This window comes from Flavobacterium branchiicola (assembly GCF_018383905.1).
Lineage (GTDB): Bacteria > Bacteroidota > Bacteroidia > Flavobacteriales > Flavobacteriaceae > Flavobacterium > Flavobacterium branchiicola.
The window spans coordinates 300,744-358,414 of sequence record NZ_JAGYWA010000007.1; the positions used below are offsets into that span (position 1 = coordinate 300,744).

The 57,671-nt window shown below is 33.0% G+C and carries 60 protein-coding genes (2 of these 60 cut by a window edge); 24 read left to right on the forward strand and 36 right to left on the reverse strand.

What is annotated here, in order from left to right; all coding sequences use genetic code 11:
* Positions 1–517, reverse strand: partial view of an endonuclease domain-containing protein gene (locus tag KHA98_RS18595; RefSeq protein ID WP_213259392.1) — the 5' portion only. The gene continues 302 nt to the left of window position 1, outside the view; 517 of the gene's 819 nt are visible here — the first part of the coding sequence; the start codon lies at positions 515–517; its stop codon lies off the left edge, out of view.
* A gap of 40 nt (positions 518–557) precedes the next feature.
* Positions 558–794: a helix-turn-helix domain-containing protein gene (locus KHA98_RS18600; RefSeq protein WP_213259393.1), complete on the reverse strand. Its 237-nt coding sequence runs from the start codon at positions 792–794 to the stop codon at positions 558–560.
* Positions 795–905: 111 nt separating this feature from the next.
* Between KHA98_RS18600 and KHA98_RS18605 the strand changes: the two genes are divergently transcribed.
* From KHA98_RS18605 to KHA98_RS18615, 3 genes are all read left to right on the forward strand, one after another.
* The gene (locus KHA98_RS18605; RefSeq protein ID WP_213259394.1) at positions 906–1,241 is read left to right on the forward strand and encodes a hypothetical protein; all 336 of its coding nucleotides are present in this window, start codon (positions 906–908) and stop codon (positions 1,239–1,241) included.
* A 351-nt stretch (positions 1,242–1,592) separates the two neighbouring features.
* Positions 1,593–1,970 carry a GreA/GreB family elongation factor gene (locus tag KHA98_RS18610; RefSeq protein ID WP_213259395.1) on the forward strand — a complete coding sequence of 126 codons (378 nt, stop codon included), beginning with the start codon at positions 1,593–1,595 and terminating at the stop codon, positions 1,968–1,970.
* A gap of 186 nt (positions 1,971–2,156) precedes the next feature.
* Positions 2,157–2,942: a DUF5995 family protein gene (locus KHA98_RS18615; RefSeq protein ID WP_246522420.1), complete on the forward strand. Its 786-nt coding sequence runs from the start codon at positions 2,157–2,159 to the stop codon at positions 2,940–2,942.
* A gap of 776 nt (positions 2,943–3,718) precedes the next feature.
* Here the strand turns inward: KHA98_RS18615 and KHA98_RS18620 are convergent.
* The 3 genes from KHA98_RS18620 to KHA98_RS18630 all read right to left on the reverse strand — a co-directional run bounded on the left by KHA98_RS18620 (position 3,719) and on the right by KHA98_RS18630 (position 6,144).
* Positions 3,719–4,033 carry a GIY-YIG nuclease family protein gene (locus KHA98_RS18620; RefSeq protein ID WP_213259397.1) on the reverse strand — a complete coding sequence of 105 codons (315 nt, stop codon included), beginning with the start codon at positions 4,031–4,033 and terminating at the stop codon, positions 3,719–3,721.
* Between the two features lie 446 nt (positions 4,034–4,479).
* The gene (locus tag KHA98_RS18625) at positions 4,480–5,232 is read right to left on the reverse strand and encodes an acetolactate decarboxylase (protein WP_213259398.1); all 753 of its coding nucleotides are present in this window, start codon (positions 5,230–5,232) and stop codon (positions 4,480–4,482) included.
* 612 nt (positions 5,233–5,844) lie between these two features.
* Positions 5,845–6,144, reverse strand: coding sequence for a hypothetical protein (locus KHA98_RS18630; protein ID WP_213259399.1), 300 nt, complete (start codon positions 6,142–6,144; stop codon positions 5,845–5,847).
* Positions 6,145–6,269: 125 nt separating this feature from the next.
* Here KHA98_RS18630 and KHA98_RS18635 point away from each other — a divergent pair, with 125 nt between their 5' ends.
* Complete coding sequence (locus KHA98_RS18635; RefSeq protein ID WP_213259400.1) at positions 6,270–6,512, forward strand: helix-turn-helix domain-containing protein; 243 nt, start codon at positions 6,270–6,272, stop codon at positions 6,510–6,512.
* 119 nt (positions 6,513–6,631) lie between these two features.
* Here KHA98_RS18635 and KHA98_RS18640 read toward each other — a convergent pair whose 3' ends face one another.
* The 4 genes from KHA98_RS18640 to KHA98_RS18655 all read right to left on the reverse strand — a co-directional run bounded on the left by KHA98_RS18640 (position 6,632) and on the right by KHA98_RS18655 (position 10,247).
* Positions 6,632–7,042, reverse strand: a complete 411-nt coding sequence (locus tag KHA98_RS18640) for a hypothetical protein (protein ID WP_213259401.1) — start codon at positions 7,040–7,042, stop codon at positions 6,632–6,634.
* 316 nt (positions 7,043–7,358) lie between these two features.
* Positions 7,359–8,579 (reverse strand): toll/interleukin-1 receptor domain-containing protein, encoded by a 1,221-nt coding sequence (locus KHA98_RS18645; RefSeq protein ID WP_213259402.1) that lies wholly within the window; start codon positions 8,577–8,579, stop codon positions 7,359–7,361.
* Positions 8,580–8,642: 63 nt separating this feature from the next.
* Complete coding sequence (locus KHA98_RS18650) at positions 8,643–9,512, reverse strand: toll/interleukin-1 receptor domain-containing protein (RefSeq protein ID WP_213259403.1); 870 nt, start codon at positions 9,510–9,512, stop codon at positions 8,643–8,645.
* A 195-nt stretch (positions 9,513–9,707) separates the two neighbouring features.
* Positions 9,708–10,247, reverse strand: a complete 540-nt coding sequence (locus tag KHA98_RS18655; RefSeq protein WP_213259404.1) for a hypothetical protein — start codon at positions 10,245–10,247, stop codon at positions 9,708–9,710.
* A gap of 307 nt (positions 10,248–10,554) precedes the next feature.
* Here KHA98_RS18655 and prfA point away from each other — a divergent pair, with 307 nt between their 5' ends.
* A complete protein-coding gene (prfA, locus tag KHA98_RS18660) occupies positions 10,555–11,631 on the forward strand; it encodes a peptide chain release factor 1 (RefSeq protein ID WP_213259405.1) in 1,077 nt (358 codons plus the stop codon).
* A gap of 822 nt (positions 11,632–12,453) precedes the next feature.
* Here the strand turns inward: prfA and KHA98_RS18665 are convergent.
* The 11 genes from KHA98_RS18665 to KHA98_RS18715 form a co-directional block, all read right to left on the reverse strand.
* The gene (locus KHA98_RS18665; protein ID WP_213259406.1) at positions 12,454–12,831 is read right to left on the reverse strand and encodes a hypothetical protein; all 378 of its coding nucleotides are present in this window, start codon (positions 12,829–12,831) and stop codon (positions 12,454–12,456) included.
* Between the two features lie 31 nt (positions 12,832–12,862).
* Entirely contained in the window at positions 12,863–13,222 is a 360-nt protein-coding gene (locus KHA98_RS18670; RefSeq protein ID WP_213259407.1) for a hypothetical protein, read from the reverse strand.
* Between the two features lie 38 nt (positions 13,223–13,260).
* A complete protein-coding gene (locus KHA98_RS18675; protein WP_213259408.1) occupies positions 13,261–13,545 on the reverse strand; it encodes a YtxH domain-containing protein in 285 nt (94 codons plus the stop codon).
* A 51-nt stretch (positions 13,546–13,596) separates the two neighbouring features.
* Entirely contained in the window at positions 13,597–13,749 is a 153-nt protein-coding gene (locus KHA98_RS18680) for a lmo0937 family membrane protein (protein ID WP_213259409.1), read from the reverse strand.
* Positions 13,750–13,782: 33 nt separating this feature from the next.
* Positions 13,783–14,427 (reverse strand): porin family protein, encoded by a 645-nt coding sequence (locus tag KHA98_RS18685; RefSeq protein WP_213259410.1) that lies wholly within the window; start codon positions 14,425–14,427, stop codon positions 13,783–13,785.
* A 39-nt stretch (positions 14,428–14,466) separates the two neighbouring features.
* Complete coding sequence (locus tag KHA98_RS18690; RefSeq protein ID WP_246522422.1) at positions 14,467–14,997, reverse strand: DUF4142 domain-containing protein; 531 nt, start codon at positions 14,995–14,997, stop codon at positions 14,467–14,469.
* Positions 14,998–15,248: 251 nt separating this feature from the next.
* Positions 15,249–17,033, reverse strand: a complete 1,785-nt coding sequence (locus tag KHA98_RS18695) for a sensor histidine kinase (RefSeq protein WP_213259412.1) — start codon at positions 17,031–17,033, stop codon at positions 15,249–15,251.
* A 14-nt stretch (positions 17,034–17,047) separates the two neighbouring features.
* Positions 17,048–17,497, reverse strand: coding sequence for a response regulator (locus KHA98_RS18700; protein ID WP_213259413.1), 450 nt, complete (start codon positions 17,495–17,497; stop codon positions 17,048–17,050).
* A 21-nt stretch (positions 17,498–17,518) separates the two neighbouring features.
* Positions 17,519–18,070, reverse strand: coding sequence for a helix-turn-helix domain-containing protein (locus KHA98_RS18705; protein ID WP_213259414.1), 552 nt, complete (start codon positions 18,068–18,070; stop codon positions 17,519–17,521).
* A 157-nt stretch (positions 18,071–18,227) separates the two neighbouring features.
* Positions 18,228–18,413: a CsbD family protein gene (locus KHA98_RS18710; RefSeq protein WP_213259415.1), complete on the reverse strand. Its 186-nt coding sequence runs from the start codon at positions 18,411–18,413 to the stop codon at positions 18,228–18,230.
* 107 nt (positions 18,414–18,520) lie between these two features.
* Positions 18,521–18,994, reverse strand: coding sequence for a Dps family protein (locus KHA98_RS18715; RefSeq protein WP_213259416.1), 474 nt, complete (start codon positions 18,992–18,994; stop codon positions 18,521–18,523).
* Positions 18,995–19,201: 207 nt separating this feature from the next.
* Between KHA98_RS18715 and pyrF the strand changes: the two genes are divergently transcribed.
* The 3 genes from pyrF to KHA98_RS18730 all read left to right on the forward strand — a co-directional run bounded on the left by pyrF (position 19,202) and on the right by KHA98_RS18730 (position 23,116).
* Positions 19,202–20,029, forward strand: a complete 828-nt coding sequence (gene pyrF, locus KHA98_RS18720) for an orotidine-5'-phosphate decarboxylase (RefSeq protein WP_213259417.1) — start codon at positions 19,202–19,204, stop codon at positions 20,027–20,029.
* Between the two features lie 198 nt (positions 20,030–20,227).
* The gene (locus tag KHA98_RS18725; RefSeq protein ID WP_213259418.1) at positions 20,228–21,028 is read left to right on the forward strand and encodes an ABC transporter substrate-binding protein; all 801 of its coding nucleotides are present in this window, start codon (positions 20,228–20,230) and stop codon (positions 21,026–21,028) included.
* Positions 21,029–21,622: 594 nt separating this feature from the next.
* Positions 21,623–23,116 (forward strand): catalase, encoded by a 1,494-nt coding sequence (locus KHA98_RS18730; RefSeq protein ID WP_213259419.1) that lies wholly within the window; start codon positions 21,623–21,625, stop codon positions 23,114–23,116.
* A gap of 305 nt (positions 23,117–23,421) precedes the next feature.
* Here the strand turns inward: KHA98_RS18730 and purU are convergent, their stop codons facing one another.
* The 7 genes from purU to KHA98_RS18765 all read right to left on the reverse strand — a co-directional run bounded on the left by purU (position 23,422) and on the right by KHA98_RS18765 (position 30,101).
* A complete protein-coding gene (purU, locus tag KHA98_RS18735; RefSeq protein ID WP_213259420.1) occupies positions 23,422–24,276 on the reverse strand; it encodes a formyltetrahydrofolate deformylase in 855 nt (284 codons plus the stop codon).
* Between the two features lie 174 nt (positions 24,277–24,450).
* The gene (locus KHA98_RS18740) at positions 24,451–25,170 is read right to left on the reverse strand and encodes a DUF4197 domain-containing protein (protein WP_213259421.1); all 720 of its coding nucleotides are present in this window, start codon (positions 25,168–25,170) and stop codon (positions 24,451–24,453) included.
* A gap of 270 nt (positions 25,171–25,440) precedes the next feature.
* Entirely contained in the window at positions 25,441–26,700 is a 1,260-nt protein-coding gene (locus KHA98_RS18745) for a hypothetical protein (RefSeq protein WP_213259422.1), read from the reverse strand.
* A 198-nt stretch (positions 26,701–26,898) separates the two neighbouring features.
* Positions 26,899–27,462 (reverse strand): hypothetical protein, encoded by a 564-nt coding sequence (locus KHA98_RS18750; protein ID WP_213259423.1) that lies wholly within the window; start codon positions 27,460–27,462, stop codon positions 26,899–26,901.
* Between the two features lie 31 nt (positions 27,463–27,493).
* Positions 27,494–27,916, reverse strand: a complete 423-nt coding sequence (locus KHA98_RS18755; protein WP_213259424.1) for a cytochrome c oxidase assembly factor Coa1 family protein — start codon at positions 27,914–27,916, stop codon at positions 27,494–27,496.
* A 66-nt stretch (positions 27,917–27,982) separates the two neighbouring features.
* Positions 27,983–28,351, reverse strand: a complete 369-nt coding sequence (locus tag KHA98_RS18760; protein WP_213259425.1) for a hypothetical protein — start codon at positions 28,349–28,351, stop codon at positions 27,983–27,985.
* A gap of 184 nt (positions 28,352–28,535) precedes the next feature.
* The gene (locus KHA98_RS18765; protein WP_213259426.1) at positions 28,536–30,101 is read right to left on the reverse strand and encodes a L,D-transpeptidase family protein; all 1,566 of its coding nucleotides are present in this window, start codon (positions 30,099–30,101) and stop codon (positions 28,536–28,538) included.
* Positions 30,102–30,399: 298 nt separating this feature from the next.
* Here KHA98_RS18765 and KHA98_RS18770 point away from each other — a divergent pair, with 298 nt between their 5' ends.
* Positions 30,400–33,840 carry a methylmalonyl-CoA mutase family protein gene (locus KHA98_RS18770; protein WP_213259427.1) on the forward strand — a complete coding sequence of 1,147 codons (3,441 nt, stop codon included), beginning with the start codon at positions 30,400–30,402 and terminating at the stop codon, positions 33,838–33,840.
* Between the two features lie 167 nt (positions 33,841–34,007).
* Positions 34,008–35,891, forward strand: a complete 1,884-nt coding sequence (locus tag KHA98_RS18775; RefSeq protein ID WP_213259428.1) for an AAA family ATPase — start codon at positions 34,008–34,010, stop codon at positions 35,889–35,891.
* A 193-nt stretch (positions 35,892–36,084) separates the two neighbouring features.
* Here the strand turns inward: KHA98_RS18775 and KHA98_RS18780 are convergent, their stop codons facing one another.
* Positions 36,085–36,399, reverse strand: coding sequence for a hypothetical protein (locus KHA98_RS18780; protein WP_213259429.1), 315 nt, complete (start codon positions 36,397–36,399; stop codon positions 36,085–36,087).
* Positions 36,400–36,602: 203 nt separating this feature from the next.
* Here KHA98_RS18780 and KHA98_RS18785 point away from each other — a divergent pair, with 203 nt between their 5' ends.
* A complete protein-coding gene (locus tag KHA98_RS18785) occupies positions 36,603–37,016 on the forward strand; it encodes a helix-turn-helix domain-containing protein (RefSeq protein ID WP_213259430.1) in 414 nt (137 codons plus the stop codon).
* 50 nt (positions 37,017–37,066) lie between these two features.
* Here KHA98_RS18785 and KHA98_RS18790 read toward each other — a convergent pair whose 3' ends face one another.
* Positions 37,067–37,558, reverse strand: coding sequence for a GNAT family N-acetyltransferase (locus KHA98_RS18790; protein ID WP_213259431.1), 492 nt, complete (start codon positions 37,556–37,558; stop codon positions 37,067–37,069).
* Between the two features lie 476 nt (positions 37,559–38,034).
* Positions 38,035–38,421, reverse strand: a complete 387-nt coding sequence (locus KHA98_RS18795; protein ID WP_213259432.1) for a flagellar motor protein MotB — start codon at positions 38,419–38,421, stop codon at positions 38,035–38,037.
* 302 nt (positions 38,422–38,723) lie between these two features.
* Between KHA98_RS18795 and KHA98_RS18800 the strand changes: the two genes are divergently transcribed.
* Positions 38,724–39,170: a hypothetical protein gene (locus KHA98_RS18800; RefSeq protein WP_213259433.1), complete on the forward strand. Its 447-nt coding sequence runs from the start codon at positions 38,724–38,726 to the stop codon at positions 39,168–39,170.
* 63 nt (positions 39,171–39,233) lie between these two features.
* Here KHA98_RS18800 and KHA98_RS18805 read toward each other — a convergent pair whose 3' ends face one another.
* The 4 genes from KHA98_RS18805 to KHA98_RS18820 all read right to left on the reverse strand — a co-directional run bounded on the left by KHA98_RS18805 (position 39,234) and on the right by KHA98_RS18820 (position 41,929).
* Entirely contained in the window at positions 39,234–39,611 is a 378-nt protein-coding gene (locus tag KHA98_RS18805) for a secretion protein (RefSeq protein ID WP_213259434.1), read from the reverse strand.
* 369 nt (positions 39,612–39,980) lie between these two features.
* Positions 39,981–40,391, reverse strand: coding sequence for a T9SS type A sorting domain-containing protein (locus KHA98_RS18810; protein WP_213259435.1), 411 nt, complete (start codon positions 40,389–40,391; stop codon positions 39,981–39,983).
* Positions 40,392–40,740: 349 nt separating this feature from the next.
* The gene (locus KHA98_RS18815) at positions 40,741–41,145 is read right to left on the reverse strand and encodes a secretion protein (protein WP_213259436.1); all 405 of its coding nucleotides are present in this window, start codon (positions 41,143–41,145) and stop codon (positions 40,741–40,743) included.
* Between the two features lie 415 nt (positions 41,146–41,560).
* On the reverse strand, positions 41,561–41,929 hold the full coding sequence (locus KHA98_RS18820; RefSeq protein ID WP_213259437.1) for a DUF3244 domain-containing protein: 369 nt from the start codon (positions 41,927–41,929) through the stop codon (positions 41,561–41,563).
* A 447-nt stretch (positions 41,930–42,376) separates the two neighbouring features.
* Between KHA98_RS18820 and KHA98_RS18825 the strand changes: the two genes are divergently transcribed.
* The 3 genes from KHA98_RS18825 to KHA98_RS18835 all read left to right on the forward strand — a co-directional run bounded on the left by KHA98_RS18825 (position 42,377) and on the right by KHA98_RS18835 (position 45,276).
* Positions 42,377–43,249 carry an AraC family transcriptional regulator gene (locus tag KHA98_RS18825; protein ID WP_213259438.1) on the forward strand — a complete coding sequence of 291 codons (873 nt, stop codon included), beginning with the start codon at positions 42,377–42,379 and terminating at the stop codon, positions 43,247–43,249.
* 541 nt (positions 43,250–43,790) lie between these two features.
* Entirely contained in the window at positions 43,791–44,660 is an 870-nt protein-coding gene (locus KHA98_RS18830; RefSeq protein ID WP_213259439.1) for an alpha/beta hydrolase, read from the forward strand.
* A gap of 85 nt (positions 44,661–44,745) precedes the next feature.
* On the forward strand, positions 44,746–45,276 hold the full coding sequence (locus KHA98_RS18835) for a hypothetical protein (protein WP_213259440.1): 531 nt from the start codon (positions 44,746–44,748) through the stop codon (positions 45,274–45,276).
* Between the two features lie 78 nt (positions 45,277–45,354).
* On the opposite strand, the gene KHA98_RS18840 is transcribed toward KHA98_RS18835, so the two are convergent.
* The gene (locus tag KHA98_RS18840) at positions 45,355–46,329 is read right to left on the reverse strand and encodes a TerC family protein (RefSeq protein WP_213259441.1); all 975 of its coding nucleotides are present in this window, start codon (positions 46,327–46,329) and stop codon (positions 45,355–45,357) included.
* Positions 46,330–46,522: 193 nt separating this feature from the next.
* Complete coding sequence (locus KHA98_RS18845) at positions 46,523–47,539, reverse strand: glutamine synthetase beta-grasp domain-containing protein (RefSeq protein ID WP_213259442.1); 1,017 nt, start codon at positions 47,537–47,539, stop codon at positions 46,523–46,525.
* Between the two features lie 428 nt (positions 47,540–47,967).
* On the opposite strand from KHA98_RS18845, the gene KHA98_RS18850 reads away from it, so the two are divergent.
* From KHA98_RS18850 to KHA98_RS18890, 9 genes are all read left to right on the forward strand, one after another.
* On the forward strand, positions 47,968–50,157 hold the full coding sequence (locus tag KHA98_RS18850; RefSeq protein WP_213259443.1) for a glutamine synthetase III family protein: 2,190 nt from the start codon (positions 47,968–47,970) through the stop codon (positions 50,155–50,157).
* A gap of 395 nt (positions 50,158–50,552) precedes the next feature.
* The gene (locus KHA98_RS18855) at positions 50,553–51,173 is read left to right on the forward strand and encodes a hypothetical protein (RefSeq protein ID WP_213259444.1); all 621 of its coding nucleotides are present in this window, start codon (positions 50,553–50,555) and stop codon (positions 51,171–51,173) included.
* A 65-nt stretch (positions 51,174–51,238) separates the two neighbouring features.
* A complete protein-coding gene (locus tag KHA98_RS18860) occupies positions 51,239–51,715 on the forward strand; it encodes a hypothetical protein (protein WP_213259445.1) in 477 nt (158 codons plus the stop codon).
* A gap of 4 nt (positions 51,716–51,719) precedes the next feature.
* Positions 51,720–52,454 carry a CsgE family curli-type amyloid fiber assembly protein gene (locus KHA98_RS18865; RefSeq protein WP_213259446.1) on the forward strand — a complete coding sequence of 245 codons (735 nt, stop codon included), beginning with the start codon at positions 51,720–51,722 and terminating at the stop codon, positions 52,452–52,454.
* 66 nt (positions 52,455–52,520) lie between these two features.
* Complete coding sequence (locus tag KHA98_RS18870) at positions 52,521–52,994, forward strand: curli assembly protein CsgF (RefSeq protein ID WP_213259447.1); 474 nt, start codon at positions 52,521–52,523, stop codon at positions 52,992–52,994.
* 58 nt (positions 52,995–53,052) lie between these two features.
* Positions 53,053–54,426: a CsgG/HfaB family protein gene (locus KHA98_RS18875; RefSeq protein WP_213259448.1), complete on the forward strand. Its 1,374-nt coding sequence runs from the start codon at positions 53,053–53,055 to the stop codon at positions 54,424–54,426.
* 71 nt (positions 54,427–54,497) lie between these two features.
* Positions 54,498–55,976: a carboxypeptidase regulatory-like domain-containing protein gene (locus KHA98_RS18880; protein ID WP_213259449.1), complete on the forward strand. Its 1,479-nt coding sequence runs from the start codon at positions 54,498–54,500 to the stop codon at positions 55,974–55,976.
* A gap of 154 nt (positions 55,977–56,130) precedes the next feature.
* A complete protein-coding gene (locus tag KHA98_RS18885) occupies positions 56,131–57,309 on the forward strand; it encodes an AIR synthase related protein (RefSeq protein WP_213259450.1) in 1,179 nt (392 codons plus the stop codon).
* 91 nt (positions 57,310–57,400) lie between these two features.
* On the forward strand, positions 57,401–57,671 hold the 5' portion of the coding sequence (locus KHA98_RS18890) for a hypothetical protein (RefSeq protein WP_213259451.1). 86 nt of this gene lie beyond the right edge of the window; the window shows 271 of its 357 coding nt (coding positions 1–271); the start codon lies at positions 57,401–57,403; the stop codon falls past the right edge of the window.

The window sequence follows — 57,671 nt, forward strand, 5'->3', positions numbered from 1 at the left end:
AATCTAAAGTGAAATTTCTAACTATGTAATAATGCCAACAAATTTCTTCATAATCATCTTCCGTATAAATTCCAGAGCTAATAAATGTCTTTCGAAAAGAAAGCTCGAAATTTATTAAATTTAGATCACCAGTTTTAACTTTATAACTTTCGACAATCTTTAGCATTTTCTTATGATTATCACGATAGATTTTCATAGTAGATTCTATATCTGGTATCTTAGGTGTTATTGTAAAACCAAGAATTCCATTTTTAACAAATAAAAGTAATAATGAACTGATAAACATTCGTTCGATCGGCGATTGACAATTTTCAAAAATTAAATTTGAATTAGTTTTTGAATAATTATCTAAAAAACGAGAATAAAAATTTGAATAATTGTATTCATATTTAGGTTGCTTTTCTTTTAGTTTAGTTTCTACAATAGACATTTGCACAAAAAAATCCAATAATGGTTCAAAACTTTCTTTTGACTCTAAGCTTTTTTGCAGAATGATAAGAATGTTTTTGTCTAACATATTTTATACTGGTTGATTGTACATTTTTTGAAAAATAAGCTTACAAATCCTTAATTAATTCACTAGGATGAACTTTTAAGGCTTGAGCAATTTTAAACAAAGTGCTTATTTTCATTTCCTGATAACCTTTGATATACTTTCTTAAATTTTCTACATCTAATTCGGCATCGTGAGCGACTTCTCTTGTCTTTAATTGATTATTATCAATTGTATCTTTTATCTTGATTCCAAGCTCTTTTACTACTTCTGGAATTTCACTTTTTCGTTCTCTTTTCATAGAAATGAAATTACAAGTAATAGATTGTTTTGACATGATTGATTAAAATCGATTGTTTTCAACCGAAATTTTATATATTTGTATTAATTGTAAATTAAATCTTATATAAAAATGGAAGTAAAACACAAAAAACAAACGCTCGAATTATCAGAATTAATAAACAAAGGAAATTATTTCACCAAACTAAAACAGGAGGATAAAAAGGACAATTCGTTTCTTGTACCGCTGAGCGTAACTTCGTACAACGAATTAAATCTTATGGTATCGGATTTGCTAAAAGCGAGTATTATTTTGCTTAATCCCGATGCTAAAACTTTGTCAAGTTTTACAAAAGACAATGATGTTAATGTAATGACTTTGCTTGAAATTGCCTTGCAGTTATTACCCGAAGAAGAAATGGAGTTGCTGGATGATTTGCACAACCTGCAGTTGAAGGCTAATTTATAAATGAGGTAGTAAAGGTTTAACATTTTTGTAAGAAAAAAAAGTCTTATCTTTCGACTCTATTATATTTGATACAATGGTTACTGCAAATTTTTATTTAATAAACAGCTGTTTGATGTGCTTAATGTGCACATTGCTGTATTTGCATGACGATACTTTCCTAAAAAGCTCAAAAGAGTTTATTCCTTTTGCCCTGTCACAACTCTAGACAGGGAACCTCTGTATTTCAGAAAATTTATTTAATCTTCAGTTTTTATTCAGGATACAATATCATTGAATGAATTTGCATTTGTGCTATATTCAATGAAGAGTTGTATGTTGTAGACTGTATGAAATGGAGCAAACAGGAAAGTCATGTCACAAAATATTATATTAACAACAGGAACATACGATTTAATTAAAGACCACGTAAGAAGAAAAAAAGTAACTCCGCAGGAGGAGGAATTGTTATTAGGTCAGTTAAGACACGCTACTCAGGTATTAAGAAAAAATTTGCCTGAAGATATCGTTTCAATAAACCGCAGAGTTACGTATAAAGACCATGTAAAAAACGAAGAAAAAACAATTCTTTTAGTTGGTCCGGACAAAGCAAAAACAAGCAAAAACAAAATTTCTGTTCTTTCGGATGAAGGAATTGCAATGATAGGTTATAAAGAAGGCGATCTTGTAGAATGGCCTGCCAAAAAAGGAAATCTAAAATTAGAGATTCTTAAAGTAGAAGAGGTAGCTTAACGGCTTCCCAATTTGTGTTTTTTTAATGATTAAACATCCCGGAAGAGTTTTCTTTACGGGATGTTTTTTTTGTATTGAAAAAGAAAGAAAAATAATAAGATAATTACCTCAAAAAATAGGCGTTGAAAGAGTAAAAATAATTAAATTCGTTCTCGTTAATTTAATTGTAACTAATTATTAATGAGTATGAAACAAGCTGCAACTATAAACGAAGTAATTTTGTTACTGGATGAAATAATAGAAAAATCAAAAATAGACCAGAGTAATTTAGGTTTATTTGCTGTCCTGTATCGTGAAGTTACTGTGAGAGTAAAAGAGGGTATTTTGGCAGGTTCTTTTCAGAATGGTGAACGAATGGAAAAACTGGATGTTATTTTTGCCAATCGGTATTTAAAAGCCTATTATGAATATCAGGCAAAAGAAAAACCATCAGAATGTTGGGGATTTGCTTTTGAACAAGCCGAAAAGTTTTGGCCCATAGTTTTGCAACATTTACTACTGGGGATCAATGCACATATCAACCTCGATTTAGGCATAGCCTCGGCTCAGGTAAGCACGGTAGAAGATATAGCAGATTTAAAACATGATTTTGACCAAATAAATGCTATTCTGAGTAATTTGGTTGCCAGTGTCGAAAAATGCTTAATCAAAATTTGGCCAACACTTACGTGGATACTAAAAGCTACAGGTAAAATGGACACTTTTTTTATAGATTTTAGCATGGAAACCGCAAGAAACGGCGCCTGGAAATTTGCCAATGAATTTGTAGCGGTTCCCGAAAATGAACGTGAAGCCTGCACGCAACTAAGAGATCAAAGAATAACAGAAATTGCCCGATTGGTTTCGAACCCGGGGTATTTTGTTAGTGCTGTTTTTAAATTTATCCGCTTATTTGAAAGAGGAACAATCGCTCAAAAAATAATTGACATGCAGATAAAGGAAGAAAAAAACATGGAATGTGTTGTGGCGTAAATTTTAAAAAGATAAGAGAGCCGAAAAGTATAAAGATTATCCGCACCAGTTCCCGCGTCAGTTTGTCTAGTAAACCCGACAGGTTTTTTAAACCTGTCGGGTTTGACGTTTAAATAAATTCAAATCTAAACCAGTTTTCCCGTCCAGTTTTGTCATTTCGACGGAGGAGACCCGAGTGCTAGCGAACAGGCGAAGCAAATCTCCGCAATCCGGAGGCTTCGGGACGTAAAGTGTATCACTAATCTTTGTCGAATTACTAACGAAGATTTCTCCTCCGTCGAAATGACAATATTACGGGGAAAATAGTAGTTTGAAATTACACACAATCTTGTCATCCTGACGAGGGAAGGATCTCCGCAAGTAGCTCCACAAAGTAAATAAAAAGCAGTTTATCCGCTCCAATTTGTCATTTCGACGAAGGAGAAATCTCCGCAAGAAACTCCACAAAGTAAATCAAAAGCAGTTTTCACACTCAGTTTTGTCATTTCGATCCCGTCCCGAGGCGTCGGGATCGGGAGAGAAATCACACAAGAAACTCGACAAAGATTGGCGATTCTCCTTGCGGAATCCCGCGTGCGATTCCTCGTTCCTCGGAATGATAATTTTACACGAAAAATGGTAGTTTGAAATTACACACAATCTTGTCATCCTGACAAAGGAAGGATCTTCGCAAGTAACTCCACAAAGTAAATTAAAAGCAGTATTCACGCCCAGTTTTGTCATTTCGACGGAGGAGAAATCTTCGCAAGAAACTCTGTAAAGTTAATCCAAACTCTTCATGCAAATAAATAATTCAAAAAATCCAGATCAGGATTAATAGTTTTAATCAATTCGATTTTCTTTTCTCTACGCCAGTCTTTTATTTCTTTTTCACGAGCAATTGCTTCTTGAATCCATGAAAATTTTTCGTAATACAACAGATATATAACATTGTATTTTGAGGCAAAGGTTTTGTTGCCGTTCGAGTTATTTTCGTGATGCTGATTTAAACGAATTCTTAGATTATTGGTGACTCCAGTATAAAGAACAGTTTTTGATTTGTTTGTTAGTATGTAAATGTAGTACGTATGATAGCCTTCGTGTAATTGCATTTTTTATTTGTAAAATTACAGAATTTTCTTTCTTTTTGAATAAAAATATTAATATCGTATACTATTCTTTGTCGAGCTACTTGCGGAGATTTCTCCTTACGTCGAAATGACAAAACAGGGTGTGTAAATCGGTGTGGACAACCTTTACAGAGCTACTTGCGGAGATTCCTCCTTACGTCGAAATTGACAAAACAGGGTGTGTAAATCGGTGAGGACAACCTTTACAGAGCTACTTACGAAGATTCCTCGTTCCTCGGAATGACAGGCTCGCGGTAATAACTTAGTTTGAAATTAGACACAATCTTGTCATCCTGACGAAGGAAGGATCTCCGCAAGTAGCTCCACAAAGTAAATCAAAAGCAGTTTTCACGCCCAGATTTGTCATTTCCTTGGCAAGAATTTCCACAGCGTATATTGTCAATCTTTTTCATATCTCGTTCTTCAAATTAATGTAACCAAAGTTTATCGAACTCTTGGCTTTGTTTTGGTAAAATGATTTCGTAACCTGGTTTTTCATCAATACTTACTTTTAGGTTTACAAGTGAAAAATTACCTGAAACCAAATGTCCTCCATACTTTTTATCATCGGAAATAAAATGAAAATGAAAAGGCGACAAATCAATAGAGGCAAAAGATGGCGGATTATAAAAACCAACTATTGTACCCGAAATATTTTCTTTTACATACAAAGATCTATTTTGTAGTAATTGATCAAAACTGATATTCTTTTTAGGATCAATTCTGCTTATGCAACCAAGTACAATTGACTCAAAACTGCATTCAATACGCAATGCATAAGGTTTATTGATAGATGGGAGCCTCCTTAATATTTGTTCTTCCAGCATTTCAATATTTTTAACTTCTTTAATTTCATGTTCGATATCGGCCGAAAAAAAGGTTACGCAAGCATATGGGACTTGACATTCTAATTTAATTTCAGAGATATCACCATTTGTAACTGCCCGATAAAAAATACCGTCCAAAACGATCATTTCACCATCTAGATAATTATAAGTCCCTAAACCAAAGTTACCTTTATGCCGAAGGTCTTTTACAGAAAGATCACCCACAAAAACATTATTACGCATAGCGTCTATTAGTGAATAATGAAAAACGGGTTTCTTTTTTTTATTCTGCTTCGTTACAAGTAAAAAACTAGTAATAGTATCAAAAAATCTAATATGCAGGTTTTTTCTCATTTTGTATTCTTTTTACTTGGTTTTCAAAATCTTACATATTAAAAGTAAGAAAATTATACTGTAGTACAACTAGTTAATGAGAAGTAATCTTATATTAACAATTTATTTAAACTATATTATTGATTGTGAAAAAAATATACCGCAAATAAATGAATTTGGTTTTTTTATGTTATGAAAAAATCTTGCAAAGTAGACGACACGCAAAGTTTTTTGGTAAAGTAATCCCATTTTTGTCATCAATGTAGAGAGACCCGAGCGCTAGCGAACAGGCGAAGCAAATCACACAAGAAACTCGACAAAGATTGACGATTCTCTTTGCGGAATCCCGCGTGCGATTCCTCGTTCCTCGGAATGACATGTTTGCGTGAAAAATAGTAGTTTGAAATTACACATAATTTTGTCATCCTGACGAAGGAAGGATCTCCGCAAGTAGCTCCACAAAGTAAATCAAAAGCAGTATTCACGCTCAGATTTGTCATTTCGACGAAGGAGAAATCTCCGCAAAAAACTCGATAAAGATTGGCGATTCTCTTTGGGGAATCCCGTGTGCGATTCCTCCTCTGTCGGAATGACAAAATCGGATTCTTAAACACTTCGCAGAGTACAAGAAACCTACAAAACCTTATACAACTCATCCAACAATTCCATTTCGTCGTTTGGCAGAAGTTTTACAGCCATTTCGAGTAAAAGCATGGCATCGTTTGCGGGTTGAGAATTTTCCTGCTGTAGGGTGTTGATACTTGTTCTTAACAAAGAGAAAATGGTTTGCATTAATTCGTTGTAAGATGTTACAGTGAGATCGGTTTTTAGGGTATTATCCTCTTTTAGATTTGGTTTTAGCTTTGTGAAATAATTTAGATTGGTCGCAAAATTTAAAAAATCGTTTAATTGTTGTTCTGATTTTTCTTTCATGGCTTGTGTTTTTTAGGTTAAATAATTAGTGAAGTTGTACTTATCTAAAGCAAATATAATAAAATTCGACTTATAAGTCGAATTTATTTTAAAGATTGATGAGGTTACTTCTTTTTCTTTGTTTTATGAAGACGATTGATAAATTAGAAGAAGAAATAGTCGATAGAATTTATAAACTTTTCCTGGAAAAATACGCAGGAAACAAGAGTGCTTTTGCAAAAGCAAGTAACTGCACAGAAACCACTGTACGAAGAATTTTAAGAAAAGAACAAGGTATTACTATAAATCTTCTGATTAGAATGGCAAAAGCGCTTGATACAACTTCTAGTGCGCTTTTGAAAGATCTGTATATTAAAAATGAAGAATAAATGCCGTTCTTAAGTTGAATATTTAGAGAAATTGTTGGGAGGGAAGTAAGTTCCTTTTTTGATAAAGAATAGAAATGCGCAAAAGGCTTTTGAAAAAGCTTCTGCGTTTTTTTTTGATTTTATTTTTTCATTGATTGAATATATTCTTTGTAGTATGGATTTTCGTTTTGTTTAATTGTGTCGCCATTCTTTTTTACATAATATACCGTATCCGATTTTATATTTTTATAAACAAAATCACCGATTTTCATGTCTGGATATATATAACAACCAACTCTGTGTATAATCCCTGTTTTTAAATGTAAATATCTCGCAACATTACATCCACCACCACTTTGATCCTCTTCCTTTTTATAAATTTCTCCTGAAAAACTATAATTTTGAAATTCATGATACTTTCTCTCAATATAGCTTTTTGAGTTTACCATAAAGTATCCTCCAATAATTGTAAGAAACAATATAGGTAATAATATTTTTCCAAGAATTGTTAATTGTTTTTCTTGCTCTATTTCTTCTTCAGAAGAGTTCATAAAACGTTTCTTTTTTTATTTCTACTTAACGTAATTTGTATTTTACACGCTGCGCAAATGTCTCTGACTTTGCGCCATTTCAAAATTATAATTTAAAATTGAAAACTCCTTAAAGTCTCTGACTTTTAAACGGAAGTTCTAATTAAACAATATTTCCCAATGAAAATCTATTTCTAAATGTGAATTTTCAAGAATTGACATGTAAAGTCAGAGACTTTTGAAAAGTTTAAAATTCTAAGAACTTATAAAAAAAACGCAAAGTCAGAGACATTTGCGTAGCGCGTTGGAAGGAATACTTCGTAGAGCGGGGCGTAGTTTACATCTGATTAAGCCTTCTTAGACTTTCAATTTGTCGTTGTTCAAAATCTAATTGCATTTCATAATCTTCTTTCCATTCAATTCTTGCCTTATTTCTAATTAATTCGAAATGTTTTTTATCTATATCCATAGGATTGTGTAGTTTTAGATTTTCAACAGCGGTTTTTTGTTTTTCGATATAATATAGTTGCATTTCGAAATCTGTAGGCCACTCAATTTCACTGTTCTTTTTAATAATAATATTAGAGTTTGCATAATAATCGTCATCTTCAGAAATAAAACTTTTTGTTTCAGAAAAAGTATCGCTTGATACATTTGATGACGTAATAAGGTGTTTAATTTCCTTTAAATGATTATCTCTTTTTCTTTCCCAGATGGAAGTATTAATAGGGAATATGTTTAGATATTTTTCAATTAGTTCTTTAAAACTATTGTATCCTTCTTTTTCATCAATCTTCATTCCATGACTAGTTGGTATAACTCCTTTCATATCGCTGTAATCAAAAGGTGGAATCAACATTGGAATATGGTCATTTGTTTTAATCCAAGTGGCGCCCATCTCACATAAGCTGATAACACTTGAATAGAAATTATTTGAAAGTATAAAAATTACTAGAACATTTTCGCTTAATTCATTCCTTAACTGTTCTAAGAAATCTTTACCTAGTTTAATTCCATATCCTTCAAATGATGAACAGAAAATCTTATTACTAGGAACTCCAATAGTCTCTAAAAGATCGATGATTTTTTCAACATATTTTGAATCTAAACTTGAATGGCTAATAAAAATTTTATTCATGATTTTATTTGTTTTCGCATCTTCATATTCTGGAAAAGTGTTTTCTATAAATTTTAAATTTCTTTGTAAAAGAATGAGAACATCAATTTTTTTTTGACAGCTTTCTTTAAAATTTTTAAGTTTGAAATGTAATATATTTTCATCTGATTCTTTTAGCACTTCTGCCAGTGGCTCCAAATCAAAGCGATCCACATCAATAAAATCATTTAAATATTCATTTGGAAGAACAGAATTAAATCGTACTTTTAAAAAATTAATTACTTCTTTATTCCAAAAATTAAAATCTCTTTTTAGAGACTTTAATTTTACTAAAGTAATATCTTTATTCGTATGCCGGTCTTCAAGAGTATTTCCTTCTAAAATATATTGCTCTAGTTCTTTTGAAAACTCTGCCCTAGGGTAATTTAATGTTATATTCAATTTTTTAATTATTGGATTTGATTGAATTAAGTACTATTAAAATACTCGATATTAAAAAATGAACTATTTTAATAAACTATTGATTTTTAATAAGTATTCTTCTCTTTTTTCTTCCCATCTTGTAAAGCTAATTGGAGACAAATTAAAATAGAGTTCCAACTGCTCTTTAAAAGAATTAAGTTGATTTTTATCATTTATTTTGAAACCAATAGAGTTAGGGAAAACACCTTCCATGCTTTTAAAGTCAAATGGAGGAATTAGAATTGGTATTTGTTTATTTGATTTAATCCATATTGCACCCATTTCACAAAGGCAAACAGGACTTTTGTAAAAATTCTCACTTAGCATAAAAAGTGCAAGAACATTTTCATCGAGTTCTCTTTTTAGACGTTCGAAAATATTTTCCCCTAATGAAATTCCGTATGAAGAATGAGAAGAATAAAAGATTTGATTTTCAGAAACTCCAATTCCTTCAATTAAATCAATTAAGGGTTTGATTTTTTCCTTATCGATTGATGAATGACTAATAAAAATTTTTTTCATGTTTTTTGTACTATTGTTTTTATCAAATGGGATTAGTTGTTCTTTAAAAGGTAATAAATCAATGTTTTTGAGATAATTCGTTTTCGTTATTGCTGTCTCTAGATGTAGAATTTGCTTTGGTAAGCAATAGATAACGTTACGACGTTTAGCTTGAAATGAATTGTCATCTATGTTGACATTGCCTAATAGTTTTATGTTTAAATACATGTTAAATAATTGCTTATCAATATAGGCATTTTTTAAGATTTCATGATTAGTATCATTCCATTTTTTGTATTTTATTAAAAAATTATCAAGCTGATTTGTACTTGAAATATTCTCAATTTGATTATTTAAATCTTCACCATTATTCTTTTGGGTTTTTAAGGCTAAAATAAGATTTTCTTTCATTTTTTTAATCGGTAAATTTTTTAAATTTAAATGTATCTAAATCGTTATATTGATATAATGTCCTAGTTATTTAATTATTTTAGCAATCAGCTTTTTTTATGAAAAATTGTAGACAAAATTTAGAAACAAACATCGTCTTTAATTTAGATCTACCGATAAGTAAAAATACCTGATTATTTGAAAAAAGCAAAAGGATTATTTAATCTCCTTTAACATGGTAAGTAATTCTGGAATTTTGCCAACTTGTGTTTCTGTCCAGAAATAATGTTCATTATCTGTCACACCATTATCTTTTAGATATATTGATATTCTTCTTGAGGTTTTTTCGATATAAAAACTAAATGTTATTTCTCTTGAATTAAAAATATATGTGGTTGATTGGTTTCTGTCAGTTTTGTCTTTAAGATTTGGAATAACATATTGCTCAATAAATAAAATGAATTCATCAACTTCATTTAAATCGATCCAAGAGGATTTAAAATAGCCTTTGCTTATAGCCATATCCATTTGCAATGATTTTATTTTATTATTTGATTTCAAGTTAATTGCTTCAACAGGAAAAAAAGATACAATTTCTCCTATTCCAGATTTAAATTCAGCTTTTACATTCCAATCTTTATTGATTTGGGTTATCTCAGCATTTTCAATAAACAATCTGGTTTCAGAATTCTTTTTTTGAGAATAATTTACCGTAATTGCAAAAAGCGATAAAAATATAGTAAGGAGTTTTTTCATAGTTATTGGTTAGGATTGTTTCAAAAGTAATTACTTGAAAATCAAATTCATTACGGAAAACCGTAAATCTCCTAAATAAAACCAATTTCCCTAGCCCTGATAGCAGCGGCATCCTTTTTAGGCAAACGCAGATATCTTAATTCAATTAAAAACTTTCTGCCTAAAAAGATACAGCGGATAGCAGGAAACAGCTCCTAAAAACTATCCAAATTCTACTAAATTTCATGCTCAAAAAACACACAAAATCAATTATAGAATTTTCCACAAAAATTTTGTAATTTTGCAGTCCAAATAAAGGAAAAAGAAAATGTTAGATAGACTTCAATATGTAAAGCAGCGTTTTGATGAGATTTCGGATTTGATTATTCAGCCGGATGTCATTGCAGATCAGAAACGTTATGTACTGCTTAACCAGGAATACAAAAGTATTAAAGCACTGGTTGAAAAGAGAGAAGAATACATTCTTGTTTTAGCCAATATTGATGAGGCCAACGAAATTATTGCAGACGGTAGCGATGCAGATATGACGGAAATGGCTAAAATGCAGTTGGATGAAGCAAAGGAACGTTTGCCACAACTTGAGGAGGAAATCAAATTTATGTTGATTCCTAAAGATCCTGAAGATGCTAAAAACGTTATGGTGGAGATTCGCGCGGGAACGGGTGGAGATGAAGCAAGTATTTTTGCAGGTGATTTATTTAGAATGTATACCAAATATTGCGAAAGCATGGGTTGGAGAACTTCTGTTGTAGATATGAACGAGGGTACTTCTGGAGGTTTTAAAGAGGTTATTTTTGAGGTTTCGGGAGAGGATGTATACGGTACGTTGAAGTTTGAAGCGGGTGTACACCGTGTACAACGTGTACCACAGACTGAAACTCAGGGTCGTGTGCATACATCGGCAGCTACGGTTATGGTTTTGCCAGAAGCGGAGGAGTTTGATGTTCAGATCGATATGAACGATGTTCGTGTTGATTTCTTCTGTTCGTCTGGACCTGGAGGACAATCTGTAAATACGACGAAATCGGCAGTACGTTTAACGCACATTCCGACTGGATTGGTGGCGCAATGTCAGGATCAGAAATCGCAGCATAAAAATAAAGATAAGGCGTTAACGGTTTTACGTTCTCGTTTGTACGAAATGGAATTGGCTAAGAAAGAGGCTGAAGATGCTACAAAACGTACATCGCAGGTTAGTTCTGGTGACCGTTCGGCTAAGATTCGTACCTACAACTATGCGCAAGGTCGTGTAACGGATCACCGTGTTGGTCTTACTCTTTACGATCTAGGAAATATCATGAATGGTGATATTCAGAAAATCGTTGCCGAGCTTCAGTTGGTAAATAATATGGAGAAATTGAAGGAAGCTTCGGAAGTGTATTAATCTAAGGTTCTGAGGTACTAAGATGCTAAGGTTCTAAGGTTTTTTTTCTTAGGTGCTGAGGTACTAAGATGCTAAGATTCTAAGCTTTTCTTATGATAACAAACCCGACAGGTTTTAAAAACCTGTCGGGTTTACTTTTTTCTAAGAGATACTTGTACCGAAGTACAGGGCTAAGTTTTTTTTTTCTTAGGTGCTGAGGTTCTAAGATGCTAAGATTCTAAGCTTTTCTTATAATAACAAACCCGACAGGTTTTTAAAACCTGTCGGGTTTACTTTTTTCTAAGAGATACTTATACCGAAGTCTGGGGGCTAAGTTTTTTTTTCTTAGGTGCTGAGGTTCTAAGATGCTAAGGTTCTAAGGTTTTCTTATGATAACAAACCCGACAGGTTTTAAAAACCTGTCGGGTTTACTTTTTCTAAAAGATAGTATCCCGAAGTTTCGGGACCGAGATTTTTTTTACCTTAGATTCTATAATAAGCAAAAGCCGAACTTTGTTCGGCTTTTTTATAGCTAAAAAAAAGCCAGATAAAAACGTAAAGTTTTATCTGGCTTTTTTCGCTTAGTTCCAGTATTTTAAGATCTTAGTTCCTCAGAACCTTAGTCCCTTAGCATCTCAGAACCTTAGCAACTTAAATATAGCGTGTATTAACCGTTTAACCGTTTATTAGTGATAAAGAAACGTATAAACGAGTTAGATACCGAGAAATACTCTTGTGTATTCAAAACATTTATAGAGATTAGAGTACATGTATACACCGTTTTTTAATACGATATGGCTTAACTTTTCCATGATTTAAATTTTAAGTTAGACAATATTACTCTTATGATGGTTCATATTGTGATGATTCTTCTCTGGAAGTTTCACCGGACGATTCGTGTTGTGGTTTTGAGACCAGATTGGTTACCACAAGCTGTACAATAGAGCCTAAAATTCCTTTGAAAACAGAATCGCCTTTTCCGACTATAAAACGTTTAGCCAGATAGCCAATCCCGATACTGATTGCCGATTGGGCGATATGGCTTTTAAAACCTACTGTTTCGTTGATTTCTTCGACCGTATTTCTAATCAGGTTGATAGGTTTTAGGTTTTCTTTGATATCGTCGATTTCATCTTTTATAGAACACCATTCGACGTCCTGACGATTTTCTAATACTTGTATTCTCTGATTTAATTGATCAATAGTGTAAATAGGCTCCATGATAGTCTTTTTTAATTATTACTATTTTAAATCAGTTTTTAGTTTCTTTTAGAATACTTGAAATTATGGTATTACCAATTGGGGTTTTTATGAGTTTGTGATGTGTTTTGTGAATCACAATGGCAACTATTAAATAAAACAGCGCTACGATAAAAAAGCCATAATAATACTCTCCAAGTTCTTTACCCACCCATAAACTTATCCCGATATTAAGAAACAGGGTAAAAAATGCAACAACAACGCCGACTGCTATCTTTGAGGTTAATGTTGATACAACATCTGCAACAGAACATACTGTTTTGAGTTTTAGTAATTCTAAACTCGTTTTAGTATAGTTTTCTGCTTTTTCGTAAAGATTTAAATTCTCGTTTGTTGTTGCATTTGTTTCCATGATATTGGGTATTTAGGGTTTAAAAATCGCACTCTTTTTTAGTAGTTTGATTTTACGGTTTTTGCTTCGTCTTTTATTGAGTTGAAATCTTCTTTAACCTGATTAAATTTAGATTTCCCTTCGTCCATCATTTCTTTTCCGTTTGATTTGATTGTGCTTACAATTCCGTCAAACTTCGTTTTCATGTTGTCTCCGTAATCTTTCGATTTATCTTTAATTTTTTTTCTGGTTTCAGAACCTTTGTCTGGTGCAAATAATACTCCTAATAATGCTCCTGCAGCTGCAGCTCCAACAATTCCTAAAATGGTGTTACTCGTTTTCATAATATTTGATTTTTAATAGATTAATATAATTATTTAATGTTGATTCGTTTTTTAAATTTCCCTGCCTTTAATAAGTCTTAACAGTACAGCAACAATGGCAATGACCAGTAAAATGTGAATCATGCTTCCGAAACTGTAAACAAAGAACCCAAGAGCCCAGAGAATAACCAGTATAACTGCTAGTGTGTATAATAAATTTGACATGGTTTTAATATTAAGGGGTTAATTAATTGATTTCTAGTTTAGCTTATACGATAAGTATAAAGACAGATTACTGTTTTTAGCATCCGGAAATGTATACGATGTTCCCGCAACCGTTCTTTCTTTACCTAAAGTCGTTAATCCGTAATTGTAACGAAGACCAATACTTATCGGGTTAAAATCTACTCCGATACCGGCAGAAAGACCAGCATCAAATTTGTTTAAATCGTCGGTGTCAACGTCTTCGTCGAAGTTAAAATCTCCATCGCCCGAAACTTTAGAACTTACCAGATACGATGCATATCCACCGGCCTGAACATTGAAGTTTTTGGTAATATTAACTCTCACTAACAAAGGAAGTTCGATATAATTCAGTTTAAACTTTCCAGATCCGCTTACAAAAGCATTGTCGTATTCTAGTTTGGCCCCTTTTGTAGTAAACAAAAGCTCGGGCTGAATGGCAATAAAATCTGAAATTGGCAATGTGGCATATACACCGGCATTAAAACCATATAGAACATTCTCGTCGTCGGCATTATTGTTATATAAATTAGACATGTTCAGTCCTCCTTTTACACCAAATTCGGTGGTTACTTTTTCGTCACTTTGTGCGTGCAGCATTCCAAATGAAGCTGATAAAAACAGGGTAAAGGCGCATAAAAAATTGGTTTGCATTTTCATAATAAAAAAATTAGTTAATAATAATAGATATAAAGGCTTTTAATAAAATTCTGCTTGTATTCGTTGGGTTTCCCTTAAAAGCTGATACTGTTCGGGCAAAAATTGCAACACTAGTTTTAGAATCTTTTCATCGTTTGTCTCTGCCGAAATTTTTTCGAACAATTTTATTTGTTCTGATAATGATGCTGCAATCGAGTTAAGATAGATTCTGGTAAAAGTGCTTTCATTTGGGTCTGTTAATTCATAAATATCTTTTTTATGAATCGCATTGATATCAGTTATAATAATGAGCTTTTTATTGGCCATTTCTGATATGTTTTGCAACAGCAGATTTTGATGATTTTCGATCTTTTTGCTTAAATCCTGTATCGTACTTTCTGAACGTTTTTGTGCAATTTGACTTTTAGAAATAATAGCATTACTTACATTTGCCGTCGCAATAAAAAAAGAAGCTTCAAGTTGATCTTTGTCATTTTGTTGCTTTCTGTTCTGGCCAAAAGTTTCTTTTTCGGTCCGGCTTCCTTTTTGATGTTCTTTCTTTCCGCATGCAGGAAAAAATAAAATTATCATTAAGAAAAAGACCTTTAAAAAAACTGCTTTTACAATGGGTATTGCTTTCATTATTACTTCATAAAGTATTACATTACAAAGATGCCACCGATTTACATTTTTTTCTTTACAGCATAAAAATGAATCTTTATATAATTCCCATAATCGATTATTATACGGTGTTTTATGTACTTTAAGGGTATAAAAAAAGCATTTACCCGAGATTAATTTTCTCTGAGTAAATGCTCTTTAAATATATTGTAGAATAAATTTTATTCTGGAAGAAACACGGTAAATTCTGAACCTTTATTCTGAACGCTGTCGGCTAAAATATATCCGCGGTGGTTTTCGACAATTTTTTTGCAAATCGCAAGTCCGATTCCGGTTCCGGGATAATCTGTTTTTGAATGCAGTCGCTGAAAAAGTACAAATATGGTTTCCTTAAATTGAGGGTCAAATCCCATTCCGTTATCGGTAAAAGTAATTTTATGAAACTTTTTGATAGACTGTTCTAATAAATCCGGATAATCTGCCGAAAGTACTTTTTCGCTTTCAATTTTAATTTCAGGAATACTACCAGGCTGACTATATTTTAAAGAATTCCCAATCAGGTTGATAAAAAGCTGCTCAATTTGATACGGAATTACAGAAAGTTTAGGCAGTTTTGTTGCGGTAATTACCGCTTTCTTATCGTTGATAATTTCTGTAAGTTCCGATTCTGCATTGTGCAGTAATTCATTCAGATTTGATTTTATAAACTCTTTTTTGGTTGTATTGGTTCTCGAGAATAAAAGTAAATCATCAATCAAGACACGCATTCTTTTTGCCGAAACTTCAATTTTAGCCAGATATTCTCGCGTGCTGTCTGATACAACTGCTTTATCGGCTTCTGAAACTCTTGAAATAAAGGTTTGAATTTTTCGTAAAGGTTCCTGTAAATCGTGACTCGCCACATGATTAAAAGAAGCGAGTTCTTTATTACTTTTTTCTAATTCCCTGTTGCGTTCCTGTAATTCGATATTTAGTAAATGCTCATCGGTAATATCAAAATTGATTCCCAGTAAAATTTTACTTCCTTGCTGGTCGGTCATTAATTTTCCTGTTGATTTAAAATATCTGATTTCGTGATCAGGAAGCAGAATTTTGTAATAAATAAAAGGCAGCTTCTTTTTCTCCAGAATGCCATGCATAGAATCGGCAACAGCTTCTTTATCGTCCGGATGTACAAAATCGAGAAAACTTTCGCGTTCGGGAACAAACGAATTAGGTTCAACGCCCAATAATCGAAACTGATTGTCTGAATAATCGATTTTTCCGGAATCCAGATCCCATTGCCAGGTACTAAATTTACCAATAGCTTCAGACTCTGCCATAAGGCCGCTGGAAATTAAAAGTTTTTTATTGAAGATTTTGAGGCGTTCAAAATCTTTGCTTATTTGTCTGTAAGCCAATAAAATAAAAACTAATGCGGTAAGAAATAACGAAATTGAAAAAACGGGACTTAATGAAATTTCCTGATCGTAGATTTTTTGTCTCTTGTCAAGATATTTCTTTTCGATATCATTCATTTTATCCACCTGAAAGCGGATGTTCTCCATTAAGATTCGCCCACCAAACATATAGTTGTCGAGTTTTCGTTTATCGTAAGTTTTGGGATCGCTGTATTTAAGGCAGTTTTCAAAGGAAACAAATCGCTGAATAATCAGTTTAAAAAGGCGCTCCAGGTTTTTTTGCTGAACCGGATTATCGGCAGTTAATTTTTTTAAGGTTATAAAGGAGGAATTAACCTTGTCGCGCGAATAAAGATACGGAGTTAGAAATCGGCCGTTTCGTGTGATGATATACCCACGCTGGCCAGTCTCGGCATCTTTAATCGCCGACATTAATCTTTCTAGCTGAAGATTAATTTCATAAGTATGCATAACCAGTTTGCTTGATTCGTTCAGGCTTTGGTTATGTTTGTAAGCGATAGAAGAAAGGAATAACAGAATGAAAACTGCGATTACAAAAATAACTCTCAATGAGTTTGAAGAATTAAAATTGGGTATCAATTTCATTATTTATGCTATTGTTATTTGAGTCGCAGCAGAAAATTATCACGATTTAACCCGGAGGTATGATAGTGCCAGTTTACGGTTACAACTTCATTAATTAATTTTTTGAGTGTATTAAAATCACTTGGTTTTTTGATATAAATATTTGCGCCCTGAATAAAAGTATCTTCAATATCTTCCTCAGATGACGAAGTAGAGTAGATGGCGATAATGATGTCTTTAAGACGTTCCGATTTTTTTATTTCAATCAAACACTCTTTACCCGTTTTCTTTGGCATATTTAAATCCAGAAACAAAATATCGGGAAGCTTGTTTTCAGGGTCATTTAAATGATCCATTAATTGCATTCCGTCATGAACAAAATTTACATTAGTCTGTATTTTAATTTCTTCGAATGCGTCCTTAAAAAAAAGACGATCATCTTCATCATCATCAGCTAATAAAATATATAATGCGTTTTTTTGCATTTTAGTGTGGTATTTGGGTTTTTATTTTAAATTTTCTCTTCGTTTCTTAATTATTCGCTGAAAAGCCGAAGGCGTAATTCCAGTTGTATTTTTAAATTGCGTACTTAAATGGGCAACACTCGAATAATTGAGTAAAAAAGCAATCTCAGTCAAACTCATTTCATTAATAATAATTAATTGTTTGGCTCTTTCAATTTTCTGTAAAATAATGAAATTTTCAATAGAAGAATAGGTTACTTCCGAAAAAACATTGGACAAATAACCGTAACTGTGATTTAGTTTTTCAGCTAAAAAAACGGAACTTTTGTAATTATTATTGTCCTCCATAAAAACAAGTTCAATAATTGCATCCTTAATTTTTTGTACTAAAACACTTTTTTGATTTTCAACAATCTCAAAACCACAAGGGCTTAGTTTATTTTTTAAAGCTTCCATGGCATCAGCATCAAGATTATCATTAATCTCAATTTCGCCAAATCCCAGACTAGTAAAATTTACATTATGCTGATCGAGATTGTGTTTTAAGAAAAGTGAACAAATGGTATTGATATCAAACTTTATAAATAGTTTCATTTTATAGAAATTTTGTTAAAGATACTTAATTTATTTTTGGTCTTGTGTTGAACGTTTATCTGAAATCGTGAAACAGTAAAAAAGAAATAAAATTTTCAAAAAAATACCGTCTAATATTTTGTTACTAGACGGTATCTCGGAGTGAGTTGGAAGGTTTTTACAAATCTGATAGGATCTGATGAAATTCTTCTTTGGTTTTACCCAGTTTCTGCTGAAGTCTTCCGTACATCTCGTCTTCTTTTCCTTCAACAAACATCAAATCATCATCTGTCAGCGTTGCGTATTTTTGTTTTAATTTTCCTTTTAGCTCATTCCAGTTTCCTTTTATCTCGGTCGTATTCATGATCATTTCTGTTTGTAGGTTATTGTATTGTAAAATTGCGAATTCTATCCCGAAAACTTGTTACATGAATTTTGTTTAAATTTTCATAATTCGCATTTCTTCTTTTTTTAAACTTGGTAACGTCGTAAGATCCAGGCCATTTTTTCATGTTCCTGTAGTAAACCTGTTACAAAATCGGCAGAACCGGCATCGTTTGTTTCATTCTCAAAAACCGGAATGTAATTTCTAAACTCAATTATCAGTTGTTCGTGGTTTTCCAGTAATTCTTCTAGCATGTGCTTTTGTGAAGCATATTCTTTTGGCGATTCTTTCAGTGTCGAGTTTTCGATAAACTCCTTCATGGTTCCAATTGTTTTTTCGCCAAGCTGACTTATTCTCTCTGCAACTTCGTCAATTTGTGCTTCCAAAATGCGGTATTGCTCTTCAAACAATTTATGAAGTTCCATAAAACTGTTTCCTGAAATGTTCCAGTGAAATTTTCTGGTTTTTACATAAAGTGTCATTTCGTTTGATAAAATCGTGGCTAATATACTTGTACTTTGTTTTAAATTTTTTGTTGATATTCCAATATTTGGGCTCATAATTGTTTGATTTTTTGGGTTCAATTCAAAATTAGAAAACAGCGACTCGTTTTATCTTACACAATTAATTGAAGATCTTATAGAATTTAATGTTAATTAGATAATTAGATAATTCTGGAAGCGCTAAACATGAAACATGAAACCTGAAACTTCCCTCCTGAAACAAAAAATATATTTTGTAATTTTACCGCACTATTAAAATACAATATGACAACACAACAACTACACGAACAAATTCTTCAAAAAAAATCATTTTTATGCGTTGGCTTAGATCCTGATCTTACTAAAATGCCGCCACATTTATTAGAAACCGAAGATCCAATCTTCGAATTCAATAAAGCGATAATTGATGCAACGCATTATTTAACAGTTGGATACAAACCAAATACGGCATTTTTTGAAGCGTATGGCATAAAAGGATGGATGTCTTTGCAAAAGACAATTAATTACATCAACGAAAACTATCCTGAAATGTTCACGATTGCCGATGCAAAACGTGGTGATATCGGAAATACTTCAAGTATGTATGCAAAAGCGTTTTTTGAAGATTTAAATTTTGATAGTGTTACTGTTGCTCCATATATGGGGAAAGATTCTGTAGAACCATTTTTGGCTTTCGAAAATAAACATACCATAATGCTGGCTTTAACTTCAAACGAAGGCGCCTTTGATTTCCAGACGTTAACTACAAACGGAAAAGAGCTTTATAAACAAGTTTTGGAAACATCTAAAACATGGAAAAACAGCGAAAACTTAATGTATGTTGTGGGTGCTACAAAAGCAGAATATTTTGCTGATATCAGAAAAATTGTTCCGGATAGTTTTTTACTGGTTCCGGGAATTGGAGCTCAGGGCGGAAGCTTGTCTGAAGTGTGTAAGTACGGAATGAATGATAAAATTGGTCTTTTGGTAAATTCCGCCAGAGCAATTATATATGCATCAAAAGGAACTGATTTTGCTGAAAAAGCAAGAGAAGAAGCTTTGAAAGTGCAACAGGAAATGGAACAGATTATTAGTTTAAAGTTTCAGGTTTAAAATTGTTTGCCACGAATTTCACGAATTACGCTAATTATTTCACGCAGATTTGAAATGATTTCAGCTGATTAGTGCAGATTTTTTTAATCTATGTTAATCCTTTAATCTGTGATAAAAGAGCCAGTAACTTATTTCCAGGAAATTTAAATTGGTGGAAATTGGTGAAATTCGTGGCGAAAAACCTTTTCAATTAAAAGCATGAAACAACTACAAGATCAATTAGGTACTTTGCATTCTTTTGAGAAAACTCCAAAACGCATTATTTCGCTGGTTCCTTCGCAAACCGAATTATTATATGATTTAGGTCTGGAAGATAAGATTATCGGAATAACGAAGTTTTGTGTGCATCCGTTTCATTTAAAATCGACTAAAAAGAGTGTTGGCGGAACCAAGAAAATTCACTTCGAAAAAATAAAGCTTTTAGAGCCGGATATTATCATTTGCAATAAAGAAGAAAATACAGTAGAAATTGTTGAACAGTTAAGTACAATTTGTCCGGTTTGGGTTACGAATATTGTTTCTATTGAAGATAACTTTCAGATGATTTCAGACTTCGGACAATTATTCAACTGTAGAACCGAAGCCCAAAAGTGGAATGATAAATTGGCTTTCGCTTTAAGCGATTTCAAAAAACACATTCAGGATTTTGAAGTAAAAAAAGCAGCTTACTTTATCTGGAAGAATCCATACATGGTTGCGGGAAATGATACCTATATAAATGAGTTATTAAAACTGAATCATTTTAAAAATATTTACGAAGATAAAGGTCGCTATCCGGAAATTGAACTCAAAAAAATGCGTTTAGAAGGCGATCCTGATCTTGTTTTCCTTTCTTCAGAACCTTATCCGTTTAAAGAAGAAGATGCGTTCGAAATTGGTAGATTTACCCATCATGCCAAAACCGTATTTGTAGACGGAGAAATATTCTCCTGGCACGGGAGTAGATTATTAAAGGCTTTTCCTTATTTTAAATTACTACATGAAAGACTTAAGAGTTAGTTTTTTTGTTTCAGGTTTCAAGTTTCAAGTTTGATTTATAGTACGTTGTTTTAACCGCAAAGCACGCTTAGGTTTACGCAAAGTTCGCAAAGTTTTATTTATAAAGCTTTGCGAACTTTGCGCTTTCTACCAGGTGTTATTGTGAAAAAAACTTTGCGTGCTTTGCAGTTAATTATGCTCAAAGTAAAGCAACTTGAAACTTTAAACCTGAAACAAAAATAAATGTAAACTTTGCGATTAATTATGCTCGAAGTAAAGCAAACCTGAAACTTGAAACCTGAAACAAAAAGAACAAAATACTAAAAAAAAAGAATGCCGGCATCTCGAAGACGCCGGCATCATTTAACTAACCAAAACCAAAATAATAAATAACCAGTTTATTACATTACAAATGTCCGACATATATGGAAGTATTGCTGTTAAGGTTTTGTTATTACTTTGTTGACCATAAGTTAAGATTTGTCAAATCGCCTTTTTGAGCTTTCTGCAACGTTAAATAATTTTTAGCTATTAAAATATAATAACAATCAATTTTGTTTATTAATATGATAAAGATAAGTTTGTATATTTGATAAAACATTAAATATCAGCAATATGGAATCAAACAAAAAATTAACAACTGCAACAGGAACTCCAGTTCCGGACAATCAAAACATTCAAACAGCTGGCCCTCGCGGACCTGTTTTATTACAAGATTTTTGGTTTTTAGAAAAGATGGCGCATTTTGACCGTGAAGTAATTCCGGAAAGAAGAATGCATGCTAAAGGTTCTGGTGCGTACGGAACTTTTACAGTCACTCATGATATAAAAAAATATACCAAAGCAGATATTTTTTCGGAAATTGGTAAGAAAACCGAAATGTTTGTACGTTTTTCAACCGTTGCCGGAGAAAGAGGCGCTGCAGATGCAGAAAGAGATATTCGTGGGTTTGCCATGAAATTCTATACTAACGAAGGAAATTGGGATTTGGTAGGAAATAATACTCCGGTATTCTTTTTCCGTGACCCAATGAAATTTCCTGATTTGAACCATGCCGTAAAACGTGATCCAAAAACCAATTTAAGAAGTGCTGATAACAATTGGGATTTTTGGACATTATTGCCCGAAGCATTACATCAGGTAACTATTGTAATGAGTGACAGAGGTATTCCGAAAACTTACCGACAAATGCACGGTTTCGGAAGTCATACATTTAGTTTTATTAATGCTCAAAATGAAAGACATTGGGTAAAATTCCATTTGGTTTCACAACAGGGAATCGAAAATTTATCTGATGAAGAAGCTGCTAAATTAGTAGGAGGAGACAGAGAAAGTCACCAAAGAGATTTATTTAATGCGATTGAAGAAGGTAATTTCCCAAAATGGAAAATGTTTGTTCAGATCATGTCAGAAGAACAGGCTAAAACGTATCGTTTCCATCCTTTCGATTTAACTAAAGTTTGGTTAAAAGGCGATTTTCCACTAATTCCTGTTGGAGAATTTGAATTGAATAAAAATCCTGAAAACTATTTCGCAGAAGTAGAACAAGCTGCGTTTAACCCGGCTCATGTTCCTCCCGGAATTGGTTTTTCACCAGATAAAATGCTTCAGGGACGTTTGTTCTCTTACGGAGATGCTCACCGTTACCGTTTAGGAGTAAACAATTATCAAATTCCGGTAAACTCTGCAAGATGTCCATATAACAGTTTCCACAGAGACGGAGCAATGCGTGTTGACGGAAATTATGGAGGAAGAAAACACTACGAACCAAATAGTTTTGGAGAATGGCAGGATCAACCGGAAACAAAAGAACCACCATTGGCAATTTACGGAGATGCGTATGCGCATAATTTTAGAGAAGACGATAGTGATTACTTTACACAACCGGGATTGTTGTTCCGTTTATTAACTGACGAGAAGAAACAACTTTTGTTTAAAAATACCGCCGGACAAGTAGGAGGAGCTCAGAAATTTATTCAGGTACGTCACATTAGAAATTGCTATCAGGCTGATCCTGCGTATGGAGAAGGAGTTGCAAATGCTCTGGGACTGACAATGGATGAGGTAAATAGCTTTGATGATCCTAGATTGGCAATTAGAGCGAGATAGGTTTTTTTTTAAGTTGCTAAGGTTCTAAGGTTCTGAGATGCTAAGATTTTATGCTCAAAGCTTTACAGATTAATAAAAGTAAACCCTACAGGTTTTAAAACCTGTAGGGTTTGTTGTTTTAAGAAAACAACTCATTCCGTAGGAATGTTTGATCGGTAGAAAATTGAATTTGAATTACGGATAGACGTTCCATAGGAACGTTTGATAATGATCGCAAATGAATAAACCCGACAGGTTTTTAAAACCTGTCGGGTTTATCAATAAGAGAAAACGTAGAATCTTAGTACCTTAGAACCTCAGAACCTTTATGAAAAAACCACCGTCTTATTACTATACACCATTGTTTTTCGTTCAGAATGCAGTTTAATGGCTCTGGCTAAAACAATACGCTCCAGGTCACGGCCTTTCATGATGAAATCTTCAACAGAATGAATATGCGAAACCCTTGCAATATCTTGTTCAATAATTGGTCCTTCGTCTAATTCTTCGGTAACGTAGTGGCTTGTGGCACCAATGATTTTTACTCCTCGTTTAAAAGCCGAATGATAAGGTTTTGCACCCGGAAATGCAGGCAAAAACGAATGATGAATATTAATGATTCTATTCTGGTAAAGACTAATTAAATTTGGTGTAATGATTTGCATATAGCGCGCCAGAACAATAAAATTGATGTCATATTTTTTTAATAACTCAACTTGTTTGGCTTCGCCTTCTTCTTTATTGTCTTTTGTAAAAGGAACACAGTGATATGGAATGTTAAAACGTTCTGCAACACCTCTTAAATCATTATGATTGCTTATAATAACCGGAATTTCAACATTTAGTTCTCCGGCACTATAGCGACCCAAAATATCAAATAAACAGTGATCGTACTTAGATACAAACAAAGCCATTTTTGGTTTTTGTTCCTGATTGTATAAATTCCAGGACATACCAAAATCAGTTGCGATGGTTTGATCAAAATCAGCTTTTAATCCGTCAATTGTAGTTTTCGGATTGGTTAGTTCACATTCCAATCGCATAAAAAATACATTTTGCTCCACATCAACATGCTGATCAATGTAAGTAATATTTCCTTCTACTTTAGCAATAAAAGTAGTCACTGCGGCAATAATTCCTTTTTGATCCTTACAGTGAATTAATATGGTAATTTTTTGCATTTTTCTTCTTTTTTTGGTTTTAAAAAGTTGCCACTAATTTCGCAAATCTACACGAATTTAATTTGTGGAAATTAGTGAAATTTGTGGCAAAAAATCTTCATATGGTTAATCTGCTTAATCGTCAAGACACAAGTTTTAAGATCTTAGTACCTCAGAACCTGTACAACTAAAAATCTATTTTCCATCCTGCATTGCAAAAACACTTTTCAATAAAGGCGTTGTTCTTGCGCTGATGTTGTTACGGATATCTTTTTCTTCAACAGCAATCATTTTAAAAACACCAGTTAAAGCCTGATTGGTTGTGTAATCAGTCAAATCCGGGTTTACTTTTTTAACCAACGGGATGGTGTTGTATTTATTAATAATTTTTGTCCAGACTACATCGGCACCCACTTTTGCGAACGAATTTTTAATCACCGGATTAAATTTTCCGTATAAAGCAGTTGTCGTACTATTTTGTAAATAGCTTGTTGCTGCACTGTCATTTCCTAATAAAATATTTTTAGCGTCAGTAAACGACATATTCTTTACTGCCGATACAAATATTGGAGTTGCTTCTTTTACTGCATCTTCGGCAGCACGATTTAGCATTTTAACGCCTTCGTCTGCAAGCGAACTCAAACCAACTTTTCTTAAAGTAGCATCTACTTTTTGTAATTCTGCAGGCATTAAAATTTTTACAGCTTCATTTTTGTAAAAACCGTCTACCGCAGTTAATTTACTCACTTGTTGTGTAATTCCTTTATTTAAAGCTTCTTTTAATCCGGCCGAAATATCAACGCCGCCCACTCCGGGAATCTGAGACGCGATTTGTGGTAACTGATTTAATGTTTGTTGCATTTCTGCACAACAAGTAAGCGAAAACATAAGGGCTAATAGTAAAATCTTTTTCATTTGGGGGTTTTATTTAAGTTTCAAAAATACTACTTATTCAAAAACAACGCCACAATTTTATTTAAGGAGCAGAAAGATTTTGTTTCATAATTAACATTGGTCCCGCTATACACTTCAATCTTTTGCTAAAAAAAGCAAAAGGATTTCCATTGCTATCGGGGCTAAACCACAATATTTCTGTTTTTCAGGTAATTAACGGGGTTGTTAAATAAAAAAAGAGATTCAACATAATTGAATCTCTTTTAGTTTTTTGCAGAAAAGCGGTGTAAATTATTTTTTTATTTCAAATTTACCATCTTTCTCACAGTATATTTCTTTTGCATTTGATTCGTATTTTTTAAAACATGAATCGGCAGTTTTTTCTACCAGAATAAAAGCATTGTTATAAGAGATAAATCTCAATTCAAGACCTTTATCAGTTACAATAGTAGTTTTCGCATCAACAACCACAAAATCAACTTCACCGTTATCTTTATAAAGCCAAACCCTAGATTGCGTAGGATCATTTGATTTTAAAATGCTTCCTTCTTCACGATTAGCAAAACGATCTGTTTTTAATTTTCCTGTAAGTGTGTTTCCGTTTTGAGTAACACTTCCATTAATGTAAATATAATAAGCAGAATCGAATGTTGGGTTTTCAACTTTAGCCGGGAAATCCTTTTGATTTACTACTGTCAAACTCGTAATATTAGCTTTTGCTTCATCTGGCCACATACTCATCATTCCAGCACCTTGTTTTGCTGTTTCAAGATATTCTAATGCTTTATCAAAATTTAAAGCAAACATTTCTGTTAAAGCCAAATTCAAGTAAATAACTTTATTGTACTCTTTTGGTTTTAATTTTTTGTATTCCTTACCTACATAACCTAAATAGAATTTTTCTAAATCAGTTAAATAAGACTGATCTAAAGAATTAGTTGCTATTTTGTTTAAGAACTCATCTGTTTTGGTATTAAATTCTGCCAGTTCAGGAAATTCCTCTACTTTTTCAAATAAACCATAATTTAAAGCAAATTCTTTTTCGTTTTCTAATATGTTATTAAGCTTAAGGTAATTATAGCCTATATTGTTCAAATCATTTGCTAAATTTTGAGTTGGTTTAACGTTGGTATAAGTAGGCGAATATAATTTTGCATTTAACCCTGAATCATATATAATTTCATTGTTTTTGCCTAACACTAAATATTTAAAATCTCCAGCTAAAAGGTAAGTTCCATTATCAGCTCTTTTATAAGCTGGCCCTTTAAACCCCATTAAAACTCTTACATCCGGATTTGCAGCATCTTTTTTACTGTAATCTTCAATAGTGTTTTTTGTAACATTTTGTTCAAAAGTCTTGGTGTTTTTGTCGGCAAAACTTGCTTCCCAGGTATCATCACCCTGAATGATAATGTTGTACGTTTTGATGTTTTTGAAAAAATCTGATTTCGGAATGCTAATCTTAACTTTCTTCTTGTTTGTATCAGTTTTTTGTGCAAAAGAAGTACTGCTAAGTGCAATCGCTAATAGGAGTAATGTAATTTTTCTCATAAATTTATTTTTGCCAAAAATATCCAAATTACAATTAAAAATACAAGTAAAAGGATGAATTTATTGTAAAAAAAATAGTTTCATAACACCATAAAAACGGCAGTTTGAAACTATTTTTAATATTCTGATTTTAAAGGCAAACTGTTTTAGAAAAAAGATTTAAAAGCTTTCAAAAATATACTTTTAATAAATTTTCATTTACGGCCACGACATTCGTATAGTATAATCCCAATATGTTTTACTGGATAAGTAGGTAGGTTTCTTTTCTTTTATTAAGATGTTATTCTGATCAAATAATTTTACTCTGATGATTTTTTCGTTACTGTCATCTTTCATATTGATGTTTCCTTCGGCGGCATCAATCAATTTCTTTTTTTTAAGATATAAGTCTGGTTTTTCAATTATGTATTCGGTAGCAGCTTCTCCGTTTAGTTTTATAGTACAGCCAATAAGTTTTCCGTTACTATCAAGTGATTCAATTCTTTTCAGATTATCTTTCTCATAATAATACAATTCAAAAGCAATGTTGCAAAGTCCGGGTTTTACATTATGATTAAATAATCGAAAACGGAGCACTTGTTTTTTTGCGTTTGTAAATTCGATAAAGCCAGTTCCTTTTGCGTCAACGTTTTTATATAAGACGACCGCTGGTTTTGAAAATGATGTGATTCTGTTTGTAAATGTATTATAGTTATCATGGCTTTGTGCTGCCAGAAATAAGCTTTGAAAAAACAAAAAACAGGAAAAAGTAAATAATCTCATGTATACTATTTTATGATCGATTCGGTGAGAATTACTTCTGCAATAAATCTATTTCTTCCTGAGTTTTTTCAATATACACCTTCATTTCGTTGTATTTCCATTTTCCTCTTTTTTCGGCAACAACAAACAATGTAGCTTTTCCTTTAGGACCTTTCAGCGGAATTTCAAGATTACAATCTCCCGAATTATTGGAGGTACTTATGCTGCCGGAAACTACTCCGTCAGTTTCAATTGGGTTTCCAAGTTTTTCGATCAGAATTGTGTTGTGCTTAACCGCAATCATAGATTCCTTAAAAACATCAGAGTTTTCCATCATTGAGGTAACGCCAAAAAATATTCCGGCTATAAACAATCCAAAAAGTACAAGCAGGCTTAAACATCCGGTTGGAACAAACCATTTCCAGTTTCTGTCCCACCAGCTTTTTCTTTGAATCAATTCGTTCGAATCTTCCATATTTATTTTTTTAGTAAGCTAAAATATGGAATTTAATGCAATTTGGTTTACAAATTTAATTTTAGATTATACTTGTTGTAAACAGCTTAAATCATAAAAATCGTATGCATCTGCATTATAGGTCGGATTGTTTTTATTTAAAGATTCTAACATCGTAAATGTATAATCTTTTCCGCCTCTTAGTAAGAAGTAAAATGATTTGATAATATAAAGTGGCGCAAGAGGAAACACACGCAAACTTAGCGTGAAATTGGTAAAAAAATGTTTTAATGCGTATTTTATTGGTCTTTCTTCCGGACGTACGAAGTATACATTTGAAGTTTTAATTTTATTAACCACACCTTTTAAGTAAGGGAATTTTACAAATTTTCCGCCTTGCTGAATTAAAACATTAATTTCAAAAATAGTAAGTCCGTCTATGTTATTTGTTTTCATTTTGATTTTATTTTTAAGATTATAAATAGTGGTATTAAATACAATGCAAATTTCAGGCAGTTTTTATTTTTAAATAAGACATAAAGGATTTAAAATTAATAATTTAAGGTATTTTTTAGTTTTGATAAAAAAAAATCGGAAGCCTAATAAATAAGCTTCCGATTAGATTAATTCAGACTTTAAATTAATTTGCCACTATAGGTTCCTGAGGAGAAGGTAAAACATTAAGTTCATTATCTTTCTCGTAAATATCCTGATAAAAACCAATTTCGCCCTTATCATTTACCCAAGAGGTAAAATAGGTAATATAGATTGGAACTTTTTTAGATAGTTTAAAACTGTTTTCGGTTTTTCCCGCCATTGCTTTATCAATTTTTTCAGATGTCCATTCCGGATAATCTTTAAGCATGGCAATGGCTAATTCTTTGGCCATTTTTACATTTACACAACCATGACTAAAAGTTCTTTTTTCAAAATCAAATAAGGTTTTAGATGGCGTATCGTGCATGTAAATATCATCAGGATTTGGAAACATAAATTTTACAAGTCCCAAGGAGTTTTCTGGACCCGGTTTTTGTCTTACCTGACCGTTTACCATTTCCATATTATGATCGGCAAGATAATTGGGGTCGGCAGCGATTTTCAATTTCAATTCGTTATCTACAATACTTTGCGGCACGGTCCAGTAAGGGCTGAAAACAATTCGGTCGATCTCGGCATTAAAAATGGTTGTTTTGGTTAATGGTGATCCAACAAAAACACTTGATGTTAAAACCACTTTTCCGTTTTTGACATAATACAATTCATACGATGGAACATTTACCAAAACATACTCGTCGCTGTTTACAATCAATGACGAAATAGAACGACATCTTTCCATATTAAGCGTTAGTGTTTTTACTTTATCAGCAATCGGAATATTCATTTCTTTAATATGTTCTTCAGCAAGAATGTAGTTGGGTTTAAAACCATTACGCACTTTGTATTTCATTACAGCATCCATCAATTCGCGATCGTAGACATCGCTTTTTGAGTCGTGTTTTAAATCTCCCAATAAATACAAACGCGTTCTAACTTGAGAAATAGTATTTGAAACCGCATCCGGACGTAACTCTTTATACGGAGTTTCGGTTACAATTGGTTTCCATTTATTAGATCGGTCTAATTTTTTATATTGTTTTAAAACGCCTTGTAATTTATAATATTGGTCAAAAAGGTCTTTATCATCTTTTACGGTTGTTGCAGACGCTTCTTCAATCGTGCTGTAATTCAGAAAATCTTTCAGCATCGCATCATAAGACAATTTTTTAGAATCTGAATTGCTTTTTTTGGTATATACAATATATAAGGAACTCAAAAGCATATCAGCATCCGTTTTAGAAAGTTTGGTTTCTGAGGAATCAAAAAGCTGGTCAATTTCTTTTTGATACGGAATAGTCAGATTATCTGTTTTTTTTGCTTTTTCGTATAGAACAGAAGCAAATTCGTTAATCTGGCCTTCATCATACCAAATTGTTCCAAACGATCTGCTTTTATATAATGACAACACATCAGATTTGTATTTTTTTAGATCAGAATATCTTCTGAAGAAGTCATTTAAAATTGTGTTGCTAACTTTAGTTTCTGAATCATTAAAATTTGCAAATGCATTTTTTGTAATTAAAGTCTTTTTATCGCTTTCGTTCTTCTCAAAAGAAACCATTGTAAAGCTAAGAACCAAAATTATACTTAGGGAATATAGAGTTTTCATTTTCATTTTAATTTTTACGTTACTACTTTTAGATTGGAGCGTTTTGGTAAAAATTTGGGGTTTTTCTACAATGCTAAATTACTATCAGAAACAGCAAAAAGTGTTTCCAGATTTTGTCTAAATGTTGCGAAATTGCCATGTCTTTAAGGTTTCTTTAACTTAGATCAATTTGTTTCAGAATTTGTTGCTTCGGGTTGCTAAAAAAACATTTCATTTTTTTGTTAACATAAAGCTATTACGATGATCAAATATTAAAAAATTTTGTAAATTGCCCTCCTAAAATTATCATATTCATAAAATGGAACAACAAATACCATATATTCCTAAAAATAAAGTAAGAATTGTCACAGCTGCTTCACTTTTTGACGGACATGATGCCGCAATTAATATTATGCGCCGTATTATTCAGTCAACAGGAGTCGAGGTAATTCACCTTGGGCATGACCGTAGTGTAGAAGAAGTGGTAAATACCGCGATACAGGAAGATGCCAATGCTATTGCTATGACATCGTACCAGGGCGGGCACAATGAATACTTTAAATATATGTATGATTTGCTACGCGAAAAAGGAGCGGGGCATATCAAGATTTTTGGTGGAGGAGGCGGAGTAATTCTGCCAAGCGAAATATCAGAATTACACGAATATGGTATTACCAGAATTTATTCTCCGGATGATGGACGTTCTTTAGGTCTTCAGGGAATGATTAATGATTTGGTTCAAAGAGCCGATTTCCCAATTGGAGATCAGTTAAACGGAGAAATCGATCATATCGAAAATAAAATTCCAACAGCAATTGCACGTTTAATTTCGGCGGCAGAAAACTTCCCTGAAATTGCAAAACCTGTTTTTGATAAAATTCACGAAAGCAACGCTACGTCTAAAATTCCGGTTTTGGGAATTACAGGAACGGGCGGAGCAGGAAAATCTTCTTTGGTTGACGAATTGGTTCGTCGCTTTTTAATTGATTTCCCGGAAAAAACAATCGGATTAATTTCTGTCGATCCTTCAAAAAGAAAAACCGGAGGCGCACTTTTAGGAGACAGAATCCGTATGAATGCCATAAATAATCCTCGTGTATATATGCGCTCGCTGGCAACACGTCAGTCAAATTTGGCTTTATCTAAATATGTAGCCGAAGCGATTCAGGTTCTAAAAGCCGCAAAATACGATTTGATTATTTTGGAAACTTCAGGAATTGGTCAGTCTGATACTGAAATTATGGATCATTCTGATGTTTCTTTATATGTAATGACACCAGAATTTGGAGCTGCAACACAATTGGAGAAAATCGACATGCTTGATTTTGCCGATTTAGTAGCTTTAAATAAATTTGATAAACGCGGTGCGCTTGATGCGATTCGTGATGTAAAAAAACAATATCAGCGCAACCATAATTTATGGGATAAAAACCCTGATGAAATGCCGGTTTTCGGAACGATTGCTTCGCAGTTTAACGATCCAGGAATGAACACGCTTTATAAAGCGATTATGGATAAAGTGGTAGAAAAAACGGCTTCAGATTTGAAATCGACTTTTGAAATCACTAAGGAAATGAGCGAGAAAATCTTCGTGATTCCGCCCCACAGAACACGTTATTTATCTGAAATTGCAGAAAATAACAGAAGTTATGATGAAATGGCAATTTCGCAGCAAAAAGTAGCGCAGAAATTATACGGAATTTTCAAAACCATAGAATCGGTTTCCGGAAAAGTTCCACAAATTACAAAAGCAGGAATTGACGATTCTACAGTGTTGCCAGGCGGAATCGCTGAACACGATGAAAACAGAATATTCCTAAACCTTTTACTAAATCAATTCGATAAAGTAAAAATGGATTTAGATCCTTACAATTGGGAAATTATCCTGAATTGGGATGAAAAAGTTGCCAAATATAAAAATCCGGTTTATAGCTTTAAGGTTCGTGATAAAGAAATTAAAATCGCGACACATTCTGAAAGTTTATCGCATTTACAAATCCCAAAAATTGCTTTGCCTAAATATGAAGGCTGGGGCGATATCCTGCGTTGGAATCTACAGGAAAATGTTCCCGGAGAATTTCCTTTCGCATCTGGATTGTATCCGTTTAAGCGTGAAGGCGAAGATCCGTCGAGAATGTTTGCGGGCGAGGGCGGACCAGAAAGAACCAACAAACGTTTTCATTATGTAAGTGCTGGAATGCCGGCAAAACGTCTTTCGACAGCTTTTGACAGTGTAACTTTGTACGGAAACGATCCAGATTTGCGTCCGGATATTTACGGAAAAATTGGAAATGCAGGAGTTTCGATTTGTTGTCTTGACGATGCTAAAAAACTATATTCAGGTTTCGATTTAGTTCATGCTTTGACTTCGGTAAGTATGACGATTAATGGGCCTGCGCCAATGTTGTTAGGTTTCTTTATGAATGCGGCAATCGATCAACAATGCGAATTGTACATCAAAGCCAATGATTTAGAAAAAGAAGTTGAGGCTAAAATCAACAAAATATATAAGGAAAAAGGAATCGAAAGACCAAAATACCAAGGCGATTTGCCAGACGGAAATAATGGTTTAGGATTAATGCTTTTGGGTGTTACCGGAGATCAGGTTTTACCTTTGGAAGTTTATAACGAAATAAAAGTAAAAACGTTATCACAAGTTCGTGGAACGGTTCAGGCGGATATTTTAAAAGAAGATCAGGCGCAAAATACCTGTATTTTCTCAACTGAATTTGCGTTGCGATTAATGGGTGACGTTCAGGAATATTTTATTACCAAAAACGTTCGTAATTTCTATTCGGTTTCGATTTCAGGATATCATATTGCCGAGGCGGGAGCAAACCCAATTACGCAATTGGCATTTACGCTTTCTAATGGTTTCACTTACGTGGAATATTATTTGAGCCGTGGAATGAACATCAATGATTTTGGACCAAACTTATCTTTCTTCTTCTCTAACGGAGTTGATCCGGAATATTCTGTAATTGGTCGTGTGGCACGTAAAATCTGGTCAAAAGCCCTGAAAAACAAATACGGAGCCAACGAAAGAGCACAAATGCTTAAATATCATATTCAGACCTCAGGACGTTCGTTGCACGCGCAGGAAATTGATTTTAACGATATCAGAACGACTTTACAGGCTTTGTATGCAATTTATGACAACTGTAATTCATTGCATACCAACGCTTACGACGAAGCAATTACAACACCAACAGAAGAATCTGTACGTCGTGCCATGGCGATTCAGTTGATTATTAATAAAGAATTAGGTCTAGCCAAAAACGAAAACCCAATTCAGGGTTCTTTCATTATCGAAGAATTGACTGATTTGGTTGAAGCAGCCGTTTTACAAGAATTCGACAGAATCACAGAAAGAGGCGGAGTTCTTGGTGCAATGGAAACGATGTACCAAAGATCTAAAATTCAGGAAGAAAGTTTGTATTACGAAACCCTAAAACACAACGGAGATTTCCCAATTGTGGGTGTAAATACTTTCCTGAGTTCAAAAGGTTCGCCAACGGTAATTCCGGCTGAGGTTATTCGTGCAACTGAAGAAGAAAAACAATATCAAATTACAATGCTCGACAACCTGCATAATTTCCACGAAGCAAAAGTAAATGAGCATTTAAATAAACTACAGGAAGCAGCAATTAAAAACGAAAACTTATTCGATTATTTAATGGAAGCGACAAAGGTTTGTTCTTTAGGTCAGATTACTTCGGCGTTGTTTGAAGTTGGCGGGCAGTATAGAAGGAATATGTAGGATTTAGTTTGTATAATTTTTTAAAAACGCATTTGGTTAATTTAACTAAATGCGTTTTTTATTTGAAAAAATATTCGATGCTACTTTAGAAGACTCTATCAAATTAAAGTTATATTTTCGTTTTTAGGAAAACCTTCAAAATCTAACTAAATAGCCAAATTAAAAATATGAAAATAAAGAAAGTGAATTTAAATGAAGAAGTCACATCCAAATTAGGTCTACAGCCAATCTTAATGGATCGTTTAGGAGATGTTGTATTGATAGCAGGAAAAAATGGTTCAGGAAAAAGTAGAACGTTAAAATTAATTAAGGAAGAAGTTAATAATGTTCCAAATGCACTGCGACAGCGAGTTACTTCGCAAATTATTAAACGAAGGCAAGATGCAATAATAAGAGAAGAGAAAAACGTAATAAAAGATTTCAGTGCAACAACACAGGATGAAAGAAAAACAATAATTAAAAATTATGAGAGAGATATTGAGGACCAAAAAGATATTTTGAAAAAGGCAACTTATTTTTCTCTTTATCCTGAAAAAGAAGATAATGTATTAGTTGATTTTGTGCCTCAAACTTTAAATCTTGTCGACAGTTTTACTATTACTCCACAACAACGTGATGGTCATGCGAAATTAATTTATAATGTAGGTATGAATCACGTTTCGCTTGGAGCCATTTCTGCAATAGAAAAGATTCAAAGAAATTTTGTAGAAGCAAGCGTGCCAGACGATTCGAATGTGAGTGAAGAAGAGAGAAAAGAAATATTACTTCAGTATGAAAAATTAAAAAGCTACATAAAATTATTTCTGAATACAGATTTAAAAAGAACTAAAGAAGGCTATCCTGAAATTTTTGGCAAACGTATTGGTGAAGCAAACCTTTCGAATGGTCAAATAATTCTGTTACAATTTTGTATGGCACTTTATGCGCAAGAAGTTAATCTAGAAAATGTGGTCATATTTATGGATGAGCCTGAAAATCACTTGCATCCAGCAGCTTTAATTGAAGTTCTTGATAAAATTATTCCTCATATCAAAAATGGACAGTTATGGATTGCAACACACTCAATTAATGTCCTAGCTCACTTCGATCCTTCATGTATTTGGTATATTGATGAAGGAAAAATTTCTTATTCGGGAGATATTCCTGAAACTGTTTTGAAAGGACTGCTAGGAAATGAAGAAGAAATCGAGAAATTGTCTCATTTTTTATCTTTACCTGCTCAGATGGGAAGTAATAAGTTTGCGTATGAAAGTTTGTTTTATCCTGAAGTATTAATAACTGGATCAAAAGATCCTCAAGTTGCACAAATTCACGAAATAATAAAAGATCGAGCAACCAAAGGTGAAAAACTTAAAGTTTTAGATTTTGGGATTGGAAAAGGAAGATTGCTTTCTACTATATATGAGAATGAAAGGTTAAGAAATTCAGAAATCACTGAGTGGTTGGATTTTTATGGATACGATAAATTTGAAGAAAATAAAAAGATTTGTAGAAAAGTATTTGAAGATATTTATGATAGTTCAGATGATAGATACTTTAATGAAGTGACTAAAATGCTATCCTCACATGATGAAAAAACATTCGACATAATTGTGATGTGTAATGTATTTCATGAAGTTGACCCTAACGAGTGGCTTAATTTGTTCAATTCTGTAACCTCTCCGTTTAAACTTCTTAAGGATGATGGGTATTTGTTAATTGTTGAAGATCAGTTTTTGGCCATTGGAGAAAAAGCTCATGCAAAAGGATTTTTAGTTTATGATGAACTTGAGTTCAAAAAATTATTCAAAATTACTGCTGTTGATAATTATAAATCTAATGATTATAGAGGTGACGGGAGGTTAAAGTCACATCATATTCCTAAAAATTGTATAAATCGTATTGATTCTTCTTCAAAAAAAGAATCACTTGAAGTATTGTTACAAAATTCTAAAGATAAAATTAAAGATATTAGAAGAAACGCTTCTCCAACATTTAAAAATGGAAAGCGCCATGGTTTTTGGTCACAACAGTTAGCAAATGCTTCACTTGCATTAGAGGAATTAAGTTAAAGATTCTCCTTTTAACGTTAGCGTCCAACTCATGAACGCAAAGTTTATCCTCTCCAATTTGTCATTTCGACCGAAGGGAGAAATCACATTAGTATTTCTACAAAGATTGGCGATTTGCATTGTCGATTTCCGAGTGCGATTTCTCCCTTCGGTCGAAATGACAAGATTGTGTGTTTGTTGGGTTGGAATATAATTATTCAACAACCTCTCCAACATATCCCAAAAACTCCATTTCATCCAAAGGAAAAATAGAAAGAACCGTTTCCAGAACCAAACTCACATCTATAGAATCTTTTTTCTTCTCTTGAACATTATGCATATCATTGTCGAGTGCCAGAATGCAGAGTTTTATCATATCGGTAATGAGGCAGCCGAGTTCGAAATAGTTTAAGACTTTGATTTGGGCGATTTGTTTTTGTGAATTGTCTTCGGCAGGTTTTAGCATTGTGAAATACAAAGCAGTTAATTCTTTTAGACGATCTAGGTTTTTAGTTTCGTTAGTTTCCATAAGGCATATATTTATTTGGTGTTAGATAATTGTTTTACAATTTGACTTTTACAATATAATTATAAGAAAAATTGTACTTTTGTTTTGTTCGGCGAAGGAAGAAATAGATTGTATCGTACCGAACCGTTTTGGTTGGTATTGAACCGATCAAATAAGTTTTTTACTTGTTGAGGTTTCTAACACTTAATTATTATCTTTGAATTATGAGCACACTAACAAAACCAAATCATATAGGGCGAAAAATAAGCCGTATTCGTGAACTTCGTGATATGAAGCAGGAAGCTTTGGCGCAGGCTTTAGGCATTAGTCAACAAACAATTTCGGCTATTGAAAACAGCGAAACTATTGAAGAAGATAGACTTAGTGAAATAGCAAAAGCACTTGGTGTAACAGCAGAAGCAATTAAAAACTTTTCAGAAGAAGGAATGATTAACTATTTCAATACTTTTAATGAAGTTGTAAATGATAGTCATTTTGGAAATAATAACAATTGCACATTCAATCCATTAGATAAATTAATGGAAGCTGTAGAAGAAAATAAAAAGCTTTATGAACGTTTGCTTCAGACGGAAAAAGACAAAAATGAATATTTGGAGAAATTGCTCAATCAGAAATAGTAATTGAAAAAAAAAAGAAAAGCATTCGTGTTGACGAATGCTTTTCTTATTTAATTCTCATCCATTTCGCTTATGTCACAACGCATAGTTGTCGATATTGGTGCAAATCCCACCTTTTTATACGCGTTGACTGCCGCTTCATTTTCAGAATAAACCTGTAATCTAACTTCGGTTATTCCTTGAGATCGAACCCATTTTTTAAGTTCGTTAATTAATAGTTTAATGAGACCTTTTCCTCTAAATTCTGGATCAACGTACATAAAACCAAGATATCCGTATAGTTCATGTATCTGATAGGGCAGAGCAGTTCGAATTTGGCCATATCCGCAACCAATAATCTGATTGTTAAAGTCTACAACCAAAACTTCGCTCTTGCTGTCTAAAATAAGCTCCTGTATATCATAATAAAAAATCTCACCCTCTTTTAATGTTGGGTCGTAGGGTCTTTCTGCATTTACTAAAAATTGTAGAAATTCGGCAAGTTTTGGTAAATCTGTATTTACAGCTCGCCTGATTGATATATCTTTTATGTTTTCGTTCATATTTCAAATATATAGAAAATAAATTTTCTTTGCTAATGCGAGTGTTTTGTTTGTGAGCCCAGAATTTACGGCCAGTTTGTCATTTCGACGTAAGTAGAAATCGCACTAGAATTTCGACAAAGATTGGCGATATGCTGTGTCGAGTTTCGTGTGCGATTTGCTTCGCCTATTCGCTATCGCTCGGGTCTCCTCCGTCGAAATGACAAATATTGTCTGTATTATTTAAAAGTTCCATAGGAACGAATCATATTGTAGAGATGGATTTTAATCCGTCCAACGCATAGTTTGTCGTCAATCTTTGTGGAGTTTCTTGCGAAGATTCTTCGTTCCTCAGAATGACAATATTGTGTGTGTTTTAAAAGTTCAGTAGGAACGAATCATATTGTAGGGATGGATTTTAATCCGTCCTAAATCAGAAATAGAAAAACCTCTCAGAAATGAGAGGTTTTTTATGTTTTACGAGGTTTTCAAATAGATCAAACCTTCTTTTTTATTATTGTTTTGTTTTTGCGTTTGAGCTTTTCGATAATGGCGTCGGCTTTTTCGTTTTGGCAGATAAAACGTAACGATTCTGCATAACGATAATAATATATCGGTTCGAGATCTGAAGTCATGTCAAAAAGTTCGCCGTACCACGTTGCCGCTTTTTCGAGTTTATCTTCAGAGTAAAACGAGTTTCCTAATTTCTGAAACAGGTCAATAGATTTGTAGCCTTTTGCAGCAACTCTTTCGTAAATTTTGGTTACATCGACATAAGCGTATTTGTCGCTTACTTTATCTGTTATAAAAACTTTTTCAGTTTGTGCCGCAACACGAAATGAAAAAACAATCAATACGACTAAAAAAACGAGTTGTTTCTGCATAAATATTTAGTTTAGAAGAATGGTTTTTATTAGTTGTTTTTGGTAGGGTTAATCTCTTAAATTTTGTTTGTTATTTTTGAGGCGTGTAGTAAGTTTTGTTTTGCAAATATATCTAAATCAATAACATAGCATGTAATTAAGCAGTGTTTTTTTTGATTTTATCGATAATTTAAGTCAATTATAAAAAATAACTTACATTATGTCTTAGATTTTTCTGTAAGCTGAAAAAACGTTTAATAATCGTGCTTTCACCTTTATATGAATTATATACTATAACTTTATATTTATACTATTTTTTCATCATGACAACACAATATTATCTAAATCGAATAAAAAAATCGCCTCCACAACAGAACATAAAATATTCTGATCTAGTTGATTTGGAAAATATTGCTTTTGAAATTTCCCAAAATGATACAGAAATCAGTTTTACTCTCAATACATTTTTTCAGGGATCAGAAAATAAAACAACTACAATAAATACTGAAATCGTAAACTTATTTGCAAAGTATTCGGGTTTAGTTTTTCTGGACGAAAAAGAAACGGGAAACATTTGTTTTGCAAACAGCGATGAGGTGCGGGCAGAATACAGACAAAGTTTTACCCTTTTTGATTTTCTGGATTATATATATGCTTTTGTACATTCTTCTCTTTACAGAGAATCTCGGGAAATACTGATTCCATCAGAAACAATTCTTTTTTGGCAAATGGTAAAAATAGGTTTTGCTCTAAGAAAAGAAATCAAGTAAACAAAAAAAAGCAGCTCCTGGAACGAGCTGCTTTTTAATCTTTTTTTGGGGACAAAAAGGATGTTAACGACGGAAAGAAGGACTTTGGTTTACACTTTCGTCAAGCTTTACCGTTTTTACTTTTTTAGCAGCAACTTTAATTTCGTGTTTCGCAATTTTTTCATTTGCTTTAACCTCCAAAACGTAAGTTCCGGCAGGTAAATCCTCCAGACTTATTGTTTTTGAAATTTCAAGTTTGTTTGCTGCAGAATCACCCGCATAAAGTAAATTGTGGTTTTGATCGTAGATTGAAAAAGAAGAGTTGTCTACTGTAAAGCTTTCAACTTTTCCGTTTCCGGTTTTTATATTTAAAATATAATCCCCTTTTCCATCAATGGCATAGGTAAATAATGTCGCTAAAAAAAAGGCAGCAACTAACCCGGTCTTGGTAAATCTTGTCATGTTTTTTTTAAATGTTTATTACTAAATGTGGAACGATTCAAAACTACAAATACAAAATTAATTTTATGCAAAAAAATCGCTTTTTTAGAACGTTAAAATGCTGAATTAAAACTATTTCTGTATTTTGTTTACGCTATGTACGTAAATACGGGGCTTGCGGTTTTATTTTTTATTGATTTTTTTAATGCGATAAAAATCAGTTCAATAGATTTATTAAGAATAGGTTTCTTAAAATATTTTTCGGGTATTTTTTTGTTCAGTTTAAAGCAAAAAAAACAGCTCAATAACCACAAAGAGCTGTTTTAAAACAATCACGTTTTTACTTTACTAACTATCTAACCTTATACTCTTATGAAAAGTATAACTTTTTTAGCGTACTGCTACGCTGGTATTTTTAGCAGAAAATCCTGCTTTATAAACTGATGAAACTGCTTTTGATGATAAAACCGAAGTTTCGTCATTTATGTTGATTTCATATCTTACTTTTTTTGCACTGTCTTCAATTTCTAAGAAATAAATTCCTTGCGGAAATTCTTCTAAACTAAAAGATCTTAATATTCCGTCTTTACCTGAAGCAGTTTCAGAGTAAATTAAATTTCCCTGTTTGTCATAGATAGAAAGGTTGGCTTTTTTGGTCTGATTAAGAGCGAACGTAATCAGTTTTCCATTTCCTTTTAATACATGAAGGTTTAACTCATCAATTTTTCCGTCAATCGCATAACTGCTGATTCCTGTGAAAAGTATTACGCATACTAAACTCAATTTTAAAATCTTTTTCATAACTGTTAGTTTTTAAATTATTAGTTTAATTCTCTGATGCTAAATTACTCTGGAATGTGTGTTATTTTAACAACTGTATTTGCCAATTTCTATGCTGTATTCTCATTTACGAAAGCGTTATAGGTTAAAATTTGAATTATTTTAAACGTTTTAGTTAATTTGATTATTATTTTTCAACGTTTTTAAAAGGACGAAATTTTACGATTTGCTAACTTTTATCTTCTTTTTTGTACTTGATTTCTAAGGTTTTGTAAAGTAGGTTTTATCAAAAAGTAAAGCACAAAAAAAACAGCTCATTTTTGCCAAGAGCTGTTTCTTAAAATTGTAAAATTTATTTTTCGGTATACTTTTAGCGAACTGCTACGCTGTTGTTTTTTGCAAATTCAGTTTTATAAACAGACGAAATCGCTTTTGATGATAAAGTGGTTTGTTCATCAGTAATTGTAATTTCGTGTCTCACTTTCTTTACACTATCTTCAGCTTCCAGATAATACGTTCCCGCAGGAAACTCTTCCAGGCTAAAAGTTCTCAAAATTCCATCTTTACCTGAAGCACTTTCAGAATAAATTAGAGTACCATCTTTGTCGTAAATTGCCAGACTGGCTTTTGTTACCTGGTTAATCGCAAAAGTAATTAGCTTTCCGTCACTTTTAATTACATGAAGATTAAAATCTCCATTACCACCAATTGCATAAGTACTTAAACCTGATAAAAGCACTGCGCATACTAAACTTAGTTTTGAAATCTTTTTCATAGCATTAGTTTTTAAATTAATAGTTCTAATTCTCTGATGCTAAATTAGTTATGATATGTCTGTAAATGCACAACTCTATTTTCTGATTTCGATGCTGTATTCTCATTTACGAAACCGTTATAGGTTAAAATTTGAATTATGTTTATCGTTTTTGTTAATTCGGTAATTATTTTTCAAAAAGAGACAAAGGGTCAGAGTAACAAAGTAGCATAGGTTTTTGTGGAACTTGAAACTTAAAACCTTAAACCTGAAACAAAAAATAAGGCATAAAAAAAACAGCCCAATAACCACAAAGAGCTGTTTTTAAAACTTACGTTTTTAACTTTACTAACTATCTAACCTCATTTTTATACTGTATGAGAGTATAAACTTTTATAGTGTTTGAGTACACTTATATTTTGTTGCAGTGATCTGCTTACTTAATAGTAGAAGAAAGTGCTTTTGTTGACAAATTTGTAGTTTGACCAGAAACAGTAATTTCATGTCTTGCTTTTTTAAAGTTGTCTTCAATTTCTAAGAAGTAAGTTCCTTGTGGAAATTCTTCTAAGCTAAAAGTTCTAAGGATACCCTCTTTACCAGAAGCATTCTCAGTATAAATTAAATTACCATCTTTATCAACAATACTGATACTTGCTTTTTGTACCTGATTCATTGCGAATGTAATTTGTTTTCCGTTTGTTTTTAAAACGTGAAAATTAAAAGAGTTATCTCCATCTATTGCATAAGAGCTTAAACCTGATAAAAGCACTGCACATACTAAACTTAATTTTAAAATCTTTTTCATATTCGTTGTGTTTAAATTTTTAGTTCATTTTTCTGATGCTAAATTACTTCGGTAGTTGCTTTTTTTGCACAACTCTATTTTCCTATTTATATGCTGTATTCTCATTTGCGAAACCGTTATAGGTTAAAATTTAAATTATTTTTATTGTTTTTGTTAATTCAGTTATTATTATTTAGTGTTTTGCTTAAAATTGAATTTTGTTAAAAAATCTATTTTTCTTACATAAATACTATATTGGTATAATTGTATTGTTTAAAATGTGATATGTTAAATAAAATACGGTTAAAAAAACGGGTCTTTTAAAAAACTATCATTTTGCTTAAAATTCCATAGTTGTAAAATGCTGATTTTATGCAAAATTCTCAATTACGAAACCGTTATAGGTTAAAATTTAAATTATTTTAGGCGATTTTGTTAAATTTGCTATTATTTTTTAAAGATATTAACATGAAGACAATTGCCCCAGCTCTTGAAGTGATATCAAACTCATACGGAAGTTCTTTTACCTACACCAAACATGCCGAAAAGACCAATAGTAAGGCCCATTTATGGCATTATCATCCAGAAATTGAGTTGGTTTATATAAATGGAGGCGCGGGGAAAAGACAAATAGGAAGCCATGTTTCTTATTATACCAATGGAGATTTGATTTTAATAGGTTCCAATTTGCCGCATTGTGGTTTTACAAATGAACAAACAGGAAACAAAGGTGAAACTGTTATTCATATTAAACCGGAATTTTTGGGCAATGATTTTTTTGTTGCTCCCGAAATGAGAAAGGTTCAGAGCATTTTTAGTCAGTCAAAAGGCGGAATTGCTTTTAATGGTGAAACTAAAAAACAGATAGGCAAAAAAATCGAAATGATGGAACATCAGCTTCCGTTTGAACGTTTGCTGACACTTTTGAGTATTTTAGACGAATTAGATTCTTCTGAGGATTATACGGTTTTAAATGCCGACGGTTTTTCTTTGGAATTGCAAACACAGGATAGCGATCGTATGAATGTGGTTTTTAATTTTGTTAAAGATCATTTTCAGGAATCTATTGCCATAGACGAAGTATCGAGTCTGGTTAGTATGACTACGCCATCGTTCTGTCGTTATTTTAAGAAAATTTCAAACAAAACGTTTACGGAGTTTGTAAATGAATATCGTTTGGTACATGCTTCAAAACTTTTGGCAGAAAAACAAATCAGTATAAACGAAGTGTGTTATGAAAGCGGCTTTAATAATTTCAGTCACTTTAGTAAATCCTTCAAACAATACACAGGTAAAAGTGCCTCGCAATATCGTCTGGAGCATAAAATTATAATTAGCTAATATTTTTTTGCCACGAATTACACGAATTAGCACGAATTTAATTAGTGGAAATTGGTGTAATTGCTTCGCCTGTTCGCTATCGCTCGGGTCATGGTAAATAAATTTACCACAGTAATAATAATCCATAAAATCCTTTTAATCTGTGGCAAAAAAAATATCGCCACAAATTAAAAGTATTTTATGGATTTTTTTTATCCTGCTTTGCGCAAATTATTACTTAAAAAATTCGTGCTAATTAGTGTAATTCGCGGCAGAAAATTTAGCGATGTAATAATAATCCATAAAATCCTTTTAATCTGTGGCAAAAAAAATATCGCCACAGATTAAAAGGATTTTTTTTATCCTGCTTTGCGCAAATCATTACTTAAAAAATTCGTGACAATTAGTGTAATTTGTGGCATAAAATTTAGCAATGCAATAATAATCCTTAATATAGGAGGCAAAAAAAAACATAAGTCCGATTAGTAAAAGCTAGTCGGATTTTTCATATAATTTATTTTGAAAAAGTTATATTTACATTCCTTAATCAGAAAAAAATAAAATGAAAAAACTAAAAATTCTTATTTCTGCTTTTTTAATCTGCATGTCAACCTTGACATACGCAGCAAAAGTAGATACTTTACAAGTTGCCAGTACTGCTATGGGCAAAACCTACAAGGCAGCGGTTGTTTTGCCTAATTCTTATTCTAAAAGTAAATCTAAATTTCCGGTTATGTATTTATTGCATGGCGCGTACGGACATTTTGGAGACTGGCTAAAAAATACACCCAACAAAAAATTAGTTCAGAATTTATCAGATCAGTATAATATAATTATTGTAATGCCAGAAGGCGAGACTTTTAGTTTTTATCTGGACAGTCCTGTAAATAAAGAAAGTCAGTTTGAGACTTTTATAACAAAGGAAGTAGTGGAGAAAGTAGATAAAACATATAGAACGATTAATAATAAAAGTGGGAGAGTGATAACCGGACTTTCTATGGGCGGACACGGAGCGCTATATTTATCTGCCAAACATCCTGACTTGTTTTGCGCGGCAGGAAGTATGAGCGGAGCAGTAGATATGAGTGTAATGCTTAATCGTGAAAACTCGGCACAAGTGGTTAAATTAATGCAGCCGGTTTTTGGAGACAAAAGCGGAAGTTCTGAAATGTACGAGCAATATGCTGTAATCAACATGCTTGACAGAATAAAAGCAAACAAATTACCGTTGATTATAGATTGTGGTGTAGATGATTTTTTAATAGAACCAAACAGAGAGTTACACCGTAGATTAGTATACAATAAAGTAGAGCACGATTATACAGAACGTCCTGGTGCCCATACATGGGATTACTGGGAAAATTCACTGCCCTATCATGTTTTATTTTTTAATAAAATATTGCTTAAAAATCAGACTGTTGTAAAAAAATAACTAGAAACTTTAATCAAAAACCGCTTTAACACAATTTTTGGTTTGGTTTTTGGATTACCTTTATAAATCTTAAAAATTAAAAATTATGAAAAAGATACTTACCTTATTCGCAGTTGTTGGATTAATCGCATTTTCAAGTTGCGAAGGACCAGAAGGGCCTCCGGGAATTCCAGGAGAAGATGGATTAATTGCTGAAGTTTTTGAGCTGCAAAATGTGAATTTTGATTTTAATAATGCAGACGGTTATAATATCTATAGAAAATTGACGCCTAATATTTTTAATTCTGATGTCATTTTGATTTATAGATTGGCTGGAACTGTTAATTCAACAACTCCAATTTGGCAACAAATTCCAAGAACGCTTTATCCAGAACAAGGAGAGTTAGATTATGATTTTGATTTCAGTAAAGAAGATTTCACAATTTACGCTGGAGGAACTTATGATTTGGCTTTAACGCCTGAGTTTATTAGAAATCAAACATTTAGAATTGTAATTGTACCTGGAGCTTTCTCATCAACAACTGGTAAATCTGTTAATAAAGAAGATTACTCAGATTATAATGAGGTTATTAAGAAGTACAATATTGACGATAGTAAAGTAAAAGTGCTGAACTAAATTTGATTTAATAATCAATAAACATAAAAAAAGGAAATCGTAAGATTTCCTTTTTTTATGTTTATATGTTTCGAAATATTATTTTTCGTGAGAATCAGAATCTGTTAGTACTTTTTCTTCTCCAAATTTCAGCGAAACCAGAATACCAACTAAAAGCGATAAAGCGATAAATCCTAAAGAAGCCCATTCCGGTACATGAATCCAATCGTGCAGTAGCATTTTTAATCCTACAAAAGCTAAAATAGCAACTAAACTGTATTCTAAATAACTGAATTTAGCCAGCATATTTGCAAGGAAGAAATACATAGAACGTAATCCTAGAATAGCAAAAATATTAGAACTAAATACTAAAAACGGATCTGAGGTAATAGCCAGAATTGCCGGAACGCTATCTACAGCAAAAAGAACGTCCATAACTTCAATTACAATAAGAGCTACAAATAATGGAGTAGCCGCTTTTTTTGCCGTTTTTGTACTAATGAAAAATTTCTCTCCATCCATTTCAGAGGTAATAGGCATAATTTTTCCTAGTGCTTTATAAACGAATGAATCTTTTGGATGAAAATCTTCGTCTTCGCCAGAGAACAACATTTTTAGAGCAGTAAAAATTAAGAATACACCAAATACATAGGTAGTCCAGGTGAATTTATTGATTAACATTACACCGAAGAAAATCATCAGACCACGGAAAACAATGGCTCCTAAAATTCCCCAGAATAAAACGCGGTGCTGGTATTTTTGTGGAATTTTGAATGAAGCAAAAATAATAGCGATCACAAATATATTGTCGACACTTAAGGATAATTCAATTAAATAACCTGTAATAAACTTCATTGAAGCTACGGCAGGCTTAAGGTTGTCAGGGTTTGCGATATAATCTGTAGTGTAAAGCCAGTAAATAACTCCAGAGAATAAAAAAGATAAAGTAACCCAAATCAAAGTCCATTTGCTGGCTTCTTTGGTACTAATGATGTGTGGTGTTTTGTTAAAGACGCCTAAGTCTAAAGCGAGAATAAAAACTACAGCAAGTAAAAAGAGAATCCAGACTATCATAATGATTTATTTTAAATGATTTACAAAGATAAGTTTTGAAGTTTAACTTAAAAATTAATTATTAGAAAATTACTTTCAAATTGTTAAACCCGACAGGTTTTAAAAACCTGTCGGGTTTGGTATGAAGAAATGTGGTAAAAAAAAAGTGCCGGTAATAAAACCGACACTTTTAGAATATATTTTAAGCTTTGAATTATAGCGCTGAGTTAACAGTTTTGATAATTCTAGCAGCGATTTTGTATGGATCTCCGTTTGAAGCTGGTCTTCTGTCTTCCAACCATCCTTTCCATCCTTTTTGAACAGTCATTAAAGGAATTCTGATAGAACATCCTCTGTCTGAAACTCCATAAGAGAAATCGTGAATAGAAGCAGTTTCGTGTTTACCAGTTAAACGTTGGTCATTGTAAGCTCCGTAAACAGCAATGTGCTCAGCAGTAACAGGACGGAAAGCCTCACAAATTCTTTCGTAAGTTGCCTGGTCTCCACATGTTCTTAATACTTCGTTAGAGAAGTTAGCGTGCATTCCAGAACCATTCCAGTCAGTATCTCCTAGAGGTTTTGGGTGATATTCAATATAGTAACCATATTTCTCAGTTAAACGGTCTAATAGGTAACGCGCAACCCAGATTTCGTCTCCGGCTTTTTTAGCACCTTTAGCAAATAATTGGAATTCCCATTGTCCGCAAGCAACCTCTTGGTTGATTCCTTCAAAGTTGATTCCTGCAGCGATACATAAATCAGCATGCTCTTCAACTAATTTTCTACCGTGTGTATTTTTTCCACCTACTGAACAGTAGTACATCCCTTGTGGAGCAGGGTATCCTCCAACTGGGAAACCAAGTGGAAGTTGAGTTTTAGTATCCATGATGAAATACTCTTGTTCGAAACCAAACCAAAAATCTTCATTATCATCATCAATTGTAGCTCTACCGTTAGAAGGGTGTGGAGTTCCGTCTGCATACATAACTTCAGACATTACCAACCATCCGTTGATACGAGTTGGATCCGGATAAATTGCAACAGGTACTAAAAGACAGTCAGAAGAACCACCTTCAGCTTGTTTAGTTGATGAACCATCAAATGACCAGTTTCCAAGTTCTTCTAATGTTCCTTTGAAATTTTCGTGCTCTTCAACTTTAGTTTTACTTCTAAGATTTTGAGTTGGCTCATATCCGTCTAACCAAATGTACTCTAACTTAATTTTAGCCATAATAATATAAATTAATTTTTTTGTTTTTTTCGTTGGGTCAAATATAGATTTATTTTTTTAGTCCTAAAAATTAGGGGGCTATTTTGTTTAGTGAAGTATAATTTTTTAGATAAGCGCAATTTTGGGAGGGGTATATTTCAAAAAAAGCATTTTTATTTACCATAAAAAAACAAATTCGTAATAATTACGGCACTTTTTTGAGTTTCTGAGTTAAGGAATTATGAAAAAATGTTTATTTAATCAATATTACCGCACAGTTTTGTTATATTTCTTTGCTTTGAATTCATTATTCTTTGTAAAAAGCGCTTTCCTTTGAAAAATCAGTGACTAAAATTCTGTAATTTATATTCAGAATAGGCTTTTTTATTGTCTATATTTGTTCCTCATTTTTCGATTGAAAATTATTACGAATTTAAAATATACATACCATGTCAACATTACGTTTCCAGGCTTTACAACAAGCTTCTAACAGAAAACCGGTGCATTTTGAAGAAATAGACCGAAAATCAAATCTTTTCGGATCGAATGTGTTTAATGAAAAAGCAATGAAGCAGTATTTAACTTCAGATGCTTTTAAAGGAGTGAGAGATGCTATTCAGCATGGAACTAAAATAGAAAGAAAACTGGCAGATTATATTGCCATGGGAATGAAAGAATGGGCTTTGGCCAAAGGTGTTACACATTATACACACTGGTTTCAGCCGCTTACAGGAACAACAGCAGAAAAACATGATGCTTTTTTTGAAGTTTCTTATGATGGAAGTGATCCGGTAGAGAAATTTGGCGGAGCACAATTGGTACAACAAGAGCCGGATGCATCAAGTTTCCCGAACGGTGGTATCAGAAATACTTTTGAAGCCAGAGGTTATACTGCCTGGGATCCAACTTCTCCAGCCTTTATATATGGAACAACTTTATGTATTCCGACCGTATTCATTGCGTACACGGGAGAAGCATTAGACAATAAAATACCTTTATTAAGAGCGTTATCAGCAATTGATGAAGCGGCTACCGAAGTTTGTAAATACTTTGATAAAAACGTAAAAAAGGTAACAGCAACTTTAGGTTGGGAGCAGGAATATTTCCTGATTGATAAAGCTTTGGCAAACTCTCGTCCCGATTTAATGATGACCGGAAGAACCTTATTAGGACATACTTCTGCAAAAGGACAACAATTAGACGATCATTATTTTGGATCTATCCCAACTCGTGCGCTTACTTATATGAGAGATTTAGAGCAGGAATGTATGCTTTTGGGAATTCCTGTAAAAACACGTCATAACGAGGTAGCACCAAATCAGTTTGAATTAGCTCCAATTTTTGAAGAAACCAATTTGGCAGTTGACCATAACTCTTTATTAATGGATGTAATGCAGCGAGTTGCAGAGCGTCATGACTTTAAAGTATTATTTCATGAAAAGCCATTTAAAGGAGTAAACGGTTCAGGAAAACATAATAACTGGTCATTAGCAACAGATACCGGAGTTAACTTATTAAGTCCGAGCAAAACGCCAATGAGCAATTTACAGTTTTTGACTTTCTTTATCAATACGATTAAAGCGGTAAATGATAATGAAACTTTATTAAGAGCTTCTATTGCTACGGCAAGTAATGATCACAGACTTGGAGCTAATGAAGCGCCACCTGCGATTATGTCGGTTTTTATTGGAGCACAATTAACTAAAGTTTTATCTGAATTAGAAAGCGTAACAACAGGAAAACTTTCTCCGGAAGAAAAAACAGATCTTAAACTGAATGTCGTTGGAAAAATTCCGGACGTATTATTAGACAATACAGATCGTAACAGAACTTCTCCATTTGCCTTTACAGGAAATAAATTTGAGTTTAGAGCTGTGGGTTCAAATTCAAACTGTTCCAATTCAATGACAACGCTTAATGCTATTGTAGCAAAGCAGTTAATGGATTTTAAAATTGAAGTGGAAAATCTGATTGATTCTAAAGACATGAAAAAAGATGATGCCATCTTTAATGTTTTAAGAGAATACATCAAACAATCTAAAAAGATTCTTTTTGAAGGTGACGGTTACAGCGAAGCATGGGAAAAAGAAGCTGCAAAAAGAGGTTTAAGTAATTTTAAAACCACACCTGAAGCTATAAAAGCTAAAGTTTCTAAACAAGCATTAGATTTATTTGCTGAATTAGGCATCTTTAATCATGTGGAAGCCGAAGCACGTTACGAAATTGAATTGGAAGAATACACTAAAAAAATCCAGATTGAGGGAAGGGTTTTAGGAGATATTGCAAGAAACCATGTAATTCCGACCGCAATTCGTTACCAAAATACATTAATTGAAAATGTAAAAGGATTAAAAGAAATCTTCGGAAAAGAATTTGAAACCATTGCAAAAGAACAAATCGCTTTAATTAAAGAGATCTCAGGTCATATTGAGGGAATAAATTCTAAAGTATTGGCAATGACAAATGAAAGGAAAAAAGCAAATCAGTTAACAGATGCGCAAAAAATGGCCGAAGCATATTGCAATACAGTTAAACCATATTTTGAAGACATTAGAAATCATTGTGATAAATTAGAATTATTAGTAGATGATGAAAGCTGGACTTTGACCAAATACAGAGAGTTATTGTTTACAAAGTAATCTTTATTAAACAATTTGTTAAAGCCTGTCTCAAAAAGACAGGCTTTTTTTGTGATTATGTTAAAATAAGTGTTCAGGAGATCCATTTTTAACATCAGATTGGCTTAAAATGTAAAGTAATTGTAATAAGTCGCTTTTTTCTTACTAACAAAAAAATCAAATGTGGCAGTTTGTCGACATAGTTTCGCACTTCATCGAAAAGATATTAAGATCTTGTAAAATAGGTATTTATACCTGATTTGATTTTCTGGAAGTTTTCTAATTTTGGATATGAAATAAGAAAATAAATAGTTTTTTCTCTTTCTTTTTTCACACTTTCAAGACCCAGATTTTCCCTCCCAAATTGCACAGCCTACATAATAATTTGTATTAATAACCAATTAAATATATTTATTATGAAAAAAGTAATTTTAAGCATCTCCGCGATGCTGTTTGCAGGAGCAGCCTTTGCTCAAGCTAATGTAAGTGATGTAGACCAATTAGGTTTATTAAATGGAGCTTTGGTTGTTCAGGTTGGAGAACAAAACGTTTCAGATGTTGATCAGATCGGTATTTTAAATATTGCTGTTGTAGGGCAATATGGGGAAGACAATGATTCTCAAATTCTTCAAATAGGAGCAGGAAATCTTGCTGTTGTAACACAAGTCGGAGATGGCAATGATTCAAATATTGCTCAAGGGTTATTTGGTAATCAAGCTTATGTAACTCAATTTGGTACAGACAACAATTCTGATGTATTCCAATTAGGTCTTGGAAATTATTCTACTACTTTCCAATTAGGCTGGGATAATAATTCAACTACAATTCAGTTAGGGGCTGACAATATTGCAAGCACTGAGCAATATGGACTGTTCAATAATGCAATTACTTTCCAATTGGGTTGGGATAACATGTCTAGTATTGAGCAATTTGGAGCTGGTAACTTCGCAGCTACAGCTCAATTTGGAAATGCACACAACAGTACAGTTACACAAACTGGATTCCTAAATGGAAGTGTTGTAATCCAATCAAACTAAAAAATAAACCAAGAAAAGGAAGAGCCTAATTTATTACGTTCTTCCTTTTTTTATCATTAAAAGTTATGAAACATCTAGCCACTTTTATTTCTTGTATAATCAGCGGGATTATGTTCTCTCAGTCTATTGAGATGAATAGGAGTGACTATGTAAAAATGAATGCAATAAACAATCAAAATCAGACAGTAGATCAATATCTTAAAAGTAGAAATATTGTTACTGTAACTCAAATTGGTAACTACAATCAAGCCAATTTAACCATCATAAGCAACAATGCTTATGTAACCGCTCAGCAAACCGGTAATAATAATTACATGGAAGTCTACAAAAAAGCTGACGAAATTAATGAATCCTACACGCAAACAGGCAATAACAATTATATAAGCGATTATTCAATGTACACCAGAGGAGTCGCTTCAATGTCAATAAATCAGGACGGCAATAATTTATCGGTCATAAGTTCCGGTTCAAATTCAATATCAAAAGATTTAATAATTAATCAAACAGGAAACTCGGGCACAATTTACGTATTCAATCGCTAGTATCATGAAAAGATATTTAAACATACTGATTGTTGTTTTGGCTATTTTTTTTTCTGAATCTGTGCTTTCGCAGGCAGTTTATAAAGAAGTAAAAGCAAAAATTGAAGTAAAAGAGATTGAAAATTTACTTTTTATTACGGGAACTGTTGAGAATTTAAAATCAGAGTTTAAAAATATATCGTACAAGTTAACTGTATTCAAAAAAAATAAAACAAATTCTAATAAATCAAATAATGCTCAGGACGGAAGGGTGACATTAGAACCCATCCAAAAAGTTGAACTTTCTAAAACACAAGTCAACTTTACCAAAGAAGATGAGGTTATCATACTATTATTGATTTATGACGAAAGTAATACCATAATTGGCAAAGACAGGGTTGTTTTTGGAGAAGATACAGAAAAGGATACAGGTAAATCGGTTCCTGTTGATGGAATCGAAATGGTAGGTATTGTTGCTAATGATACTAAGACAAAATTAGGAAATGATTATTACGACATGTTCTATGCGCAATATTCTAAACTAAAAATACATACCACAAAAATTGTAACAGTTCAGGAAGAATTGACTTTTGGCAGAACAACCAAAATTACAATTCTGGTTGACAACGATATAGTTGAGGAGTTTATTTCTCGTCCAGATGAAGATTTTTTAAAATATATGGCAGAATCTGCAGCTTCTAATGCTTTTAAATATTTTAAAAATCTGGAAAAACAGAATAAAATACTCACTCAATATTGATATTGAGAAATGATTTTTTCAGGGAACAAGTTTGCTTTTTAACGTAGGAATTAAAATAACTTAGATATGAAAACTATAGCTTTACTCGTATGCCTATTGGGCTTTACGGCAGTGTCGACCGCGCAGGATCTTGCGTATAAGCCTGCTAATCCAAACTTTGGAGGTGACACTTTTAATTATCCCTGGCTACTTAGTTCTGCACAGGCACAAAATGACTATAAAGAAGATACAACCAGTGGTTATAAACAACAAACAGATTTGGAAAGATTCAAAAGTAATCTGAACAATCAATTACTTAACCGGCTTTCTAATTCGTTATTTACTGATCAGTTTGGTAACGGAACGGGCACAGGAACCGGGACCGGTAATGGAACTGGCAACGGAACAGGAAATGGTAACGGTAATGGAACATTAGCCCCGGGAACGTATGTTTTTGGAACATTATCAGTTGATATTTATAATTCTAATTTAGGATTAGTGGTTGATATTTTGGATATAGAAACTGGTGAGCAAACACAAGTAATTCTTCCGGGACAATAAATCTTTAGATTGTCTATTTAAAAATGTAAGGTTCATGTTTTACTGTAAATAAATAATTATGAATAAAAGTCCCCTTTTTCTATTTCTAATAACTTGCCTCTTCTCAGGATGTGGAGCTTATTTCAATCAACCTGTCGGGGTTCAGAAAGCAGTATTTGGAGAAAACACTCCTGCAACTGCCGCATTAGTAGAAATGCCAAAACCAAAAGAGCAAATTGTAGTAGGTGTGTATAAATTTAAAGACCAGACAGGGCAATATAAAGCTACTGAATTGGGAAGTACATTTAGTACAGCGGTAACACAAGGTGCAACTTCAATTTTAATTAAAGCCTTAGAAGATTCCAAATGGTTCGTACCCATTGAACGTGAAAATTTAGGAAACTTACTAAACGAACGAAACATCATTCGCTCCACACGTCAGGAATATGCAGCAAAGACAGAACCAAACGAAGCGGTTTTGACTCCACTTTTGTTTGCCGGAGTATTACTTGAAGGAGGAATTATTTCTTACGATACCAATATTATCACAGGAGGTTTTGGAGCCCGATATTTTGGAGCCGGAGGTTCTACACGCTACAGACAAGATAGAGTAACGGTATATTTAAGATTGGTTTCGACTTCAAATGGGAAAATCTTAAATACGGTATATGTATCCAAAACAATTCTGTCACAAAGTATAGATGCAAGTTTATTTCGATATGTAAATCTAAACCGACTTTTAGAGGTTGAAACCGGATTTACAAGAAATGAACCAATTCAGTTAGCAGTAACAGAAGCAATCGAAAAAGCTGTTGAAGGTTTAATTGTAGACGGTATCAAAGATAAAATTTGGGAAGTAAATGCACCTCAAAATCAAGTTGATGCTTTTGTTGCCGAATATGATAAAGAGAAAAGTGAAGCCGATTTAGCGCAGCTTTACAACAGAAACTTAAGCGAAAGAAGAGGTCGTTTTGGAATTGAACTTACTGGAGGTGCAACATATATGCAGGGCGATTACAAAAATCCGATTGCTGAGCCAATGGCCAGAGGAGCAGCCAAATTCTTTTTTACACCGGGATTTGCCCTTAGTGGTTCGACAAATGTTTTCAAACTGGGAAATAAAGGAGAAGATGATTTTGGGTACACTACTTTAGATATGAACCTCGAATTTTTGATTCTGCCGCAAGATACTTTTACGCCTTATATTTTTGGAGGAACAGGTGTAGGGTTTAATTCCAAATTTGAAAATGTACACAGTAAAGTCCAATTTGGAGCAGGTCTGGAATACCTCGTCACGAGTCAATTTGGCGTTAAATTATACGGAGAATACAATGTAAATTTTACCGATAATATAGATTATAATATTGCAGGAGTCAGGGATGACTACTACTGGAGATTTGGATTAGGAATGACCTATTATTTTCCTAAAGCTATTAAGTACAAAAAGAAATAAAGGGGCTGTCAATAAAACGTCAGTTTTTCAAAGTGATCAAAGGATTAAATTCAATATAAAATATGTCTCAAATGAAAATAGGATTAAAAATTTTGATGTGCCTTCTTTTTTTAATTTCATGTAGCGAAGAGCAGGCCGATGAAACAGGAACAGGATCAGTAAAAGGAAGAGTAGTAGATGCCCGAACATTCGCGCCCATAGAAAATGCCCGCGTTTTGTCGAGCCCTACATCGAGTACTGTATTCTCAGATAAAGATGGGTATTTTGTAATGGAAAAAATACCAGTAGGAAAATATTCTTTTCAGGCTCAGAAAGATGGTTTTATTGCCAGATTTCAACCTGCAACAATTGAAAAAGATCTGACAACAGAGATTATTTTTGAATTAGAAGTCTCAACCGCAAACAATAAACCGCCAGATATTCCGGTATTAACTGCACCTTTAAATAATGCTACGGGACAAGCGTTGGCATTAAACTTAACATGGACAGCGACCGATCAGGAATCAGATCCTTTAACTTATACTGTTACCGTGAAAAATGGTACAACAGATGAAGTTAAAACGTATGCTGACCTTAAAACAACAACATTGGCCATTTCAGGTTTAAATTACAGCACCAAGTATTTTTGGCAGGTTTCGGTTAGCGATGGTATTAATAAACCAATAAATAGTGTAACCAATTCGTTTTCTACACTGGCATTTCCAAATCCGAGATATTTGTACGTTAAGAAAATTAAAAACAATAATGTTATTTATACGGCTGATGAAGCAGGAAACGAGTTGCAAATGACATCTGCTGAGGTAAATAGTTACAGACCAAGAAAAAATCTAAGTATCAACAGAATTGCTTACATCAGTACAGATGGTTCTGTCAATCAAATTTTCAGTATGAATCCAGACGGAACAGATATTCAAAAAATAACCAATTTTGTACCAATTGCAGGATTTAATATGGATCACGTTAACTACTGTTGGAGTGCCAACGGAGCCCAGATTATCTATCCTAATTTTGACAAACTCTATCGTATAAATGCTGATGGTTCAGGTTTAATACAGTTGTATAAAACGCCAACAGGCAAGTTTATCTCAGAATGCGACTGGAGTCAGGACGGATCTCAAATGGTACTGAAAGTAAACGATGTCAATGGATATAATGTCGAGATCTATGTAATAAGTGCAGCCGGAGATTTCTTGTATCAGGTACTTTCTGGAGTAACAGGAGCGGCGAGCGGTATAAACATTTCACTTGACAACAGTAAAATTGTGTATACGCACGATGCTTCAGGATTTGAAAACGCCGATTACAGAAGAATGGATTCCAGAATATACATTTACACCGTTGCAACCAATACCTCGGCAGAATTACAAAGTCAAAAAGATAACGGATTCAATGATTTAGATGTTAAATTCTCTCCAAATGAGGCTCAGGTTATATTTGTGAATACATCCAACGATGGTTTATCTGCTAAAAATATCCTGACTGCTAATATAAGTGATAGCTCCACTAGGACAACATTATTCCAGAATGCTTATATGCCGGATTGGAAATAATTTTAAAAAGATAAAATGTTTAATAACAATTTAGTTGAAAAAATTCGATAGCATTCTAAATACTATCGAATTTTTTTGTGAATCAAACTTTGGAATAACCCCAGAATTAAAAAAAGGGATTATCTTTGCACCACATCAACACAAACTAATTTTCATGAGTTCAGATTCTAGCAAAAGATATGCACAAAGAGGTGTTTCGGCATCAAAAGAAGACGTACATAACGCTATTAAAAATATAGACAAAGGTTTATTTCCGCAGGCATTCTGTAAAATTGTTCCTGATTATTTAACTCAGGACAACGATCACTGCCTTATTATGCATGCAGACGGAGCGGGTACAAAATCATCTTTGGCTTATATGTACTGGAAAGAAACCGGAGATATTTCGGTTTGGAAAGGTATCGCTCAGGATGCTTTAATCATGAATATTGATGATTTATTATGTGTTGGAGCAACAGATAATATTTTACTTTCTTCTACAATTGGAAGAAATAAAAACTTAATTCCTGCTGAGGTTATTTCTGCAATCATCAACGGAACTGAAGAATTAATCAACGAATTAAAATCTTTTGGAGTTACCATTCATTCAACTGGTGGAGAAACTGCAGATGTTGGAGACGTTGTTCGTACTATTATCGTAGACTCAACTGTAACGGCACGTATGAAACGCAGCGATGTTGTGGATAATGCCAATATCAAAGCCGGTGACGTAATTGTTGGTTTGGCTTCTTTTGGTCAGGCAACTTACGAAAAAGGATATAATGGCGGAATGGGTAGTAACGGATTAACATCGGCACGTCATGATGTTTTCGGAAAATATCTGGCTAAAAAATATCCTGAAAGTTATGATGCATTAGTACCGGAAGAATTAATTTATTCAGGTCAGGTTAATTTAACAGATGAAGTAGAAAACAGTCCAATCAATGCCGGACAATTGGTACTTTCTCCAACAAGAACCTACGCTCCAATTATCAAGAAAATTTTAGATAAATATACACCGGAAGATATTCACGGAATGGTGCACTGTAGTGGAGGCGCACAAACTAAGATTTTGCACTTCGTTCAGAACTTACATATTATAAAAGACAATTTATTTCCAGTTCCGCCATTGTTCAAGTTAATTCAGGAACAATCAAAAACAGACTGGAAAGAAATGTATCAGGTATTCAACTGCGGTCACCGTATGGAAATTTATGTTCCCGAAAGTATCGCTCAGGATATTATCGAAATTTCAAAATCATTCAATGTTGATGCACAAATCGTAGGTAGAGTAGAAGCTTCAGATGCTAAAAAGCTGACAATCTCTAGCGAATACGGAACATTTGAATATTAAAAATATACTAACCATATAAGGGATATAAGTTCATTTTAGTAAAAAACTTATTGAACTTATATCCCTTATATGGTTTAAAAACACTTACATTATGTACGAACTACTTTTTTGGAGATATTTAGAAGAAATTTACCTGAACAATCAGGAAGTTTGCGATGCCCTTATTGAAAAAGAAGAAGTCGAAGGATTAGCCATTCTTCCCGTTGATGTAATCATTAACCGAATTAATTCGGTATTCTCAAAATGGGAAAGAGTAGACGAAAACAGCTGGAAAAATAAAGATGGAAAAGGCGCTTTTCAGGTTATTACAACGCCACAAAGTGTAAAAATTGACTGTTACGGAACTGAAGGAAAAACCATGA

Excerpts from the sequence above, each read along its gene's own strand:
- KHA98_RS18815 (WP_213259436.1), bottom strand. The coding sequence starts at position 41,145 with ATGAAAAAGATTTCAAAACTAAGTTTAGTATGCGCAGTGCTTTTATCA.
- KHA98_RS18770 (WP_213259427.1), top strand. The coding sequence starts at position 30,400 with ATGGAACAACAAATACCATATATTCCTAAAAATAAAGTAAGAATTGTC.
- KHA98_RS18835 (WP_213259440.1), top strand. The coding sequence starts at position 44,746 with ATGAAAAAGATACTTACCTTATTCGCAGTTGTTGGATTAATCGCATTT.
- KHA98_RS18740 (WP_213259421.1), bottom strand. The coding sequence starts at position 25,170 with ATGAAAAAGATTTTACTATTAGCCCTTATGTTTTCGCTTACTTGTTGT.
- KHA98_RS18850 (WP_213259443.1), top strand. The coding sequence starts at position 47,968 with ATGTCAACATTACGTTTCCAGGCTTTACAACAAGCTTCTAACAGAAAA.
- KHA98_RS18615 (WP_246522420.1), top strand. The coding sequence starts at position 2,157 with ATGAAACAAGCTGCAACTATAAACGAAGTAATTTTGTTACTGGATGAA.
- KHA98_RS18805 (WP_213259434.1), bottom strand. The coding sequence starts at position 39,611 with ATGACAAGATTTACCAAGACCGGGTTAGTTGCTGCCTTTTTTTTAGCG.
- KHA98_RS18635 (WP_213259400.1), top strand. The coding sequence starts at position 6,270 with ATGAAGACGATTGATAAATTAGAAGAAGAAATAGTCGATAGAATTTAT.
- KHA98_RS18830 (WP_213259439.1), top strand. The coding sequence starts at position 43,791 with ATGAAAAAACTAAAAATTCTTATTTCTGCTTTTTTAATCTGCATGTCA.
- KHA98_RS18670 (WP_213259407.1), bottom strand. The coding sequence starts at position 13,222 with ATGGAAACAAATGCAACAACAAACGAGAATTTAAATCTTTACGAAAAA.
- KHA98_RS18885 (WP_213259450.1), top strand. The coding sequence starts at position 56,131 with ATGAGTTCAGATTCTAGCAAAAGATATGCACAAAGAGGTGTTTCGGCA.
- KHA98_RS18840 (WP_213259441.1), bottom strand. The coding sequence starts at position 46,329 with ATGATAGTCTGGATTCTCTTTTTACTTGCTGTAGTTTTTATTCTCGCT.
- KHA98_RS18630 (WP_213259399.1), bottom strand. The coding sequence starts at position 6,144 with ATGAAAGAAAAATCAGAACAACAATTAAACGATTTTTTAAATTTTGCG.
- KHA98_RS18880 (WP_213259449.1), top strand. The coding sequence starts at position 54,498 with ATGAAAATAGGATTAAAAATTTTGATGTGCCTTCTTTTTTTAATTTCA.
- KHA98_RS18730 (WP_213259419.1), top strand. The coding sequence starts at position 21,623 with ATGGAATCAAACAAAAAATTAACAACTGCAACAGGAACTCCAGTTCCG.
- KHA98_RS18860 (WP_213259445.1), top strand. The coding sequence starts at position 51,239 with ATGAAACATCTAGCCACTTTTATTTCTTGTATAATCAGCGGGATTATG.
- KHA98_RS18800 (WP_213259433.1), top strand. The coding sequence starts at position 38,724 with ATGACAACACAATATTATCTAAATCGAATAAAAAAATCGCCTCCACAA.
- KHA98_RS18780 (WP_213259429.1), bottom strand. The coding sequence starts at position 36,399 with ATGGAAACTAACGAAACTAAAAACCTAGATCGTCTAAAAGAATTAACT.
- pyrF (WP_213259417.1), top strand. The coding sequence starts at position 19,202 with ATGACAACACAACAACTACACGAACAAATTCTTCAAAAAAAATCATTT.
- KHA98_RS18625 (WP_213259398.1), bottom strand. The coding sequence starts at position 5,232 with ATGAGAAAAAACCTGCATATTAGATTTTTTGATACTATTACTAGTTTT.
- KHA98_RS18610 (WP_213259395.1), top strand. The coding sequence starts at position 1,593 with ATGTCACAAAATATTATATTAACAACAGGAACATACGATTTAATTAAA.
- KHA98_RS18760 (WP_213259425.1), bottom strand. The coding sequence starts at position 28,351 with ATGAAAACAAATAACATAGACGGACTTACTATTTTTGAAATTAATGTT.
- KHA98_RS18620 (WP_213259397.1), bottom strand. The coding sequence starts at position 4,033 with ATGCAATTACACGAAGGCTATCATACGTACTACATTTACATACTAACA.
- KHA98_RS18695 (WP_213259412.1), bottom strand. The coding sequence starts at position 17,033 with ATGAAATTGATACCCAATTTTAATTCTTCAAACTCATTGAGAGTTATT.
- KHA98_RS18790 (WP_213259431.1), bottom strand. The coding sequence starts at position 37,558 with ATGAACGAAAACATAAAAGATATATCAATCAGGCGAGCTGTAAATACA.
- KHA98_RS18745 (WP_213259422.1), bottom strand. The coding sequence starts at position 26,700 with ATGAGAAAAATTACATTACTCCTATTAGCGATTGCACTTAGCAGTACT.
- KHA98_RS18640 (WP_213259401.1), bottom strand. The coding sequence starts at position 7,042 with ATGAACTCTTCTGAAGAAGAAATAGAGCAAGAAAAACAATTAACAATT.
- KHA98_RS18785 (WP_213259430.1), top strand. The coding sequence starts at position 36,603 with ATGAGCACACTAACAAAACCAAATCATATAGGGCGAAAAATAAGCCGT.
- KHA98_RS18820 (WP_213259437.1), bottom strand. The coding sequence starts at position 41,929 with ATGAAAAAGATTTTAAAATTAAGTTTAGTATGTGCAGTGCTTTTATCA.
- KHA98_RS18650 (WP_213259403.1), bottom strand. The coding sequence starts at position 9,512 with ATGAAAGAAAATCTTATTTTAGCCTTAAAAACCCAAAAGAATAATGGT.
- KHA98_RS18725 (WP_213259418.1), top strand. The coding sequence starts at position 20,228 with ATGAAACAACTACAAGATCAATTAGGTACTTTGCATTCTTTTGAGAAA.
- KHA98_RS18700 (WP_213259413.1), bottom strand. The coding sequence starts at position 17,497 with ATGCAAAAAAACGCATTATATATTTTATTAGCTGATGATGATGAAGAT.
- purU (WP_213259420.1), bottom strand. The coding sequence starts at position 24,276 with ATGCAAAAAATTACCATATTAATTCACTGTAAGGATCAAAAAGGAATT.
- KHA98_RS18710 (WP_213259415.1), bottom strand. The coding sequence starts at position 18,413 with ATGAATACGACCGAGATAAAAGGAAACTGGAATGAGCTAAAAGGAAAA.
- KHA98_RS18870 (WP_213259447.1), top strand. The coding sequence starts at position 52,521 with ATGAAAACTATAGCTTTACTCGTATGCCTATTGGGCTTTACGGCAGTG.
- KHA98_RS18705 (WP_213259414.1), bottom strand. The coding sequence starts at position 18,070 with ATGAAACTATTTATAAAGTTTGATATCAATACCATTTGTTCACTTTTC.
- KHA98_RS18690 (WP_246522422.1), bottom strand. The coding sequence starts at position 14,997 with ATGATAATTTTATTTTTTCCTGCATGCGGAAAGAAAGAACATCAAAAA.
- KHA98_RS18795 (WP_213259432.1), bottom strand. The coding sequence starts at position 38,421 with ATGCAGAAACAACTCGTTTTTTTAGTCGTATTGATTGTTTTTTCATTT.
- KHA98_RS18755 (WP_213259424.1), bottom strand. The coding sequence starts at position 27,916 with ATGGAAGATTCGAACGAATTGATTCAAAGAAAAAGCTGGTGGGACAGA.
- KHA98_RS18600 (WP_213259393.1), bottom strand. The coding sequence starts at position 794 with ATGAAAAGAGAACGAAAAAGTGAAATTCCAGAAGTAGTAAAAGAGCTT.
- KHA98_RS18875 (WP_213259448.1), top strand. The coding sequence starts at position 53,053 with ATGAATAAAAGTCCCCTTTTTCTATTTCTAATAACTTGCCTCTTCTCA.
- KHA98_RS18810 (WP_213259435.1), bottom strand. The coding sequence starts at position 40,391 with ATGAAAAAGATTTTAAAATTGAGTTTAGTATGCGTAATACTTTTCACA.
- KHA98_RS18675 (WP_213259408.1), bottom strand. The coding sequence starts at position 13,545 with ATGAAAACGAGTAACACCATTTTAGGAATTGTTGGAGCTGCAGCTGCA.
- prfA (WP_213259405.1), top strand. The coding sequence starts at position 10,555 with ATGTTAGATAGACTTCAATATGTAAAGCAGCGTTTTGATGAGATTTCG.
- KHA98_RS18605 (WP_213259394.1), top strand. The coding sequence starts at position 906 with ATGGAAGTAAAACACAAAAAACAAACGCTCGAATTATCAGAATTAATA.
- KHA98_RS18680 (WP_213259409.1), bottom strand. The coding sequence starts at position 13,749 with ATGTCAAATTTATTATACACACTAGCAGTTATACTGGTTATTCTCTGG.
- KHA98_RS18825 (WP_213259438.1), top strand. The coding sequence starts at position 42,377 with ATGAAGACAATTGCCCCAGCTCTTGAAGTGATATCAAACTCATACGGA.
- KHA98_RS18765 (WP_213259426.1), bottom strand. The coding sequence starts at position 30,101 with ATGAAAACTCTATATTCCCTAAGTATAATTTTGGTTCTTAGCTTTACA.
- KHA98_RS18715 (WP_213259416.1), bottom strand. The coding sequence starts at position 18,994 with ATGAGCCCAAATATTGGAATATCAACAAAAAATTTAAAACAAAGTACA.
- KHA98_RS18775 (WP_213259428.1), top strand. The coding sequence starts at position 34,008 with ATGAAAATAAAGAAAGTGAATTTAAATGAAGAAGTCACATCCAAATTA.
- KHA98_RS18855 (WP_213259444.1), top strand. The coding sequence starts at position 50,553 with ATGAAAAAAGTAATTTTAAGCATCTCCGCGATGCTGTTTGCAGGAGCA.
- KHA98_RS18665 (WP_213259406.1), bottom strand. The coding sequence starts at position 12,831 with ATGGAGCCTATTTACACTATTGATCAATTAAATCAGAGAATACAAGTA.
- KHA98_RS18845 (WP_213259442.1), bottom strand. The coding sequence starts at position 47,539 with ATGGCTAAAATTAAGTTAGAGTACATTTGGTTAGACGGATATGAGCCA.
- KHA98_RS18655 (WP_213259404.1), bottom strand. The coding sequence starts at position 10,247 with ATGAAAAAACTCCTTACTATATTTTTATCGCTTTTTGCAATTACGGTA.
- KHA98_RS18685 (WP_213259410.1), bottom strand. The coding sequence starts at position 14,427 with ATGAAAATGCAAACCAATTTTTTATGCGCCTTTACCCTGTTTTTATCA.
- KHA98_RS18750 (WP_213259423.1), bottom strand. The coding sequence starts at position 27,462 with ATGAGATTATTTACTTTTTCCTGTTTTTTGTTTTTTCAAAGCTTATTT.
- KHA98_RS18865 (WP_213259446.1), top strand. The coding sequence starts at position 51,720 with ATGAAAAGATATTTAAACATACTGATTGTTGTTTTGGCTATTTTTTTT.